The 57,671-nt window shown below is 44.8% G+C and carries 51 protein-coding genes (1 of these 51 running past the window's edge); 15 read left to right on the top strand and 36 right to left on the bottom strand.

Annotation, left to right across the window (positions count from 1 at the left end; all coding sequences use genetic code 11):
- Together AB4161_RS11530 and AB4161_RS11525 are read right to left on the bottom strand one after the other, a co-directional pair.
- Positions 1-1,301, bottom strand: the 5' portion of a protein-coding gene (locus tag AB4161_RS11530) for an inosine/guanosine kinase (protein ID WP_017060261.1). It extends 4 nt beyond the left edge of the window; 1,301 of the gene's 1,305 nt are visible here — the first part of the coding sequence; its start codon is at positions 1,299-1,301; the stop codon falls past the left edge of the window.
- A gap of 102 nt (positions 1,302-1,403) precedes the next feature.
- Complete coding sequence (locus AB4161_RS11525) at positions 1,404-1,673, bottom strand: hypothetical protein (RefSeq protein WP_010439986.1); 270 nt, start codon at positions 1,671-1,673, stop codon at positions 1,404-1,406.
- A gap of 204 nt (positions 1,674-1,877) precedes the next feature.
- Between AB4161_RS11525 and mnmA the strand changes: the two genes are divergently transcribed.
- From mnmA to purB, 3 genes are all read left to right on the top strand, one after another.
- Positions 1,878-3,014 carry a tRNA 2-thiouridine(34) synthase MnmA gene (gene mnmA, locus AB4161_RS11520; protein ID WP_017060260.1) on the top strand — a complete coding sequence of 379 codons (1,137 nt, stop codon included), beginning with the start codon at positions 1,878-1,880 and terminating at the stop codon, positions 3,012-3,014.
- Between the two features lie 43 nt (positions 3,015-3,057).
- Positions 3,058-3,675, top strand: coding sequence for a high frequency lysogenization protein HflD (gene hflD, locus AB4161_RS11515; protein WP_017060259.1), 618 nt, complete (start codon positions 3,058-3,060; stop codon positions 3,673-3,675).
- A 143-nt stretch (positions 3,676-3,818) separates the two neighbouring features.
- On the top strand, positions 3,819-5,189 hold the full coding sequence (gene purB, locus AB4161_RS11510) for an adenylosuccinate lyase (protein WP_372083371.1): 1,371 nt from the start codon (positions 3,819-3,821) through the stop codon (positions 5,187-5,189).
- A 314-nt stretch (positions 5,190-5,503) separates the two neighbouring features.
- On the opposite strand, the gene htpX is transcribed toward purB, so the two are convergent.
- A complete protein-coding gene (gene htpX, locus AB4161_RS11505) occupies positions 5,504-6,367 on the bottom strand; it encodes a protease HtpX (protein ID WP_029235495.1) in 864 nt (287 codons plus the stop codon).
- A gap of 277 nt (positions 6,368-6,644) precedes the next feature.
- Between htpX and AB4161_RS11500 the strand changes: the two genes are divergently transcribed.
- Positions 6,645-6,812, top strand: a complete 168-nt coding sequence (locus AB4161_RS11500) for a hypothetical protein (RefSeq protein ID WP_017060256.1) — start codon at positions 6,645-6,647, stop codon at positions 6,810-6,812.
- 114 nt (positions 6,813-6,926) lie between these two features.
- Here the strand turns inward: AB4161_RS11500 and bioD are convergent, their stop codons facing one another.
- From bioD to bioB, 4 genes are read right to left on the bottom strand one after another with little or no spacing between them, the layout of a single operon-like run.
- Positions 6,927-7,610 carry a dethiobiotin synthase gene (gene bioD, locus AB4161_RS11495; RefSeq protein ID WP_029405464.1) on the bottom strand — a complete coding sequence of 228 codons (684 nt, stop codon included), beginning with the start codon at positions 7,608-7,610 and terminating at the stop codon, positions 6,927-6,929.
- Entirely contained in the window at positions 7,607-8,410 is an 804-nt protein-coding gene (bioC, locus tag AB4161_RS11490) for a malonyl-ACP O-methyltransferase BioC (RefSeq protein ID WP_017072119.1), read from the bottom strand. Before bioC ends, bioD begins: the two co-directional genes overlap by 4 nt.
- Complete coding sequence (bioF, locus tag AB4161_RS11485) at positions 8,411-9,622, bottom strand: 8-amino-7-oxononanoate synthase (RefSeq protein WP_102319769.1); 1,212 nt, start codon at positions 9,620-9,622, stop codon at positions 8,411-8,413.
- Complete coding sequence (gene bioB / locus AB4161_RS11480; RefSeq protein WP_016792500.1) at positions 9,609-10,661, bottom strand: biotin synthase BioB; 1,053 nt, start codon at positions 10,659-10,661, stop codon at positions 9,609-9,611. Before bioB ends, bioF begins: the two co-directional genes overlap by 14 nt.
- A 159-nt stretch (positions 10,662-10,820) precedes the next feature.
- Between bioB and bioA the strand changes: the two genes are divergently transcribed.
- Positions 10,821-12,098 (top strand): adenosylmethionine--8-amino-7-oxononanoate transaminase, encoded by a 1,278-nt coding sequence (bioA, locus tag AB4161_RS11475; RefSeq protein ID WP_372083370.1) that lies wholly within the window; start codon positions 10,821-10,823, stop codon positions 12,096-12,098.
- Positions 12,099-12,222: 124 nt separating this feature from the next.
- Here the strand turns inward: bioA and AB4161_RS11470 are convergent, their stop codons facing one another.
- From AB4161_RS11470 to lrp, 6 genes are all read right to left on the bottom strand, one after another.
- A complete protein-coding gene (locus AB4161_RS11470; RefSeq protein WP_136981604.1) occupies positions 12,223-12,489 on the bottom strand; it encodes a DksA/TraR family C4-type zinc finger protein in 267 nt (88 codons plus the stop codon).
- A gap of 221 nt (positions 12,490-12,710) precedes the next feature.
- Entirely contained in the window at positions 12,711-14,018 is a 1,308-nt protein-coding gene (serS, locus tag AB4161_RS11465; RefSeq protein WP_017060250.1) for a serine--tRNA ligase, read from the bottom strand.
- A 142-nt stretch (positions 14,019-14,160) separates the two neighbouring features.
- Complete coding sequence (locus AB4161_RS11460) at positions 14,161-15,516, bottom strand: replication-associated recombination protein A (protein ID WP_372083369.1); 1,356 nt, start codon at positions 15,514-15,516, stop codon at positions 14,161-14,163.
- Positions 15,517-15,580: 64 nt separating this feature from the next.
- Positions 15,581-16,177: an outer membrane lipoprotein chaperone LolA gene (lolA, locus tag AB4161_RS11455; protein WP_017060248.1), complete on the bottom strand. Its 597-nt coding sequence runs from the start codon at positions 16,175-16,177 to the stop codon at positions 15,581-15,583.
- Between the two features lie 75 nt (positions 16,178-16,252).
- Positions 16,253-19,423: a DNA translocase FtsK 4TM domain-containing protein gene (locus tag AB4161_RS11450; RefSeq protein ID WP_372083368.1), complete on the bottom strand. Its 3,171-nt coding sequence runs from the start codon at positions 19,421-19,423 to the stop codon at positions 16,253-16,255.
- A 163-nt stretch (positions 19,424-19,586) separates the two neighbouring features.
- A complete protein-coding gene (lrp, locus tag AB4161_RS11445) occupies positions 19,587-20,081 on the bottom strand; it encodes a leucine-responsive transcriptional regulator Lrp (RefSeq protein ID WP_004734558.1) in 495 nt (164 codons plus the stop codon).
- 156 nt (positions 20,082-20,237) lie between these two features.
- Here lrp and ald point away from each other — a divergent pair, with 156 nt between their 5' ends.
- A complete protein-coding gene (ald, locus tag AB4161_RS11440; protein ID WP_372083367.1) occupies positions 20,238-21,362 on the top strand; it encodes an alanine dehydrogenase in 1,125 nt (374 codons plus the stop codon).
- 155 nt (positions 21,363-21,517) lie between these two features.
- Here the strand turns inward: ald and AB4161_RS11435 are convergent, their stop codons facing one another.
- Positions 21,518-22,720 carry a methyltransferase gene (locus AB4161_RS11435; protein ID WP_372083366.1) on the bottom strand — a complete coding sequence of 401 codons (1,203 nt, stop codon included), beginning with the start codon at positions 22,718-22,720 and terminating at the stop codon, positions 21,518-21,520.
- Between the two features lie 140 nt (positions 22,721-22,860).
- Positions 22,861-23,835 (bottom strand): HTH-type transcriptional regulator CysB, encoded by a 975-nt coding sequence (cysB, locus tag AB4161_RS11430; protein WP_017060244.1) that lies wholly within the window; start codon positions 23,833-23,835, stop codon positions 22,861-22,863.
- A gap of 322 nt (positions 23,836-24,157) precedes the next feature.
- On the opposite strand from cysB, the gene AB4161_RS11425 reads away from it, so the two are divergent.
- Together AB4161_RS11425 and miaE are read left to right on the top strand one after the other, a co-directional pair.
- Positions 24,158-24,922 carry a hypothetical protein gene (locus AB4161_RS11425; protein WP_017060243.1) on the top strand — a complete coding sequence of 255 codons (765 nt, stop codon included), beginning with the start codon at positions 24,158-24,160 and terminating at the stop codon, positions 24,920-24,922.
- 143 nt (positions 24,923-25,065) lie between these two features.
- Entirely contained in the window at positions 25,066-25,821 is a 756-nt protein-coding gene (miaE, locus tag AB4161_RS11420) for a tRNA isopentenyl-2-thiomethyl-A-37 hydroxylase MiaE (protein WP_017060242.1), read from the top strand.
- Positions 25,822-25,925: 104 nt separating this feature from the next.
- On the opposite strand, the gene pyrF is transcribed toward miaE, so the two are convergent.
- The 11 genes from pyrF to AB4161_RS11365 all read right to left on the bottom strand — a co-directional run bounded on the left by pyrF (position 25,926) and on the right by AB4161_RS11365 (position 37,529).
- The gene (pyrF, locus tag AB4161_RS11415; RefSeq protein WP_372083365.1) at positions 25,926-26,621 is read right to left on the bottom strand and encodes an orotidine-5'-phosphate decarboxylase; all 696 of its coding nucleotides are present in this window, start codon (positions 26,619-26,621) and stop codon (positions 25,926-25,928) included.
- 124 nt (positions 26,622-26,745) lie between these two features.
- Positions 26,746-27,921 (bottom strand): lipopolysaccharide assembly protein LapB, encoded by a 1,176-nt coding sequence (lapB, locus tag AB4161_RS11410; protein WP_017060240.1) that lies wholly within the window; start codon positions 27,919-27,921, stop codon positions 26,746-26,748.
- A 12-nt stretch (positions 27,922-27,933) separates the two neighbouring features.
- On the bottom strand, positions 27,934-28,206 hold the full coding sequence (locus AB4161_RS11405; RefSeq protein ID WP_017060239.1) for a LapA family protein: 273 nt from the start codon (positions 28,204-28,206) through the stop codon (positions 27,934-27,936).
- Positions 28,207-28,335: 129 nt separating this feature from the next.
- Positions 28,336-28,620: an integration host factor subunit beta gene (gene ihfB, locus AB4161_RS11400; protein ID WP_017060238.1), complete on the bottom strand. Its 285-nt coding sequence runs from the start codon at positions 28,618-28,620 to the stop codon at positions 28,336-28,338.
- Between the two features lie 121 nt (positions 28,621-28,741).
- Positions 28,742-30,412, bottom strand: a complete 1,671-nt coding sequence (gene rpsA / locus AB4161_RS11395; protein WP_372083364.1) for a 30S ribosomal protein S1 — start codon at positions 30,410-30,412, stop codon at positions 28,742-28,744.
- Positions 30,413-30,518: 106 nt separating this feature from the next.
- Positions 30,519-31,199 carry a (d)CMP kinase gene (cmk, locus tag AB4161_RS11390; protein WP_017060237.1) on the bottom strand — a complete coding sequence of 227 codons (681 nt, stop codon included), beginning with the start codon at positions 31,197-31,199 and terminating at the stop codon, positions 30,519-30,521.
- Positions 31,200-31,491: 292 nt separating this feature from the next.
- On the bottom strand, positions 31,492-32,238 hold the full coding sequence (gene kdsB, locus AB4161_RS11385; protein ID WP_017060236.1) for a 3-deoxy-manno-octulosonate cytidylyltransferase: 747 nt from the start codon (positions 32,236-32,238) through the stop codon (positions 31,492-31,494).
- Positions 32,238-32,417 carry a Trm112 family protein gene (locus AB4161_RS11380; RefSeq protein WP_004736429.1) on the bottom strand — a complete coding sequence of 60 codons (180 nt, stop codon included), beginning with the start codon at positions 32,415-32,417 and terminating at the stop codon, positions 32,238-32,240. Before AB4161_RS11380 ends, kdsB begins: the two co-directional genes overlap by 1 nt.
- Complete coding sequence (gene lpxK, locus AB4161_RS11375) at positions 32,398-33,405, bottom strand: tetraacyldisaccharide 4'-kinase (protein WP_372083378.1); 1,008 nt, start codon at positions 33,403-33,405, stop codon at positions 32,398-32,400. Before lpxK ends, AB4161_RS11380 begins: the two co-directional genes overlap by 20 nt.
- 13 nt (positions 33,406-33,418) lie before the next feature.
- Entirely contained in the window at positions 33,419-35,167 is a 1,749-nt protein-coding gene (gene msbA / locus AB4161_RS11370) for a lipid A ABC transporter ATP-binding protein/permease MsbA (RefSeq protein WP_372083363.1), read from the bottom strand.
- A 31-nt stretch (positions 35,168-35,198) separates the two neighbouring features.
- A complete protein-coding gene (locus AB4161_RS11365) occupies positions 35,199-37,529 on the bottom strand; it encodes a DNA internalization-related competence protein ComEC/Rec2 (RefSeq protein ID WP_372083362.1) in 2,331 nt (776 codons plus the stop codon).
- Positions 37,530-37,546: 17 nt separating this feature from the next.
- Here AB4161_RS11365 and AB4161_RS11360 point away from each other — a divergent pair, with 17 nt between their 5' ends.
- The gene (locus AB4161_RS11360; RefSeq protein WP_017060232.1) at positions 37,547-38,059 is read left to right on the top strand and encodes a DUF2062 domain-containing protein; all 513 of its coding nucleotides are present in this window, start codon (positions 37,547-37,549) and stop codon (positions 38,057-38,059) included.
- A gap of 205 nt (positions 38,060-38,264) precedes the next feature.
- Here the strand turns inward: AB4161_RS11360 and lolE are convergent, their stop codons facing one another.
- From lolE to lolC, 3 genes are read right to left on the bottom strand one after another with little or no spacing between them, the layout of a single operon-like run.
- A complete protein-coding gene (gene lolE, locus AB4161_RS11355) occupies positions 38,265-39,509 on the bottom strand; it encodes a lipoprotein-releasing ABC transporter permease subunit LolE (RefSeq protein WP_372083361.1) in 1,245 nt (414 codons plus the stop codon).
- Positions 39,510-40,202 carry a lipoprotein-releasing ABC transporter ATP-binding protein LolD gene (gene lolD / locus AB4161_RS11350; RefSeq protein WP_017060230.1) on the bottom strand — a complete coding sequence of 231 codons (693 nt, stop codon included), beginning with the start codon at positions 40,200-40,202 and terminating at the stop codon, positions 39,510-39,512.
- Positions 40,195-41,403, bottom strand: a complete 1,209-nt coding sequence (gene lolC, locus AB4161_RS11345) for a lipoprotein-releasing ABC transporter permease subunit LolC (protein WP_102394225.1) — start codon at positions 41,401-41,403, stop codon at positions 40,195-40,197. Before lolC ends, lolD begins: the two co-directional genes overlap by 8 nt.
- 227 nt (positions 41,404-41,630) lie before the next feature.
- Here lolC and AB4161_RS11340 point away from each other — a divergent pair, with 227 nt between their 5' ends.
- The 4 genes from AB4161_RS11340 (at position 41,631) to AB4161_RS11325 (ending at position 47,182) form a co-directional block, all read left to right on the top strand.
- Positions 41,631-42,200, top strand: coding sequence for a PilZ domain-containing protein (locus tag AB4161_RS11340; protein WP_372083360.1), 570 nt, complete (start codon positions 41,631-41,633; stop codon positions 42,198-42,200).
- Between the two features lie 6 nt (positions 42,201-42,206).
- A complete protein-coding gene (mfd, locus tag AB4161_RS11335; protein WP_372083359.1) occupies positions 42,207-45,668 on the top strand; it encodes a transcription-repair coupling factor in 3,462 nt (1,153 codons plus the stop codon).
- 63 nt (positions 45,669-45,731) lie between these two features.
- The gene (locus tag AB4161_RS11330; protein WP_102398037.1) at positions 45,732-46,499 is read left to right on the top strand and encodes a peptidoglycan binding protein CsiV; all 768 of its coding nucleotides are present in this window, start codon (positions 45,732-45,734) and stop codon (positions 46,497-46,499) included.
- A gap of 137 nt (positions 46,500-46,636) precedes the next feature.
- On the top strand, positions 46,637-47,182 hold the full coding sequence (locus AB4161_RS11325) for a GNAT family N-acetyltransferase (RefSeq protein ID WP_017060225.1): 546 nt from the start codon (positions 46,637-46,639) through the stop codon (positions 47,180-47,182).
- Positions 47,183-47,293: 111 nt separating this feature from the next.
- Here the strand turns inward: AB4161_RS11325 and AB4161_RS11320 are convergent, their stop codons facing one another.
- The 7 genes from AB4161_RS11320 to hinT form a co-directional block, all read right to left on the bottom strand.
- Positions 47,294-48,583 carry an NAD(P)/FAD-dependent oxidoreductase gene (locus AB4161_RS11320; RefSeq protein WP_009847154.1) on the bottom strand — a complete coding sequence of 430 codons (1,290 nt, stop codon included), beginning with the start codon at positions 48,581-48,583 and terminating at the stop codon, positions 47,294-47,296.
- 512 nt (positions 48,584-49,095) lie between these two features.
- Positions 49,096-49,635, bottom strand: coding sequence for an alpha/beta hydrolase YcfP (gene ycfP, locus AB4161_RS11315; RefSeq protein WP_009847155.1), 540 nt, complete (start codon positions 49,633-49,635; stop codon positions 49,096-49,098).
- A 108-nt stretch (positions 49,636-49,743) separates the two neighbouring features.
- A complete protein-coding gene (locus tag AB4161_RS11310) occupies positions 49,744-50,598 on the bottom strand; it encodes a phosphotransferase (RefSeq protein ID WP_372083358.1) in 855 nt (284 codons plus the stop codon).
- 205 nt (positions 50,599-50,803) lie between these two features.
- Positions 50,804-51,394, bottom strand: a complete 591-nt coding sequence (gene lpoB / locus AB4161_RS11305) for a penicillin-binding protein activator LpoB (protein WP_017060223.1) — start codon at positions 51,392-51,394, stop codon at positions 50,804-50,806.
- Positions 51,395-51,480: 86 nt separating this feature from the next.
- The gene (locus AB4161_RS11300) at positions 51,481-51,864 is read right to left on the bottom strand and encodes a YcfL family protein (protein ID WP_017060222.1); all 384 of its coding nucleotides are present in this window, start codon (positions 51,862-51,864) and stop codon (positions 51,481-51,483) included.
- The gene (locus AB4161_RS11295) at positions 51,864-53,255 is read right to left on the bottom strand and encodes a COG3014 family protein (protein ID WP_372083357.1); all 1,392 of its coding nucleotides are present in this window, start codon (positions 53,253-53,255) and stop codon (positions 51,864-51,866) included. The genes AB4161_RS11300 and AB4161_RS11295 overlap by 1 nt, the downstream gene beginning before the upstream one ends.
- Positions 53,256-53,551: 296 nt before the next feature.
- Positions 53,552-53,902, bottom strand: a complete 351-nt coding sequence (hinT, locus tag AB4161_RS11290) for a purine nucleoside phosphoramidase (protein ID WP_017060220.1) — start codon at positions 53,900-53,902, stop codon at positions 53,552-53,554.
- Between the two features lie 277 nt (positions 53,903-54,179).
- On the opposite strand from hinT, the gene AB4161_RS11285 reads away from it, so the two are divergent.
- Entirely contained in the window at positions 54,180-56,171 is a 1,992-nt protein-coding gene (locus tag AB4161_RS11285; RefSeq protein ID WP_017068093.1) for a methyl-accepting chemotaxis protein, read from the top strand.
- A 197-nt stretch (positions 56,172-56,368) separates the two neighbouring features.
- The gene (locus AB4161_RS11280; RefSeq protein ID WP_017065293.1) at positions 56,369-57,535 is read left to right on the top strand and encodes a DUF1887 family protein; all 1,167 of its coding nucleotides are present in this window, start codon (positions 56,369-56,371) and stop codon (positions 57,533-57,535) included.
- Positions 57,536-57,671: the final 136 nt, after the last annotated feature.

Genomic DNA, 57,671 nt, shown 5'->3' with positions numbered 1-57,671 from the left:
CTTTCCCAGTACGCTTCTTCTAGGCTATCTTCTCTTTCAGGAAGGCCACGAGATAAACGTGGAGAGTGTTGAACCAACACTTCATAGCTAGCACGGTTAGAATATTTACAAACTTGTGAGAACGAAGAGTACGTCAAGAATGAATGTTGGTGTTTACTTGAGTTTGGCACGTTTTCTTTGTGGTACTTATTAGCAGCCATATCATGTAATAAAGCTGATAACGCAGCATCACCTGCACCATTGGTATTTTTGATCTTTTCTGGTCCACCCATGTATGGCGCAATGTGCGAATACACTTTAGTTGGGTTTTCACATAAATCTTTATGCGCAGGACGGCTAAATTCAAAACGGTTGAATTCCGCAATTGATCCTGGAAGTAAAGGCAGTGACGTTTCACGCTTAGCTGCATCTTCTGTATAACCAGCCATAAATAGGCCAACAGGTCCCGCAGTACATAGAACAAGGTCTACCCAGTCTAGCGCTTTATCTGATGCAGCCAGTGGATCGCTTTCACCCGTTAACGCTTCAGCTTCGTCTTCATTCATTGCAACAACCGTTACGTGTTGCTCAAGGAAATCTTTCCAGAATTCTGGATCATCTTGAATAACGAACTTAGTACCTAGTGTAAGAACGACTGGCACATCGTATTTCTTCGCGTATTCGATCGCTTTCATTGTTGCTTCAGGCATCGGGTCGCCTGGCTTACAGCGAACTAAATAAGCCGTTAAAACTAAAGCAGAAGCACTTTTGAAGATTTTTTCAGGAATGCTTTCTGGTTTTAATTGGTTCATTTGTCCTTCGCTAATTGCGAAAGTACGTTCACCGTCTTCTGTAATTAATGCAAAGCAGCGACCAATTGCGCCATCTACCCCTTGTAAATGGTTCAGATCCATTCTGCTTGAGGTATTACATAAATAGCGATAACCGTAACTACCAATCTTAATATCTTGGCTCATTACACCTAACAGTGTAGAACGGTCATCCGCTAGCACTGAATAGTTGTGTAATGTGTTACCAATTGTGCCACCAGCGTATTCATTGGTAATCAGGCACTGCTCTTTTAATTCTTGATACAAAGATTCAGCGGCTGCGTCGCCAATAACCAGTGAATGTCCCTTGCTCAAACCATACTTCTCAATAAGTTCAGAACTCACCTTTGCTTCAATATCCACCAATGTTTGGTCAATACCGATAATATGAGTGCGTGACATTCTTTTACTGCTTTGAGCTTGGCTCACTAGAGGATCACGAGCGTGAACCGGAAAGTAGTGCTTTGATTTACGTTGTCCAGGGAATTTCATAAGGCTAGTCTAAGTCAAGGGGAAATAGGTGGCGGATTCTACCGCGCTATATTTAACGCGGCAATCTTTCAAACTATAGCAAACGTTTGCTGAAGGTTTTTTTTATTCGCCTTCCATAAAGCTTAAATCAGGCAGCATGCCCAAATGCTCCGCGTAACGTTTTTGATTAAACTCCGCGCCGTTTTTCATAACGTCAAATACTTCAATTGCCAGTGCACATGCCATAGCCGCAATTGCTTCTTCACGTGGAGTGCCTGTCATCATTAAACGCATCAACGTCTCTTTCACTTTCACTGGTTCGCCATCTTCAAGCTGGTTCTCGATGATCTCAATCAGCTCTTCTTCTTGCATAAATTCATTTTGTTCAGACATTTTTTTATCTCAGGTCTTGGATTTCGAGCGACTATGCCACATATACTTCTGACATCCTAGCGACTCACCTCGCTCTCATGCGATTCTCTAACAAAGTCAGCGCACTATTTGTGCAAATGAAACTGTGATTCCGGTCTCGGATCTGTCACGGCGTTTCTCTTTCTGTTAGAATCTGCGACCAAGTAATAGTAACGGTGTTTAGACATGTCAGATATCAGCTCTGGAAACAGCGAAAAGAAAGTAATTGTCGGTATGTCCGGCGGTGTAGATTCGTCAGTATCGGCGTATCTTCTTCAGCAACAAGGCTATCAGGTAGAAGGCCTTTTCATGAAAAACTGGGAAGAAGACGATAACGAAGAATACTGCACGGCAGCTGAAGATCTTGCTGATGCTCAAGCGGTATGTGACAAACTAGGTATCCACCTTCACACTATCAACTTTGCTGCAGAATACTGGGACAACGTATTCGAATACTTCCTTGAAGAGTACAAAGCAGGTCGTACACCTAACCCAGATATTCTTTGTAACAAAGAAATCAAATTTAAAGCATTCTTAGAGTTTGCGGATGAAGTGCTAGACGCAGACTACATTGCGATGGGTCACTACGTTCGTCGTACTTTCCCAACTCAAGAAGAGCTTGATGCTGGCGTAAAACCAGAAATGCTACGCGGTCTAGACAGCAACAAAGACCAAAGTTATTTCCTATACACGCTAAGCTCAGATCAAGTGGCACGCAGCCTATTCCCTGTCGGTGAATTAGAGAAGCCAGAAGTGCGACGTATTGCTGAAGAGCAAGACTTGATCACAGCTAAGAAGAAAGATTCAACAGGCATCTGCTTTATCGGTGAGCGCAAGTTCACTGAGTTCCTAGGCAAATACCTACCAGCACAACCGGGTAACATCGAAACACCTGAAGGCCAAGTGATTGGTCAACACCAAGGTTTGATGTACCACACGCTAGGTCAGCGTAAAGGCCTTCATATTGGCGGCACTAAAGGTGGTGGCGGTAACGAAGAACCATGGTTTGTTGGTGAAAAAGACCTTAAGCGTAATGTACTTATCGCAGTACAAGGTAAAGACCACCCTCTTCTGAAATCAGAAGGCTTGATCGCATCTCAACTTCATTGGGTAAATCGCACACCAATTACTGAAGTTATGACATGCACGGTAAAAACACGTTACCGTCAAACAGATATTCCTTGTACAATCATCCCAATTGATGATGAGAACATTAAGGTTATTTTTGATGAGCCACAAATCGCAGTGACCCCAGGTCAATCTGCAGTGTTCTACCAAGGCGAAGTATGTCTTGGTGGTGGTATCATCGAAAAGCGCATCTAATCAATCAAACGACAAACGATAGAAGACAACTAGGAGTTACTACGTGGCTAATACACTTTATGACCGTACTATTGCTTTCGCCGGAATTTGCCAAGCTGTGGCTTTGGTTCAACAAGTAGCGAAAGACGGCCATTGTGATAAAGATGCCTTTGAAGCTTCACTCAGTGCCATTTTAAATACCAACCCATCGAATACCGTGGGCGTATTTGGACGTGAAGCGAACCTAAAGCTTGGCCTTGAGTGCTTAGTAAAAGGTATCGATAGTACTCCAGCAGGTAGCGATATCACGCGTTACATCATCAGCTTGATGGCGCTTGAGCGTAAGCTGTCTTCTCGCAACGACTCTATGTCTCAGCTTGGTGACCGCATTCAAACTGCAGAGCGCCAAACTGAACACTTTGATCTGTTTGACGAGCAAATGATCAGCAACCTTGCAAGTATCTACCTTGATGTCGTCAGCCCTATCGGCCCTCGCATTCAGGTTTCTGGTACTCCGTCTGTACTTCAGCAGACATCGAGCCAACATAAGGTTCGTGCTCTGCTGCTATCAGGGATTCGAAGCGCTGTGTTATGGCGTCAAGTTGGCGGTAAACGTCGCCACCTTATCTTCGGTCGTAAGAAGATGATCGAGCAGGCTCAAATCCTACTAGCTCGAATGTAGTTTATTAGCTCGCGCCTCGTCGCGAGCTTGTTTTTTGTATCAACACAACTCTCACGCAAACGATTGCGCAATGTGCGTGACAATTGAGATTGTTACTGGTATAAACCTCTCAAAATTTAGAAAACTCAATTCAGGAGAACACCATGGAACTGTCAGCATTGACTGCTGTTTCACCAGTAGACGGCCGTTACGGAAGTAAGACTATTGCATTACGCAGCATCTTTAGTGAGTTTGGACTACTAAAGTACCGCTCTATCGTTGAAATTCGTTGGTTACAAAAGCTTGCAGCAACTGATGCAATCAAAGAAGTACCAGCGTTCAGTGCAGAAGCTAACCAGTTTCTTGATGAACTAGCCGCTAACTTCAGCGAAGAAGATGCTCTACGTATCAAAGAGATCGAGCGCACGACTAACCACGACGTTAAAGCGGTTGAGTACTTCTTGAAAGAGAAAGTTGCTGGCGTTCCTGAACTTCACGCTGTAAACGAATTTATTCACTTTGCATGTACTTCTGAAGACATCAACAACACCTCTCACGCGCTTATGCTTAAAGAAGCTCGTGACACAGTGATTCTTCCAGAAATCCGTAACGTAATTGATGCTATCAAAGCACTTGCGAACGAGTACCGTGATATTCCATTACTGTCTCGTACACACGGTCAGCCAGCTTCTCCTTCTACTATGGGTAAAGAGATGGCTAACGTTGCGTACCGTATGGAACGTCAATACAAGCAAATCGAAAACGTTGAGATCCTAGCGAAAATCAACGGTGCTGTAGGTAACTACAACGCACACCTTTCTGCATACCCAGAAGTTGAATGGCACCAGTTTAGCGAAGAGTTCATCACTGAATCTCTTGGCGTAACTTGGAACCCGTACACAACTCAAATCGAACCTCACGATTACATCGCTGAGCTATTCGATGCAATTGCTCGTTTCAACACTATCCTTCTAGACTTCGACCGTGACGTTTGGGGCTACATCGCTCTTGGTCACTTCAAGCAGAAGACTATTGCTGGCGAAATCGGTTCTTCGACAATGCCGCATAAAGTTAACCCAATTGACTTCGAAAACTCTGAAGGCAACCTTGGTCTAGCGAACGCAGTATTCAGCCACCTTGCACAAAAACTTCCAGTTTCTCGCTGGCAGCGTGACCTTACTGACTCTACGGTTCTTCGTAACCTAGGTGTGGGTGTTGGCTACGCAATCATTGCATACACTTCGACTCTGAAAGGTATTAGCAAGCTTGAAGTTAACCGCGCTGCGCTACTTGCTGAACTAGACAAGAACTGGGAAGTATTGGCTGAACCAGTACAAACAGTAATGCGTCGTTACGGCATCGAAAAACCATACGAGAAGCTAAAAGAGCTAACTCGTGGTAAACGTGTAGATGGCGAAGGCATGCGTGTATTCATCGATGGTCTTGAGATCCCTGAAGACGAGAAAGTTCGCCTGAAAGAGATGACTCCAGCGAACTACATCGGCCAAGCAATCGAGCTAACTGACAAACTGTAAGGTTCGAATTTCGAATCACAGAATAGACTAAGGCTTCCCATGTGGAAGCCTTTTTGTTGAGCGGAACAAAGTGTATTGAGCACAAGAGACGTCAGAAAAATAATACAAAGCAACCCAGTATCATTACCCTACTCATCTCAATCCGTGCGATATCAACCAATCAATATCGTAATGCTTCATCACCAGTAACCCTCTATCGCCAGACACCTATTCCTCGAATACTTACTGTCTTAGATGCCAAGATCAAAAAAGACCTCCCGAAGGAAGCCTTTCAAATGTATCTTGTCGATTAGCGACTGAAGAATACGTAGCGATTACATGTTACGTAGAGAAGCAATACGCTTGTCTAGCGGCGGGTGGCTCATTAGAAGCTCTGTTAGAGACTTCTTACCGTTGATACCAAATGCCATCATAGAACCTTCTAGTTGTGGCTCATGGCTCACCTTTAGGCGCTCTAGCGCTGCAATCATCTTCTCTTTACCTACTAGGTTCGCTGCACCTGCATCGGCATGGAATTCACGATGACGGCTGTACCACATCGTAATGAAGCTTGCTAAGAAACCAAATACCAATTCCAACACCATAGACACACCGAAGTACACCATCATGTTGCTGCCACCCTCTTCTTCGTTGTCATTCGACGCAACAATGTTGGCGATGAAACGAGATAGGAAGATAACGAACGTGTTCACTACACCTTGCATTAACGTCATGGTCACCATATCACCGTTCGCGATGTGGCTCACTTCATGCGCTAATACTGCTTCAGCTTCATCACGCGTCATGTTGTGCAGCAGGCCTGTTGATACTGCTACCAATGAATCGTCACGCTTAGCACCTGTCGCGAATGCGTTGATGTCTGGCGAGTCGTAGATCGCCACTGTTGGCATACCAATACCAACTTGTTGAGATTGACGGCTTACCGTCTCCATCAACCAATGTTCTGTTTCGTTACGTGGGCTTTCAATGACCATGCCGCCTACCGAGCGTAGCGCCATTTTCTTCGACATCATTAATGAAATGAATGAGCCGCCAAAACCAAATACCGCAGCCATCACCAATAAACCTGAGAGGCTACCGGGTTGCATACCTGTAACTGCGTATACAACATTAAGAACAACACTTAGTACCAATACAACCGCTAGGTTAGTTGCAAGGAACAACATTACTCGCTTCATTACTTATCTCCGCATGAAAGCTGTTTTTATAAAACTTATTGTTATAGACAAGGCAGACAGCAATAGATTCCAACCTTGAAGACTTATACTTACTTATACATATAGTCTTAGATTAAGAAAACAAGGTTAAGCATTAAATTGCAACATTTGATTACGAGACCATATCCGAATTAAATCCACTCTATTAGACCTAAGTCGTATGGTGTCGATATAACAATCCGTTTACAGTGACTGCAGATGATTTATTGGCTAGTCCATGTACAAAAAGGAAAGGATCATGGTTGAAGGTACTAACACTCAAATGGCTATCGATTTACTGTGCTGTCACCTAGGGATTACTGAAGAAGAAGCGAAAAAGCAGGTTGGAATCCTAACACCGCAAACGGCACAGACAAAAATCACAGAAACTCAGCAAGCTTTAATGGGACTGACTAAAGAACATTAGTTCTAAGCTTGTTTATTAAAAGACCGGTTGTTTATCAACTCAAGGTCTAAAGGCTTAAAATAGCAAAAGGGCTGCAATCGCAGCCCTTTTCTTATTTAGTACATAACGTGGTAATTAAAGCGCAAGCAAAGGCTGCACATCAATGTACTTACCAATGTTTTTAGACTTCGCTTTTGGGACGTAAGGGATTTCACCTAACTTAGGTGCACCTAACTTATCTTCAAGCATCGCAATAATATCTGCGTAGTGCTCAGTACCTGGATTGATACGGTTTGCGACCCAACCTACTAGGTTTAGGCCATCAGCACGAATCGCTTCTGCCGTTAATAGAGCGTGGCTCAAACAACCAAGTTTAATACCCACAGTCAGTACCACTGGCAGTTGCTCTTTTTTAACCCAGCTAGAAAGATATTCATCGTCTGAAACCGGGACTCGCCAACCACCAGCACCTTCAACTAACACGATGTCAGAGTTTTGCTTATGCTCTTCCAGCTTCGCTGATAATACCGCCTCATCAATCACCACGCCGTCATGCTTTGCAGCGATGTGAGGCGATGACGGTAGCAATAGTGCATACGGGTTTACGTCTTCGTAAGCAATATCTTGCGTCGCCGCTTCTTGAAGATGCAGTGCATCACTATTACGTAGTCCTTCAGGGGATTTTTCACTCCCTGCAGCAACTGGCTTGTAACCAATTGTTGATAAATCTTGTGCGGCCAAAGCTTGAAGAATCGCTTTTGAAACCACAGTTTTTCCCACTTCGGTATCCGTACCCGCAATGAATAATGCATCAATCATAATTGAATAACCCCTAAACAAACTTGATATGTTGCTGGTAAGAAACCTTGATGGTTCTTAAACTCTCGATATTCCCGATCAACAAGCTGCAACATGCGACGACTTGTTAAACCTTGTGAGCGACCACTTACGTGATTAGCGCCGATACCTTTAAGGTCGCGCATCAGTTCAAACGCAGTGTCGTACCAAACGGTGATGGTGGGCAAGTCTAGTTGATGAACGGTACAGCTAGATTGCGCTAACGCAATTTTTACCTGATTGATTGTAATAAAATGGTTAACGTGTTGATGTGCATCAATTTTGGACCACGACTTTTTCAGTTCAAACAGTGACCCATCAAGCAAAGTTGAGAAAATAACACGCCCACCAGCCGCTGTAACACGCTTCATCTCTCTCAAAGGCGACGACAAATCGTCACACCATTGCAACGCAAGGCTAGAGAAAACGATGTCAAAACACCCATCTTCAAACGGCAATTGTTCGGCATCGGCTTGTTGATATAAAGATACAGATGCACCACACCGCTTCTCTGCTGTTGCTAGCATTCCAACAGAAAGATCAGCGCAAACCACTTCGGCGCCTCGTTTTACAAGTTGCTCGGAGAAATAGCCAGTACCACAACCTAGATCCAGCACCTTAAAGCCTGACAGATCGCTGGGTAATTTATCCAGTAATCGGTGGCCAACATCGCGTTGAAATTCAGCGTGTTTGTCATAGGTTGTTGCCGCTTTACCAAAGGCTTCGGCAATCGCACTCTTATCTTGGCCAACGTAATTATGCACTACTGCTTCTTGTGACATTTACTGAGCCTCTTTATTTGATTCAAAGCTTGGATGGATACCCGGTTCAGTGCTTAAGTCGATGTTTCGTTCAATGGCTTGATGCAACGACCTGGCTAACTGGAGAATCTGTTTTGGGCTATGGTTAGCTGTTAACGTGATTCGTAATCGAGCAGTTCCAGCAGGTATGGTTGGCGGCCTTATTGCGGTCACCCAAACTTGGTTTTGCTTTAACTCTTCAGCTATTGATAATGCCGCTTGTGCTTCACCTATCACAAATGGCTTAATCGGAGTCTGAGTATCCACAAAGCCTTTCAAGCCGCTCACCTGCTCTGCATAGAGAGACCCTAACTCAGTCAGCTTTTCTCGGCGCCACTCTTGAGTTTGAGTCATCTTACAGGCATGAGATAAAGCCACCGCTTGTGAAGGTGGCATCGCCGTCGAGTACACATGATGACGAGCAAACTGAGTTAAGTAATCACCCACTTCTGACGAACAAAGAATCGCAGCACCAGAAAGGCCAAATGCTTTGCCAAAGGTCACCACCAAAATATCGGGGGAGATTTGTGCTGCACTGCAACTCCCAGCTCCTTTATCACCTAATACACCGATACCGTGGGCATCATCAACCGCCAACCAACTGTCGTATTGATGAGTCAGGTTAGATATCTGGCTGAGAGGCGCTTGATCGCCGTCCATGCTGAATACGCCCTCAGTGACGACCAAGGATTGTGGAGATCGGCTTAATAACGACTCTAGGTGCTGCGTATCGTTGTGCTTAAAGCGTTTCATGGTTGCAGGACAAAGCATCCCCGCTTCCATCAAAGAGGCGTGGTTAAGTTTGTCTTGCAGCAGAGAGTCGTCTTTTTCGAGCAGAGAAAACAACAAGGCTTGGTTCGCACTGAAACCAGAACTAAAGAGAATGGCACGTTCAAAGCCCAACCATTCACAGAGTTGAGCTTCTAAATTTCGATGGGCAGGACTAAAACCCGTGACCAATGGCGATGCCGCACTGCCAGCACCATAAAGGGAAAGCCCCGCTTGCCACGCCTCTACCAATTCAGGGTCGTTCGCCAAGCCTAGGTAATCATTACTCGAAAAATTAATAAAGCGAGAACCTTCGCAATTAAGCAAAGGACCATTACTGTTTTCGAGCACTTTAAGTTGACGAGTTAGCCCCTGCTCACGGCGTTGAACAAGGGCATCTTTGATACGGGATTTAAACAGTGGCATCGTAGAACATGTCATCTTTCGTTGGACGAGCAGCAACGCGCTCCACTACTTGATCTAACAGTTCGTTTTCTTGAATTTCATCAGGCTTCTGAGCCACTTGTTGGCTGTTGATGCCTAACTTCTTAAACAGCTGCATGTCCGTGTCTTCATCTGGGTTTGGCGTAGTCAGTAGCTTACAACCGTAGAAAATAGAGTTCGCGCCAGCCATGAAGCACATCGCCTGCATCTGTTCATTCATATTCTCGCGACCTGCAGATAGACGAACCGCTGACATTGGCATCATGATACGAGCAATCGCAATCAACTTAATGAAGTCAAAAGATTCAACATCATCGACGTTTTCCATCGGTGTGCCTTTCACTTTCACGAGCATGTTGATTGGCACACTCTCAGGGTGTACCGGAAGGTTCGCTAGCTCTACCAGCAGGCCTGCACGGTCATTGGTACTTTCGCCCATACCAATAATGCCACCAGAACAGATCTTCATACCGGCATCACGTACGTGAGATAGCGTATCTAAACGATCTTGGTAAGTACGAGTGGTGATGATGCTGCCGTAAAACTCGGGAGACGTATCAAGGTTATGGTTGTAGTAATCCAAGCCTGCATCCGCTAACTCGCCAGCTTGATCAGGGGTTAACATGCCTAGTGTCATACAGGTTTCTAGACCCATACCTTTCACACCTTTGATCATATCAGTCAAGTGAGGCATATCGCGTTCTTTCGGGTTTTTCCACGCCGCGCCCATACAGAAACGAGTCGAGCCCGCGTTCTTGGCTTTTTGCGCCGCATCCAAAACACGCTCTACTTCCATTAGGCGTTCTTTGTCGACATCCGTTCGGTAGTGAGCACTTTGAGGACAATACTTACAGTCTTCAGGACAAGCACCAGTCTTAATCGATAGAAGCGTACTCACCTGCACGTGGTTGTGCTCTTGGTACTGTCTATGAACCACTTGAGCTTCAAACATTAAATCCATAAACGGTTTTTCAAGCAGTGCTGTTACTTCAGCAACTGTCCAGTCATGACGAACTTCCACGTGTCGATCCTTTTTTATTATTTGATGTTTCATCTCTATCAATAGAGATTGCATTTATGCTTGGCTAGTCTACCGACAAGCTTTAGACTGTCAACACATTGATAATATCAAAAGTTTACATCTGGTTATTTTTTAATCACACCAAGAATGGAAGTTACTATGGATCTCGCCTTTGATCGCCAGCATATCTGGCATCCCTACACATCAACGTTAACACCTCTGACCTGCTATCCAGTCACCAACGCAGACGGTGTTCACCTAGAATTAGAAGGCGGAAAACGAATTATTGATGGTATGTCATCTTGGTGGTCAACCATCCACGGCTACAATCATCCAGAGCTAAACGCTGCAGCTCATAGTCAAATCGATAAGGTTTCACACGTTATGTTTGGTGGCATCACCCACCAGCCCGCTATCGATCTATGTAAGAAGCTTTTGAATCTCGCGCCAAGTAATCTTGAGCATGTATTTTTGGCCGATTCAGGTTCAGTTGCCGTAGAGGTTAGCCTCAAGATGGCATTGCAATATTGGCACGCTAAAGGACAACCTCGTTCAAAGTTCCTCACACTAAGAGATGGCTACCACGGTGATACCTTTGCGGCGATGTCAGTGACCGACCCTGACAATTCGATGCACAGCCTCTACAAAGGCTTTTTGCCGGAACATATTTTCGCTGATTCGCCAAAAACAGGCTTTTGGGATGAGTGGAACTCAAGTGACATCGATAGTTTTCGAGAAAAGCTGGCAGCACACCATCAAGAAGTCGCAGCGGTGATCTTAGAGCCTATCGTTCAAGGGGCTGGCGGCATGCGCATCTACCACCCTGAGTTCCTAAAACAAGTTCGCTTGCTGTGTGATGAATTCAACGTATTGCTGATCTTGGATGAGATTGCGACCGGATTTGGCCGCACAGGGAAACTGTTCGCTTGTGAGCATGCCGATGTTCAACCGGACATATTATGCGTAGGCAAAGCTTTAACTGGTGGCTATATGACATTGTCAGCGACGCTTGCGAGTAAGGAAGTTGCTGACACGGTATGTGGCGGTGAAGCAGGCTGCTTTATGCATGGGCCAACCTTTATGGGCAACCCATTGGCTTGCGCAGTCGGTGCGGCAAGTTTATCCATCATCGAGCAAGGCCATTGGAAAAATCAGACTCAACAGATTGAACAGCTCTTTTCTGAGTTGTTACCACCGTTGCGAGAACATGAACTGGTTAAAGACGTGCGTTGGTTAGGCGCTATTGGCGTCGTTGAAACTCACACACCCGTCGATATGGAAGCCATTCAAGCTCACTTTGTAGAGCAAGGCGTTTGGATCCGTCCGTTTGGTAAGCTAATTTATATGATGCCTCCGTTTATTATCAAACCACAACATATTGAGCAATCGGTCGCTGCTATCGACACTGCATTACAAAATACTCATTGCTTTAAATAAGGCGTTTATTGCTCTAAACAAGAGCGACGATTATTTCTATATATCTTCATTAATAAATCATTTAATTAAACTAAAAGGCCTTACATAAAAGTAAGGCCTTAACTGCTTGAAGGTAACCGTCAGTTTAACGTAATTGGCTATCTTTACTTGCTCGACGGTTAAACAATGAATGTCGATGTGCGTCATGCTCTAATATTGACTGACATTCTATACACAAACGAACGCCTTTGATCGCGCGTCGTCTTTGTTCCGGAATCTCATCACCACACTCATAACAATAACGCAAACCCTCACCACCTCGAAGGTTTCCTCTTACACGAGAGATCTCATCATCAATGGTATTTTGTATTTGCTGGCTGACACTATCGTCACCAGCCCATCCTACGGCCATAAGCCCTCCTCAGTATTTGAACGAGAAAATCTATACCTACCGCGGTAAGAGCATATTATAGCCACATTTAAGGATTGTAATAATTATCAAAATCAATAAAACACTATTACACATAGGTAACAAAAATTATTTATTTCTCGCCACTGCACTATTCTATAGGCAATAAAAAACCCAGCCTGTTGGCTGGGTTTTATAAGTAACCTAATGCTTAATCAATCTAATTAACCGATGTGCGTTACGCCGCCCATGTATGGTTGAAGTACTTCTGGGATAGCAATACGGCCATCTGCTTCTTGGTTGTTCTCAAGGATAGCAACCATAGTACGACCAACAGCAAGACCAGAACCGTTTAGTGTGTGTACAAGTTCAGGTTTTTTCTCGCCTTTACGACGGAAACGAGCTTGCATACGACGCGCTTGGAAATCCCACATGTTTGAACAAGAAGAAATCTCACGGTAAGTCTCTTGTGCTGGAACCCATACTTCTAAGTCGTAAGTTTTCGCAGAACCGAAGCCCATGTCACCTGTACATAGAATCACTTTACGGTAAGGAAGCTCTAGAAGTTGAAGTACTTTCTCAGCGTGGCCAGTTAGCTCTTCAAGCGCTGCCATTGAGTCTTCTGGCTTAGTGATTTGTACTAATTCAACTTTGTCGAATTGGTGCATACGGATAAGACCACGAGTGTCACGACCGTAAGAACCCGCTTCAGAACGGAAACACGGCGTGTGAGCTGTCATCTTAAGTGGCAGTTCAGCTTCATCAGTGATCGTGTCACGAACCATGTTCGTTACCGGTACTTCCGCAGTAGGGATAAGCGATAGAGTCTTAAGAGGTACGTCACTTACTTGCTCAGTTAGCGGGCTTGTGTGGAACAAGTCTTCGCCGAACTTAGGAAGTTGACCAGTACCGTAAAGGCTATCGTGGTTCACTAGATACGGTACGTACATTTCTGTGTAGCCGTGCTCATCAGTGTGAAGGTCCAGCATGAACTGAGCAATAGCACGGTGTAGACGTGCAAATTTGCCTTTCATCACGATGAAACGAGAACCCGAGATTTTAACTGCGCTAGCAAAATCAAGACCGCCAGACATTTCGCCAAGATCAACGTGATCTTTCACTTCAAAGTCGTAAGTCTTAGGTTGACCCCAACGAGAAACTTCTACGTTATCGTCTTCATCTTTACCATCTGGCACTTCTGCATCAGGTAGGTTAGGAATAGACATTGTGATCGTTTCTAGCTCAGATTGAAGATCAGCCAATGCTACTTTAGCTTGGTCTAGTTCTGCGCCTAAGTTGCCTACTTCTGCAAGGATACGCTCAGCTTCTTCATGGTCGCCTTTTGCTTTCGCTTGACCAATGGACTTCGATCGAGAGTTACGTAACGCTTGTAGCTCTTCAGTTTTCATCTGAAGGGACTTACGTTTTTCTTCAAGTTCACGAATTGTCTCTACATCAAGGGTGAAGCCTCGACGTGCTAATTTTGCCGCTGTTTCATCCAGCTCAGCTCGAAGTAATTTAGAATCCAGCATTGCTAATCCTATGCTTTAGTTATTTGAATATTCAGTAGCTTGCTACTGAATCACTGCTAAACCCCTAAAACTGGTGTTATTTCGACCAATTTATAACGATTTAATTGAAATTTTATGACTAGGTAACGATATCCAAAAAAGACTACTTTTCATAGCGTTTTTGTGGGCTTTTTGCGTCCAAATCCGCCAGATAATCTAGCTTCTCGCCAATTTTGGTCTCTAAGCCTCGTTTTGTTGGGAAATAGTATTGCTTCTCTCCCATTTCAGGAGGCAGATACTTTTCACCAGCGGCGTAGGCTCCTGGTTCGTCATGAGCATAACGGTATTCTTGCCCGTAGCCCATGTCCTTCATCAAAGTTGTCGGTGCATTTCGCAAATGATGCGGCACTTCATATTCAGGAAGATTGTGAGCATCTGTTAACGCTTGCTTCCACGCGGTGTAAACGGCGTTACTCTTTGGTGCACATGCGAGATAAACAACCGCCTGCGCAATCGCACGCTCCCCCTCAGCAGGGCCAATGCGCGTGAAGCAATCCCAAGCCGACATCGCTACCTGCATGGCGCGAGGATCAGCGTTACCGATATCTTCAGAAGCAATCGCCAGCAAGCGTCTAACGATATACAAAGGATCACAACCCGCAGCAATCATTCGTGCTGACCAGTACAAGGCCGCATCAGGGTTTGAGCCACGAATTGACTTATGAACCGCGGAGATTAGGTCGTACCAAATATCACCCTTGTTATCGAAACGAGCGACTTTCTCACCAGCCACTTCAGCCAACAACTGCAAGGTTATCGCTTTCTCGCCTTTATCGTTGTCTTCTGCCATGTCATACAGCAGTTCAAGGTAGTTAAGCGACATACGCGCGTCGCCGTTAACCAGTTCTGCAAGGCGATCTAAAACATTATCAGCAAAATCAACAGGCACATCACCGAACCCACGTTGCTTATCTTCAATCGCTTGGCGAATGACAAGAGAAATATCATCTGTGTTCAGGGACGTCAGTTTGTAGACACGCGCACGTGACAACAAAGCGTTGTTCAGTTCAAAAGATGGGTTTTCTGTCGTCGCACCAATAAAGGTCACGGTGCCATCTTCGATATGAGGCAGAAAAGCATCTTGCTGACTTTTGTTAAAGCGATGGACTTCGTCCACAAACAGGATGGTTCTGCGCCCTGCTTGCTTGTTCTCGCGCGCTTTTTCAATTGCAATACGAATGTCTTTTACGCCCGAGGTTACCGCCGATACACGTTCCACTTCAGCATTCGCATAGTTTGCTGCAACTTCGGCTAACGTCGTTTTACCGGTGCCCGGAGGCCCCCACAAAATCATCGAGTGGATATGGCCCGCTTCCAACGCTCTGCGAAGTGGTTTACCTGGGCCTAATATATGCTGCTGACCGATGTACTGTTCGACAGTTTCCGGTCTCATACGAGCAGCAAGGGGACGAAAATCTTCGTCCCCCGCAAAATCTAAGCTGTAATTACTCAATTGCAATCTCTTGATTCGTTGATGGCATTAATGCCTATCGACGTACTACCAAACGATCTGCTTGTTTAGATCAGTTTCTTTGGTCGTCGACCTCGACACCTTCCGGTGCCACAAAAGTAAAGCGGTCTGCTGCAGGTTTACCCAAATCAACATTGCTAAAGGTAAACTCACCTTTTTGACCGTCTTGTTCAATCACATTAAAGCCCTGAACAATGCCCTTTTCGGTGATATTAATCTGGAAGTCACCCTGATTAGAATCGACAGCAGTTGGCGTTAGCGTGAATTGGTTACCCGTTTGCGCCACATTATAATTATCCCAATCACTTTCTTGGTTACGTGTAAGCAGGACAAAAGGTGTCTGTGATGTCGCTTGCTCTTGCCAATAAATGCTCACTTGCTCAATGAACGGGCTGTAGTACCACAAGCTTTGGCCATCAGATACCAACAAGTTTTCATCAGGGAACGTGGTCTCCCAGCGGAACAGGCTTGGGCGTGCAATCTCTACCGTGCCCTCACCTTCCATAACAACATCACCATCAGGGCTGGTCACGACTTGTTTAAAGTCAGCGCTGAAGCCTGCGTTTAATGCCAAGCGGCTACTCAACTCTTCTTTCGGAGAAGCAAACACTGAGAAGCTCATAAATAAAAGTGCGAATACTTTTTTCATCAATAATCCTGTTAGAACATAAGTCGGTCATATTTTCGATTTGACCGACTGAATAGTTATGAGTTCCTACCGGAACTAATCTTTTGGTGGCGCTGGTGCTAAGACTTCTCGGTTACCGTTATGACCTGGAGCACTTACGATACCTTGAGCTTCAAGTTGCTCGACAATACGTGCAGCACGGTTGTAGCCAATCTTGAATCGACGCTGTACACCTGAAACTGAGCCACGACGTGAATGAACAACGTGTTCTACCACCTGATCAAACAGAGGATCGACCTCTTCATCACCTTCCATCTTCTCACCCGGAAGCAAGGTTTCTGGAGTTTGTTCGCCGTTGGTGATTTCATCAATATAGTTTGGCTTACCACGCGCTTTCCAGTTATTCACGACTGCGTGTACATCGTCATCAGATGCAAAGGCACCGTGAACACGAGTTGTATGGCTAGAACCAGGAGGCAAGTAAAGCATATCACCCATGCCCAATAGTGATTCCGCACCACCTTGGTCAAGGATAGTTCGTGAATCCGTTTTAGTTGATACCGTAAAGGCCACACGGGTTGGAATGTTCGCTTTAATAAGACCAGTAATAACATCCACTGATGGACGTTGCGTCGCTAGGATCAAGTGAACACCCGCCGCACGTGCTTTTTGTGCCAAACGTGCAATCAGTTCTTCAACCTTCTTACCAACCACCATGATTAGGTCGGCAAATTCATCAACGATAACCACAATGTAAGGCAGTTTCTCAAGCAATGGCGCTTCTGGGTCCATGCTGTCGCCCGGCTTCCACAGTGGATCGTGAATTGGGTGACCCGCTTCCGCTGCCATCTTAAGCTTATCGTTGTAACCTTTAATGTTACGAACGCCTAATGCTGACATCAGCTTATAACGTCGTTCCATCTCGCCAACACACCAACGAAGGGCGTTCGACGCATCTTTCATGTCGGTTACCACTTCAGACAATAGATGAGGAATACCCTCATAAACCGATAGCTCAAGCATTTTCGGGTCGATCATGATGAAGCGAACATCTTCCGGTGATGCTTTGTAAAGCATACTCAGAATCATTACGTTCACACCTACCGACTTACCAGAACCGGTTGTACCTGCAACCAGAACGTGAGGCATTTTCGATAGATCAGCAATAACGGCTTCACCAGCGATGTCTTGTCCTAGAACCACTGTCGTTGGCGATTTCGCTTCTTGGAACTGAGGGCTAGCAACCACGTCTGAGAAGAATACCGTTTGGCGACTCATATTCGGCAGTTCTAAGCCAACATAAGGTTTACCCGGAATCACTTCTACGACACGTACTGCCAATGCAGAGAGCGAACGCGCTAAGTCCATAGAAAGGCCAGAAATACGGCTTACTTTCACACCTGGAGCCAGATCAAGTTCGAATCGAGTGATTACTGGACCTGGGAAAATGTCGACAACGTCTGCTTTGATCTTGTAGTCCGCTAGCTTAGATTCAACAAGACGAGCAATTGCCTCTAGCGCATCACGGTCAATAAAGGTTTCACGCTTTTCAGGGTGGAATAACAATTCAAGCGTGGGTAATGGCTCAGCAGGCTTAGGTAAATTAACATCTTGTTGAACCAAGAACGGATTCTGCGCCGCTGCCATATTCGCTTGGGCTTCAGAAACAATGCTTTGGAATGCGGCGACATCTTGATCTTGATGCGCAGGTTCTTCTTCCGTTACTTCTTCCCAAGGAAGATCAACAGTTGGCTCTAGGTTTTGTGCTGTTGGCTGTTCAGGTTCTGAATGTTCTTCTTGATAAGGGAAAGGTTCAAACTGTTCTTCGATTAATGCTGCGTCAGCTAATTCAGCTTCAGCCTGTTCTGATTCAAGCTCTGAGCCCTGTTGGTAGCTTTGCTCTTCCGTAACATCAAACGGTGAAGGTTGTGCAGAGAAATCGTCTTCCACGGTTGCTTCTGGCTCGCCCATAGGTGAAGCGTATAAAGATTCAGGTTGAACATCTTCAGAACCAAATTCGCCATTTACTTGTGGTGAGCTATCTAATTCTGGTTCAGCACTTCTAAGGTCAGCATGAGCAGGGCCAACTTCTGGTTGTTCGTTCTGCATGTATTGTTGGTAAGCAACCTGAGAATCATGCGCGTCGACCTGATCTTGTTCCGCTAGATCATCTTCATACATGGCCGCATTTTCTAGCTGCTCTATCGTTGCATTCAACTGCTTCGAGCGCTCAATACCTTCTTCTAATGGCTCCTCTGGCGTTTGGTAAATAGGAGCAGTAGGGATCGGTTGCTCTGGCTCAATTGCAGCTTGAAGCTGAACCTGAGGTTGTTCATGAACAGCAACATCTTGCTTCGCAGCAGCTTCGACTGGCATATGAATATTGTAATGACGCTTCGGCGATGCAGCATTGTCTCGCGCATTTGTCGCCACGTCTGCCGACTCATTGGTCGCAGAAAAACTCATCGCAGGATCTAGCGGATCATGCTCTGTTAATTCTTTGTTGCCTTCTATAGCAGGAACATCGCGGTAAGTTGGCGCTTGATGCTGCTGATGACGTTCTTCGATTAAATCGCGGTCTGCTGATTCTCTTAATTGAGGCTCAAGCAGCTCTTGGTCTTGGCCACGAGCCTTATTAACAGTAGACGTGAAAAATTTGATGGCACATTCACCCAACCATTCCACAATGCTTAGCCAAGAGATACCGGTTAATAGAGTGAAACCAGCACCCCATAAGAAAAGAAGAACCAGCGTACTACCAAGAACATTCAACGTTGGAAGTGCAAGGCTTGTTAAAACGTCACCTACCACGCCACCGGATGAAAAGTACCAGATGTCGTCAAAGTTGATATCCGCTAAACCACAACTCGTAAGAATTAGGATAGTCAGGCCAAGTAAGCGAGTGCCCCACAGCATGAAGTCGATCTGCTCGTCTTCATTACGTTTGCGGAATAAAACCCACGCAGCAACCGTCACTAAGATAGGCAGAGGGTAAGCCAAAGAGCCAAATACGAAGAAAAGCGTATCCGCCAACCAAGCACCTAGGTAGCCACCCGCATTTTGAATGTCACCACCCCACGCCGTTTGCGACCATGATGGGTCTGCAGGACTAAAAGTTAATAACGCAACGGCAAGTAGAATAGAGAAGAGAACACCGAGAATCAGACTGCACTCTTTGAGACGTTGAGAACCACTCAAACGAGGAGACTGAGGCTCTTCACTCGTTTTAATGATTGTTTCTACTTTATTACTGCTCTGCTTGAACATAAACCAACTTAATAATTAAACGGGATAAAAACATCTCGAGCGGCCAAAGCCGCTCGTTTCAATGAAACTACTGTTGATTTAACCATATCAAACAGAAAAACCCAATTCCAGAAAGCAAGAAAGCGGAACAAATGTCCGCTTTCTTTCATTTCACCAATTGTGACTAACGAGTTTTAATCACAAGTTGATTGGTTTGTTTCACTTCTTCCATTACTACGTAAGTTCGAGTGTCGTTTACGCCCGGTAGACGAAGTAACGTATCACCCAGTAGCTTACGGTAAGCACCCATATCAGATACACGTGTTTTTAGAAGATAGTCAAAATCACCCGACACTAAATGACACTCTTGGATGTCATCCAGTTTCTGCACAGCGGTGTTGAATTGTTCGAACACATCTGGCGCACCACGGTTCAACGTAATTTCAACAAACACTAAAAGTGAAGCATCAAGGTACTGTGGGTTCAGCAACGCTGTGTACCCAGTAATGTAACCTTGACGTTCTAAACGACGAACACGTTCAAGACATGGAGTTGGAGAAAGTCCTACTCGTTTTGAGAGTTCAACGTTTGAGATACGACCGTCTTTTTGCAACTCATTAAGAATGTTGCGGTCAATACGATCTAGTTCCTTGGACGGCTTCTTATAATTGTCTGCCATTTTTTATTCCACCTTATTACTTCCTTGCAAAAAAATATACTACAACTTTTTAATATTCAGTATCAAATTTTATCTAAACCTATCTATACTAGATATTAATTCGACAGAATTACCCTACATATAGATAAAACAACCAAAATAAAATGAGGAGTCAGGATGATCATTGGCGTACCTAAGGAAATCAAGAACCACGAATACCGCGTTGGTATGACCCCAGCTAGCGTGAGAGAACTAATCTCACACGGCCACCAAGTTTTTGTAGAAACCAATGCCGGTACTGGTATCGGTTTTTCAGACGATGATTACATCGCTGTAGGCGCATCCATTCTTCCTACTGCTGCTGACGTTTTCGCGAAAGCAGAGATGATTGTAAAGGTTAAAGAACCTCAAGCTGTCGAGCGAGCTATGCTTCGCGAAGGGCAAATATTATTTACCTATTTACACCTTGCACCAGATTTTCCACAAACTGAAGAGCTTATCAAGAGCAAAGCTGTCTGCGTAGCCTATGAGACTGTAACAGATAATATGGGTCGCTTGCCACTATTAGCACCAATGTCTGAAGTCGCTGGTCGCATGTCTATTCAAGCAGGTGCACAAACATTAGAGAAATCTAACGGTGGTTGTGGTCTTCTTCTTGGTGGCGTTCCAGGTGTTGAACCAGCAAAAGTTGTTGTTGTTGGTGGCGGTGTTGTAGGTGCTAACGCAGCACGTATGGCTGTAGGCCTTCGCGCTGATGTTACAATTCTTGACCGTAACGTAGATACACTGCGTCGACTTGATGAAGAATTCCAAGGTCGCACAAAAGTGGTTTATTCTACTGAAGACGCCATTGAGAAGCATGTTCTAGAAGCAGACCTAGTAATTGGTGCAGTACTAATTCCTGGCGCAGCAGCTCCAAAATTGGTTACAAAAGAGCACATCGCTAAGATGAAGCCAGGTTCAGCAGTTGTTGATGTTGCAATCGACCAAGGCGGTTGTTTCGAGACTTCTCACGCAACCACTCACGCAGACCCAACTTACATTGTTGATGACGTAGTTCACTACTGTGTTGCAAACATGCCTGGCGCTGTTGCTCGTACTTCAACTTACGCACTAAACAATGCAACACTTCCTTACATTGTTAAGCTAGCGAACAAAGGCTACCGCGAAGCACTTCTATCTGATGAAGGCTTCCTAGAAGGTCTAAACGTTATTCACGGTAAAGTAACTTGTAAAGAAGTTGCAGAAAGCTTTGACCTTGAATACGTAGACCCAGCAGAAGCAATCGCAATGTTTAACTAATGATGTAATGACTAACTGAACGCAATAATCTTCTCGTTGAAGCGTTCAGTTAACTCATACACATTAAACAAAAAGCCAGTACGACATTATGTCGCGCTGGCTTTTTTGCATTAATGGATTTAGTTCGTAAAAACACGTAACAGTACGGTTTACCACTAGCGCTCGATTTTAACCCCATGAATCAATAGATTTCTTGGCGTAATACTGCGTTCACAGAACTCTTCAATCGTAGCTTCATAACCTTGCTCTTGCAGATAGATAGCGCGATCTAAAGCCAGCCATATCTCTAATGGTCGTCTAAAGGCTTGTTGAACCAAACTCAGCTTTTCCATTTCCCAGAAAAGCGCTTCGCCTTGAATCAAATAAGAGTCAAAATCAATATCTGAGCCCAGCGATAGCTCTTTCACTTCAGATGCCCAACGGCAGAAAGATTCAAAACCCTCAGCTAACTCTGATTTTTTGATGCTCGGTACAGGAATGTATTCGTCAATGTTAAGTTCAGCCTTAAGCAACTGGCTGAAGCCTAGACGATAGCTCATCTCTAGTTGACGATGTCTTTTTACTCTTTCACCACCAGTAACGGTTTCTTGAAGCGGGATTCTCAAGTCGCTCTTACTTAACGTTAATGCTGAGCTTTTCGCGATAGAAGACATCGCTTGATAGTTTTCGTCTCGAATAAGATGATAACAACAAGGAGAAATAGTGACCGCTGGTAGCCCATGTGACACTGACTTTTTAACTAGCTCAACATGAAGATCACCACAAGCATGAAGGGCCACGGCATGTTGGTACGAATTAAACACGTCATCGGCCTTGTCTGAAAACGCATCTCCTTGAACAAAATCCATCGCTAACTTCTGGTCATCCGCAATCTTTTGTCCGCTTTCGCATAACGATTGCTGCCATTCAAAGCTAGTGACTTTTTGATCCGATTGCTGAGATAGGATTCGACCAAGAAAGCCTTTACCAGAACACCACTCGAGCCACTCTTTGCCATGGTGATGGCATAATGCAGCCTCGCCCATTGCGACAATTTGATGTAGCTTTCGGCCAGGAATACCATCAGCAGTACCACGTGGGAGGTCTAAACCAACCAAAGCAGTGTTATCGAACTGGATGTTTTGGGTAGCAGTTTCTAATTCAGGTAGGAAACGAGTCAGTTCCTCAATCAAAAGCTGAGGCTGCTCTTTTAAGGTTTGAATGCTTTCATTATCTAAGCTTTCTAACCAATCAACGAGTGGACGATTGACCTCTTTCCACGGCTGCTGTTGAGTTTGGCATAGGTGAAAAGGCTCTGAACGCCAGTAAATCTGGTGCTCTAGCAAAAATGAATCGAGTATTTTAAATCGTGAATGCATGCTTCCCCCTATGATGCGTGGATTGTAGGGGTAAGAGGTCGAAATGGAAAGGCCAGATAAAGAAAACGAAAACTAAAAGCCCAAAAGAAAAACGGCCTGCAAATACAGGCCGAATAAGAATCAAAATTTACACGATGAGATTAACGAACTGGCAGTTCGATATCTTTAAACATCTCTTCGATCTCTTCGTTCGATTTCAAAGAAATAGCTTGCTCAACCACAGGGCGAGTTAAGTGCGGTGCAAAACGCTCCATGAAATCAAACATGTAAGAACGCAAGAAGGTGCCTTTTCTAAACCCAATGCTGGTTGTGCTCGCACCAAATAGATGGCTCGCATCAATCGCAACCAAATCAGTATCTTGCTCGTGGTCAATAGCCATACTTGCAATTACACCAACACCAATGCCCATACGAACGTAGGTTTTGATTACGTCTGCATCGGTCGCAGTAAACACAACACGCGGTGTTAAACCTACTTTGTTAAACGCGGTATCAAGCTCAGAACGGCCAGTGAAACCAAATACATAAGTCACGAGAGAGTAAGCCGCAAGATCTTCGATCGTGATATTACGCTTCTGTGCCAGGGGATGATCTTTGGTCACGACGATCGAACGGTTCCAGTGGTAACAAGGCAGCATAATCGCATCTTGGTAAAGGTGTAGCGCTTCCGTTGCAATCGCAAAATTCGCTGTACCTTTAGCGACGGCTTCTGACATTTGGCTTGGCGTACCTTGGTGCATGTGAAGCGATACTTTTGGATAGCGCGCCGTGAAACCTTTAATCACATCAGGCAGTGCATAACGAGCTTGAGTATGAGTCGTTGAAATATTCAATGTACCCATCTCTGGATGTGTGTGTTCACCCGCTACCGCTTTAATGCTTTCAACGCGCGCCAAAATCTCTTGAGAGATACGAATGATATCCTCACCCGCTTGGGTAACCTGCGTTAGATGCTTGCCGCTACGCTCAAAAATCTGAATGCCTAGTTCGTCTTCAAGTAATCTAACTTGCTTACTAATGCCAGGCTGAGATGTGTACAAACTCTCTGCTGTAGCTGAAACATTTAGGTTATGGTTTACAACCTCAACAATGTACTTCAGTTGCTGTAACTTCATATCTAACCTCGTAATCCTTTACTCATTTCTGTGCTAACTTATTTGCAAAGAGAGCGTTATAGTCGCGTGTAATATAATTAATAGTTATAACGCTTCGAACACAAAAATGACAGGAAAATTGAGTTTTTCTAGCTTAACAAACAAAAACATCACTAACGCTTTGCAACCCAACCCTCATTCTCATACATTAGTTGGTAAGTTTTGATTGCCGATTTCGCTCAACAAGAGATAATCAGAAATTGCAATTTACGAGTGCCGATACACAATGGAATCGTGTATCCTCTCCAGTTAGCTATAGAAAATAATAAGCAGACTCAAATATATGAATATTGGTTTAATAATCGTCTTAGTAGCCGTTCTTTTGGTGTTAGTTTTAGGCTACAACATCATGCTTCAATATAAAGTTAAGGTAGAAACAGCGAAGAAACAGGAAGCTTCTCGTTATCTAACCATTATTGACGGTACAGAAGAACTGATTGGCAACGCTCATCACATGCCGTTTAGCCAAGATCTTCTTGTATGCTTAAACAATCGAATTCTTGATGCATTAGAAAACATGTATCAACTCGATCCAAAAAATAAGCAGCTTGCCCAACGCATTGAAAGCGTAAAACAACAAATCACTCAGCTAAAAGAGAACTACAAAGGTGGCGAGAGTACCGCTTTCCGCGTACCAAGTAGTGACAAGCAAGCGATCATGATGCTTAAGTTAGTTAAACGCCTGCGTGATACGGTGCGCAACGAGCACAATAAAGGCCGTTTCGAGACTCAAGCTTATGTGGTTGAAAATGCTCGCCTAGAAACAATTCAAATCCGTATTAACATTGAAAATGTTATCAAACGTGCAAACGATTCGATTTCTCGCGGACAACCGGGAACAGCGATTCAGCTATTACGCAAAGGTATTGATGCTTTGGCGACTAAGAACGACTCGTACTCTAATCAAGCCAAAGAAAAGCTTCAACAGATGCTTAACGAGCTTGACCAGAAACGCCAAGACAAAAACGCTCAAGATTTGCAGCAGATGGAATCTAAAGAACGAGAAGACGATATGGATGCCCTCTTCGGTCAGAAGAAGAAATGGTAACAGTCTAACTCAACACTTAAAGGCCGCCTTATTTACATTAAATAGGCGGCCTTTTTTGTAGCTGTTGAATTTCCTTTCTCTGTATAGGGAGATCTCTTGAGCTGTGATAAAATCCCCGCATTATCAACAAACTTTCCCTGACCATGTATCAAGAATTACTCGCTCCAATCCACTCTTTTCTTAAAGCCGAAACGCCAGATTCATGGATAGATGAAGCCAAAAAGCCAGAAAATCTTCACATCATTCTACGCGATCACATGCTGTGTGAACTTAAGGCGGCACAGAGTGCTTTATTCCTTATTCGCAAGTACGCCGTCGATAAAGAAAGCGCGAAGCAACTGAATGAATGGATTTTGCCATACGAGCAATTTGCTTACCGTCGTATCGGAGACTTAGAGTCTCTGCGTGGTAAAAGCAACGTATCCAAGCAAATCACAGCGAAAGAAGGCTGTAATTACGGTGCTGACCTAATCGATAAGATGGTTTTACTGATCAAAGAAGAGCTGCATCACTTCTACCAAGTCATGGAGTTGATGGAGAAGAAAGGCGTGACTTACCAGCCAATCGAGGCGGGTCGTTACGCTAAGGGCTTGATCAAACAAGTTAAGACTTACGAGCCTGATGCTCTGGTTGATAAGCTTATCATCGGTGCGTTTATTGAAGCTCGCTCTTGTGAGCGCTTCGCTAAATTGGCTCCTTTCTTGGAAGAAGACATGGAGAAGTTTTACGTGTCTCTACTTCGTTCAGAAGCTCGCCACTACCAAGATTACCTTGAGCTAGCAGAACAGATCGCAGGGAAAGATATTTCAGAGCGTATTTCGCATTTTGCTCAAGTAGAAGCTGATCTTATCACTTCAGAAGACAGCGACTTCAAATTCCATAGTGGTGCTCCGGTTTAGGCTCCACACAGAACATTCAGTCCAGTTTAGACTAATCCAGACTAAAAAATTAAGGCCAGCAATTTGCTGGCCTTCTTTATTTATATCTCAATCCAAATATAGACTTAAGCAAGCGTACCGTTGATCTCTGCAAGTACAGCAGAAGGGTCTATCGCTTGCGTAATCGGACGACCAATAACAAGGTAGTCTGAACCTGATTCAATCGCTTTAGAAGGCGTCATGATGCGCTTCTGGTCACCAACATCTGCGCCGACAGGACGAATACCTGGAGTAACTAGCTTGAACTCTTGACCAAGTGCACCTTTAAGCAAAGAAGCCTCTTGTGCAGAACATACAACACCGTCTAAGCCAGAGTTTTTCGTTAGAGAAGCCAAGCGCATCACGTGTTGTTGTGGTTCAAGATCCAGACCGATACCCGCTAAGTCAGATTGCTCCATACTGGTGAGTACCGTTACACCGATTAACAGTGGACGATCTTTGCCATAAGGTTCTAAGATTTCGCGAGAAGCCGTCATCATACGCTCACCGCCACTTGCGTGTACGTTCACCATCCAAACACCCAGTTCAGCGGCAGCACGGACTGCTTTTGAACATGTGTTCGGGATGTCGTGGAATTTAAGGTCTAAAAATACTGAGAAACCACGCTTATGTAATTCACGAACAAATTCAGGGCCAAACAGGGTAAACATCTCTTTGCCCACTTTTAGGCGGCAAGATGCTGGGTCAATTCGATCGACAAAGGCTAACGCATCCGCTTGATTATCATAATCCAAGGCTACAATGATTTTTTGGTCGTTCATTTCATCTCCTAACGCAGTTAACTTTCTAAAAATTTCTAATCACCTAAGCAGGTGATAAATAACAGTCATAAAAATGCAGCCCGAAAGCTGCAATTAATAATTTGGTCTTAAAGTGACCACAAATCTATTCACCATCAAGCCCACGAATAGGCTTGATCGTCCCCCACCCTTTACATGAAGGGCAGTGCCAATACAAAGAGTGTGTCGAGAAACCACACTGACGACAACGGTAATGAGGCTTAACCTTAAGCTGTTCACCAACCATAGATTGAAGTGTGGTTAAGCTGTCTTTTGCTCGGCCTTCTTCTGCTTCCGCTAGGTGGTAATCGATTAATCGATAAAAACCTTTCATGGTTGGATTTTTAACAAGCTGCTTTGTCAGTAACTCTTGAGCAGAGCCTACATCTTCATGGTGAGCAACCAATTGCGCCAGCATCAGTTCGGCAGATACACCGGCTTTCTTCTGAATACACGCTTTGAGGAACTCGACCAATTGAGCTTCTTGTCCAAGCTTGTGGTAACACTCAGCAAGGGTTGGCAACACCTCACTGATAAAATCGATATCTTGTTCAAGTACCGATTCAAGACAATCAATTGTCTTTTGGTAATCTTCGTTCGCTAAGTGGAACTTCCCTAGTGCGATACTTGCGCGAACACATTTAGGGTCTTCAGAAAGCGCCTTCTTAAAATGCTGAAGCGCTTTAGAACGATTACCATCGGCTTGTTCTTGCATTGCAAGCTCACACCAGAAATGCGCGACTGTGGCACGCATCTTCATTTTTTTCTTGCCGAGCTTAACTAAGATATTTCCGTAATGGATAGCCTTGTTCCACTCACGGGTCTGCTGATAAATAGCCACCAACTGCTGTAAAGCGCCCTCTTTATGGTCAGGTTCTTCTACAAGTTGTTCAAAGATTTTTTCAGCGCGATCAAGGAAGCCAGAGACCATGTAGTCTTTAGCTAATTGTTGCAGTGCGAGATTTTTCTGATCGAGGGTAAGCCCCGAACGAGAGATGAGATTTTGGTGAATACGAATAGCGCGGTCGACTTCGCCTCTTGAGCGGAACAAGTTGCCCAAAGCCAAGTGAGTATCGATGGTTTCATTGTCTACTTGAAGCAGTTCAATAAAGTGATCAACCGCTTTGTCAGATTGATCTGACAGTAATAGGTTCAAACCCGTCACGTATTGACGGGAGATCTGGTGTGATTGCTTTTGTTTTTCTTGCTGAGCGTTACGATTACCCATATACCAGCCATAAGCGGCTGCGATGGGCAAAAGTAAGAACAGTAACTCTAACATCAAATATAGCCTTTAAGCTTTAGTATCAGCAGGGACCTGCTTTGATTGCTTATTGAGTTGCTTCTTCAAGCGATGAATTTTTAGCTGAGACCGCATGTGCATATTACCAAAGACTAACCAAGCAAGGGCGAAGCCTGAAACGAATACAACACCTAATAAACTTGATAGGTGGAAGTCACCTTGCGCTAGCAGATAGTTGAAATTCACAGTTGTTTGGTTTTGAGAGCCTAAAGCCAGTGCAATTAGGAAAAGTGCGATAACGGCGACTATTTTTATAATTTTCATAGTTCATCACTCATTGGTTGGTTAGCTGTACGATTATGCAGGAAAATTACTAATCAGACCACCATATTATGGTCATAAAAAAGCGGCATACATTATAGTATGCCGCTTTTCTTAATTCCGATAAGTAGGCTACATTCCTGAGTTTACTCGTTCACGCAGCTCTTTACCTGGTTTGAAGTGAGGAACGTATTTACCTTCTAACTCAACCTTGTCACCAGTCTTTGGGTTACGTCCAACACGAGGCTCACGATAATGCAGAGAAAAGCTGCCAAAACCGCGAATTTCGATTCGATCACCACTTTCTAGTGTTGAAGCCATATGCTCTAAAATGTCTTTTACAGCGTCTTCAATTTCTTTTGCAGAAAGATGCGTTTGCTCAGCGCACAGTCTCTCAATCAATTCAGACTTAGTCATAGTTACCCTCGTTGGTTTTCTTTTTAGAAATTATAGACCTATCGGAAAAATAAGCAAAAAAAAAGGAGCCTTACGGCTCCTTTCTTGGCTAGATAGCTATAATTCTCTTAATGAGAAGCTATTATTCGCCTTTAGCAGCTTTGAATGCGTCTGCCATTGCGTTACCGAACGCGCCTTCTTCAGACTTGTTCAGTGAAGCCATTGCTTCTTGCTCATCAGCTTCATCTTTAGCTTTGATAGATAGGTTGATTACGCGGTTCTTACGGTCTACACCAGTGAACTTCGCTTCAACGCTGTCGCCAACGCTTAGGATTAGAGATGCATCTTCGATACGGTCGCGAGAAACTTCAGAAGCGCGGATGTAACCTTCAACGCCTTCGATTAGCTCGATAGTAGCGCCTTTCGCGTCAACTGCAGTAACAGTACCGTTTACAAGAACACCTTTCTTGTTGTCAGCAACGTATGCGTTGAACGGGTCGTTTTCCATTTGCTTAACGCCAAGAGAAATACGCTCACGCTCTGCATCTACTGCTAGAACAACAGCAGAGATTTCGTCGCCTTTCTTGTATTCACGTACAGCTTCTTCGCCGGCAGCGTTCCAAGAAATGTCAGATAGGTGTACAAGACCGTCGATACCGCCTTCTAGACCGATGAAGATACCAAAGTCAGTGATAGACTTGATCTTACCAGTAACTTTGTCGCCCTTAGCTTGCATTTCTGCAAATGACTGCCATGGGTTAGCTTTACACTGTTTCAGACCTAGAGAGATACGACGACGTTCTTCGTCGATATCAAGAACCATAACCTCAACTTCGTCGCCAACATTAACAACTTTAGAAGGGTGGATGTTCTTGTTAGTCCAATCCATTTCAGAAACGTGTACTAGACCTTCAACGCCTTCTTCGATTTCAACGAAGCAGCCGTAGTCAGTTAGGTTTGTAACACGACCAGAAAGCTTGTGACCTTCTGGGTAACGCTTAGCGATTGCTACCCATGGATCTTCGCCTAGTTGCTTAAGACCTAGTGAAACACGAGTGCGCTCACGATCGAACTTAAGAACTTTAACTAGGATTTCGTCACCAACGTTAACGATCTCTGATGGGTGCTTAACGCGCTTCCAAGCCATATCTGTGATATGTAGAAGACCGTCAACACCGCCAAGGTCAACGAATGCACCGTAGTCAGTAAGGTTCTTAACGATACCTTTAACTTCAGTACCTTCTTGTAGAGTTTCAAGAAGTTCGTCACGCTCAACACTGTTTTCAGATTCGATAACAGCACGACGAGAAACAACAACGTTGTTACGCTTCTGGTCTAGCTTGATTACTTTGAACTCTAGCTCTTTGTTTTCTAGGTGAGCAGTGTCACGGATAGGACGTACGTCTACTAGAGAACCAGGAAGGAAAGCACGGATACCGTTAAGTTCAACAGTGAAACCGCCTTTAACTTTACCGTTGATGATACCAACAACAGTTTCAGCTTCTTCGCAAGCTTTCTCAAGTACGATCCAAGCTTCGTGACGCTTAGCTTTCTCACGAGAAAGTTGAGTTTCACCGAAACCATCTTCAACAGCGTCTAGAGCTACGTCTACTTCAGCACCAACTGCAACTTCAAGTTCGCCAGCAGCGTTCTTGAATTGTTCAGCAGGGATAGCAGATTCAGACTTAAGACCAGCGTCTACAAGAACGAAACCGTTCTCGATAGCTACTACAGTACCTTTAACGATGCTGCCTTGTTGGAATTCAGTTTCAGATAGAAACTCTTCAAAGAGTTGAGCAAAAGATTCAGTCATTATTTAATCTTCAATAATTAAACGTCCATGGGTATCCTACCGCATGGGGTTGATAAATTCGCCGGTCATCATCCTTGCGACCAACGTTCGTACTAGCTCGGCGAAATTACCCAGCCAGTTTCGATTCAATATAGTGTAGTGCTTTTTCTACTACCTGCTCAATATTCATTGAGGTGGAATCAAGCACTAGAGCATCCTCTGCAGGGCGAAGTGGCGCCACTGGGCGATTACGATCTCGGTCGTCTCGCTCTTGGATCTCGCTCAAAAGGTCGTCAAATTTAACATCTAACCCCTTCTGTTGCAACTGTTTAAGGCGGCGACTCGCACGCTCTTCAGCACTTGCATCTAAAAATATTTTCGCTTCAGCTTCAGGAAACACAACCGTTCCCATGTCACGACCATCTGCAACCAAACCAGGCGCAGCGCTGAATGCACGTTGACGACGAAGCAGTGCTTCGCGAACGCGAGGTAAAGCAGCAACTTTTGAAGCCGCCATGCCTGTCTCTTCTTTACGAAGTTCACCAGACACATCTTCACCTTCTAGGATAACCTTAACTAAGTCGCCTTCAGCAATAAACTGCACGTCTAAGTGTGTCGCAAGCGGTACTAAAGCATCCTCTGATTCAGTATCCACACCATGGTGAATTGCCGCTAAAGCCAATACGCGATAGATCGCGCCTGAGTCTAGAAGATGAAAGCCTAGCTTATCTGCTAGCAACATACACAGGGTACCTTTACCTGCACCACTTGGTCCATCAACCGTAATCACTGGGCTTTGAGAAGGCATCTTTTACTCCACGTTTTGTCGTAAGTTTTATTCTGTACTAGCGATTCGCCACTACTTTATAGGCGGCATATTATAGAGAAAAATTGGAAGTCGAGCGAGGTAAATCTCAGATAATTCCGTGTTGATGATGCATAAACCAATGCAACTATCCCAATATCCGTTTGCTTAGGTCAATAAGACACACACGCGCTTTTCGATAGCGCACTTTTCGGTAGATAGAAAAAAGCCTCGCAATAAGCAAGGCTCATGATTTTTCATTTTGTAGAGCAAAGAAGAACTCGCTCAAAGAAGCTTAGCCAATAATAGCTCGAACCGCTTCTAGGTCTTCAGGCGTATCAACACCAGCAGCCGGTGCTTCCGCCGCAACGTCTACGTGGATTTTTTCACCATACCAAAGTACTCGTAATTGCTCTAGGCACTCAATACGTTCAAGAGTGCTTGGTTCCCAATTAATGTAGGTATTGATAAAACCCGCTCGGTAAGCATAGATACCAATATGACGAAGCAAAGGAGATTCCGCTGCAGTACCGTTGTTCGCGTAAGCATCGCGATCCCAAGGGATGGTTGCTCGGCTAAAATACAAGGCGTAACCGTCTTTATCGGTTACAACTTTAACGGCATTAGGGTTAAACACTTCATCAGCATGAGTAATTTCCACACCTAACGTTGCCATCGGGGCTGTACTGTTAGCAAGATTGTTGGCAACCTGATTAATGATTGAAGGTGGGATAAGTGGCTCATCACCTTGAACATTCACGATAATATGATCATCAGGAATATTCATAACTTCAATCACTTCAGCTAGGCGTTCAGTGCCCGATTCGTGATTCGGTGATGTCATACAAACGGTCGCGCCAAATGCTTTAGCCGCTTTTTCAACTCGAGCGTCGTCGGTAGCGATAATAACGTTATCGGCACCCGCTTTCATTGACTGTTCGTATACCCATTGAATCATCGGCTTTCCACCAATGTCAGCAAGTGGCTTCCCTGGTAAACGGCTCGATTGGTATCTTGCAGGTATAACAACCGTATAAGACATTACTTACCCTCATCCATAGAAACGGTGCGAGCTTCAGGTTCTAAAAGAACAGGAATACCCTCTTTAATTGGGTAAGCAAGGCGATCAATTTTACAAACAAGCTCTTGCTTATCCTTGTCAAAAGTTAGTTTACCTTTACATACAGGGCAAGCAACGATCTCAAGTAGACGGTGATCCATAGTATTCCATAACCTCTTTTATTCTTTTTAAAATTTGCTGTTGCGAATCTTCATCGAACTGCGCAGAAACTGGAAGATACCACCAGTTATCTTGAGCATATTCTTCGCATTTTACAGCGTCTTTTTCTGTCATAATCAGATTCATACCTTTATTAGCTAAGGCATGAAGTTCATCTTTATCAAAATCTTGATGGTCGGCGAAGCCCTGTGTGAAAACCACATCACCATCAAGATCTTCCAATGTTTTAAAAAAGCGCGGTGGGTGGCCAATACCGGCAAAAGCCACCAGCTTGTGTAATTTTGCCACAGACCTTTTCTGACCAGTCTTTAGGTTAACTGCTTGGCTTGGAAGCAAAGACATCGAGAACTCTCGCCCATGCGCTTTACCGCCATTGTTAACCAAAAAGTCGACTTCATCTAAACGAGATACAGGCTCTCTTAACGGGCCTAAAGGAATTAGGCATTCGCTACCAAAGCGTCTTGCGCCGTCGATAACTGCAAATTCAATGTCGCGTTCAAGCGCGTAATGCTGAAGGCCATCGTCAGTGATAATCACATCAACGCCTTTGCTCAGCAATGCTTTCACTGCGTTAGCTCGCACAGGGTCGACTGCGACTGGCGCACCAGTTCGCTTACGAATCAAGCGAGGTTCATCACCCGAATGCTCAGCTGGGGTATTTTCATCCAACACCAACGGATAGCTTGGTGCTTTTGCACCGTAGCCACGAGATACGACTCCAGGTTTAAAGCCGTGAGCCTGAAGCATCTCAACTAACCAAATCACAACCGGTGTTTTACCATTTCCACCAGCAGTAATATTGCCCACAACAATAACAGGTAAAGGCGGGCGGTAGGTCTCTTTATTCCCTGAGAGATAAGCGTCACGACGCCGACTACTGATCATTTTGAACAGCAGACTCAGTGGCCACAAAAGCGGCCAGAGAAGATATTTCAACGGGTGATTGTTAAACCAAATCTTTTCGATCACAACAAGACCTAATTTATCCGCTGAACTGAATTCGGTGTAATTGTGCATAAGCACCATCATGCGCGATTAGCTCAGCATGTGCGCCCCTTTCTACAATATGTCCATCATCAACCACTAGAATTTCATCAGCTTGCTCGATGGTAGAGAGTCTGTGTGCGATAACTAATACTGTTTTGTCTTTCTGCAGTTCTTCTAGTGCAGATTGAATAGCTCTCTCTGACTCGGTATCCAGTGCAGACGTTGCCTCATCAAGAATCAAAACTGGTGCATCTCTCAATAGCGCTCGTGCAATCGCAATTCGCTGTCTTTGACCACCTGATAGATTACCACCATTCTCGCCAACAACCGTATCAATACCGTTTTCCATGTTTTCGATAAACTCACTCGCATGGGCAAGTTTAGCTGCATGTTCAATCTGTTCGCGGGAATATTCATCGTGTGCGGCGTAAGCGATGTTGTTCGCGACCGTATCATTAAATAGGTGCACATTTTGAGATACAAGAGCAAAGTGCTCCCGCAGGTTTCTCAATTCGTAATCACGAATGTCGTGGCCGTCAAGCTCAATTGAACCTGAGTCTACATCATAAAAACGAGTAAATAGGTTGGCAATGGTACTCTTGCCCGAGCCAGAACGCCCAACAAGCGCAACCGTTTTACCTTTCGGTATATTGAAGCTGACCTTATCAAGTGCTGGTTTCTCTGCTCCTTCATAAGTAAACGTGACATCTTTTACTGCAACTTCACCCGTTACAGATTCAGGCTTCAACGTCCCTTTGTTTTGCTCAGTATCTAGATCCATCAAACCAAATAGAGTTGTACTCGCTGCCATACCGCGTTGGAACTGAGACGTTACACTAGTTAGTGCTTTTAATGGGCGCATTAAGCCGAACATCGCAGAGAAAATAACAGTAAATGTGCCGGGGGTTAACTCAGCTCGAATAGAGTCAAAGCTAGCTAAGATCAACACAGTCACAACGGCAACAGACGCAATCATCTGAATTATTGGGTTAGCGGCTGCTTGTGCTGTTACTAACTTCATACTCTGTTGGCGCATTTGGTTACTAACTTTATCAAAGCGGTGTTTTTCTAGATCTTGACCACCGTAAGTTAGAACCACTTTATGCCCTTTCAGCATTTGTTCAGCTGAAGAAGCAACGTGACCCATGCTAGTTTGCATGTTCTTAGAGATCTTTCTGAATCGCTTCGATACGATACTGATCGCCCACGCAACCAAAGGCGCTACAGCAAATAACACCAAAGATAACTGCCAACTATTCCAGAACATCAGCGTCAACAAGCCTATAATACTTGCACCTTCACGGACAATACTGACTAACGCTTTACTGGTTGCTGCAGACACTTGCTCTGAATCGTAAGTAATTCGAGATAGCAATGCGCCTGTCTGTTCTTTATCGAAGAAAGAAACAGGCATGTGCATGAAATGGCTGAAAATCTTACGACGAATTTCCATCACCACATTGCCAGAGACCCAACTCAAGCAATAGGTTGAAACAAAGCCACTGACGCCACGAACGAACATCATGGCAAAGATAATAAGTGGAAGTGTACGTAAAAAGTCAGATTCAGCATTACCAAAGCCTTCATCAAGTAACGGCTTTAGTAAGGAAATCATATAGGTATCAGAAACGGCATTTATAATAAGCGCAATTACCGCAACACCTAGGCCGGCCTTATATAATCGAATATAAGTCCAAAGTCTTTTAAATGTGACCCAGGTAGTTTCATCTGTTTGTGTTGACATAGAATCGCTTAATTTTCTCACAATAATCTATCTATTCTACTCCCTTACGGAGCATCTGCCTATACCACTGCCCGCCTTGTTGTTCTCTAATCGCATGATATTGCCAACCTTCTTTGCTAAGAGTGATGGTTATTTGTCCGCTTTCTCCAGTATCTAGCCAAGTACTCCCCGCTTCCTGATAACGTTCAATAACAAACTCACTCGGCATTCCCCACTGGTTGCCTTTGGCAAGAGAAGCTATCGCCAGCTTAGGAGACACCGCCTCAATAAACGACTTAATCGATGACGAATCGCTGCCATGATGCGGAACCAACATAACATCACTCCTTAGCTGTCCTCCTTCACGAGCAAGTAACCACTCACTTACCAGTTCAATATCACCAGTGAGCAACATTGAGAAATCAGCACTATGATCTGAGATCTTGACCACACACGAATGTGGGTTATACGCCCTCTTTACTTGCTTAGGCGGCCACAACACCTCAAAAACAACATCTTGCCAGTTCCAAACCTCTCCAATAGTACATGTTTGAATATTAGACGGGGCTTGAGTGATAGATTGGCGTTCTTGAATAATGTTCTGACTGGTTCTTATCCACTTTGGCGTATAGTTCTCAAGTAATGCCGGATAACCACCAGCATGGTCAGAATCGAAATGACTCACAATCACGCCTTCTAATTCATAAATCCCCCGCTGATTCAAAGTAGGAATCAACAAAGACTCAACAACCGAGCCTCCTGGCCACGCATTGCCAAGATCATAAACAACAATCTGATTGTTCTTTTCCAAGACCAAAGACAACCCATGCCCAACATCCAAGATATCAATAGTTAGTTTGTCTTGCTGGGGTTTGCTGAACTCCCACCACAGCACAAACACTGCAGTTACCAATATCGATAATGTTCGCTTGAAATACCGACTAACAAAGCTCAAAAACAAGATAAGGAATACTGATAATGCAATCGTCTGATTATCGACTTGGATCCAAAATCGCTCAGAGAAAGGAAGACTAAATACGAGAGGCTCAAGCGATAAGTCGACTAACTTCCACAACTGACTGACCAAATCATTGTCTAGCGCTGTTATACCAACCACGCCAGACACTGACTCCGATATTAAGCTTAGAAACATTGCCAGAAACAACAGCGGGATCGTCACCATCGATACCCAAGGCAAAAGGAACAAGTTGTAGAAAACAGAGACTAAACTGACTCCTTTGAAAAACAACATCGAGGAAGGCGCGATAAGGAATGTCAGCATCAGTTGAAGCTTAATAAGTTGGAGTGCGTAGTCGATAAATGTAAAGCTTGAAGCTGAGCGCTGAGTATTACAGGCGATATAGAAAACAGCGCCCAATGCACCAAAGGACAACCAAAAACTGCTCGACAAAGCTGAAAACGGCCAAATCAGCAGAACCACGCACACACTTAAAGTAACATACCGAAGCAAACTGATATTTTGCCCACGCCACAAGAAATAACTCGCGATAACGCACATCACCAAAGCTCTCAAAGTTGGCAGCGTGAATCCAGCAAACCAACTATAGAAATACGCCAAGCCGAGCCCGAATATTGTAGGTAACCAAAGAAATGAAGGGGAAAGTAACCTTAATATCTTACCAATCTGATAGCCGATACCAAAGGCAATCCCAATATGCAACCCCGAAATAGCCATCAAGTGAATCAGGCCACTGCTTTTAAGCATATCCCACCGCTGAGGCGGAATAAGGTCTCGATATCCAAAACTCAAAGCGATAATGAGATCTTGATTTGCCAGCAGACTTAACCTTTCAAGGCTGGCTTCAAACCATTGGGCGCGTAAGTTGGTGCTAGAATGAATTCGGTACTTGGTATCTGCTCTGTAAGTTGCATTGGCAACCACGCCAGCACTAAACAAGTACTTTTCTCGGTCAAAGCCGGCTTCGTTGAGTTTGCCCCATATCGGCTTTATTGAGGCCGATAAATAGACATCATCTCCAAGCGTTAGCTTGAAAGGAGTAAACAAACGCAATTTTATCAATTGAGGAAAGATTAATTTTTCGCCGCCAATTGATCTGACTACTATTACGCTTTCAAAACCGTGGCTATTTTCACTAAAAAGGCTAACAACCGACGCATTTATGGTAGTATTCTGCCCTGATTGGAATAAGCGACTCGTTTGTATTTCAATCGCATTCCCTAGGCAGATAACTAGTATCAATGCTGTTACTGGACCTCTTGCACTCCGGAAAACGCTATACTTTGTTGGTGCTAGCAGTAACAACAGCATCAATGGTGCCCAAACCCAATGTGGCATCACAGGCCAGAAGCTGGCAGACACAACTGTCGCAGCAAATGAAATCAAGAACCAAGTGTTAAACAAGAGAGTAGCTTCCTCCTATGCCAAGAAAGTTTATCAAACGATTTATGCCTGACCATGATCTAATCAAGCGTCAGAAAGCATTGAAAGTTTTTGGCAATGTTTTGTACAACCCCAACTTATGGTGCCTTAATCGTCGCTCTGCGGCTGGCGCGTTTGCTGTTGGGTTATTCATGGCGTTTGTCCCTCTACCAAGTCAAATGATTATGTCTGCAGGCCTTGCTGTCGCATGTGGCGTTAACCTGCCTTTAGCTGTCGCACTTGTTTGGATCAGTAACCCGGTTACCATGCCTGTTCTCTTCTACTTTGCTTATAAAGTCGGGGCGTTTGTTATGCATGTGCCACCGCAAGCCTTCCATTTCGAATTGTCTTGGGACTTCATCTTGGCGCAAATGAGCACTATAGGGCCTCCGTTCTTATTGGGTTGTCTGATTTGTGGCGTGGTTTCAGCAATGATTGGCTACTTTGGTATTCGCGGTTTATGGCGCTACTCAGTAGTAAGAAGTTGGAAGAAGCGACAAGCAAGGCACTGAACGCCATTTCTTGTTATTCAATCTAACCTTGTATGCGCTTCACTTAAAACGTACACAAGTTAAAATCGGATGAGCTACTTACCTCTGCAAGATTGGCATGTAACGAAAGTCGTAAAGAACACGAATTGAATTCAATAAAAAAGGATCCCACTGGGATCCTTTTTTGTATCGACTGAAAACTGACGGCCTGTTATTTAGGCGAATGCTATTTAGAACTCAGCACTGAGGCTGGATTCAACTTCGCCGCGCGTGATGCTGGGTACAATGTCGCCAGTAAACTCAGCACAATCGCAGTGCCGGAAACCACAACAACATCCGTCATATCAAGTTGTGATGGCAAGAAGTCGACAAAATAGATATCACCGGACAAGAACTGGTGATCGACCAACTTTTCAAGTCCTTTGATTAGTGTCGTGAGATTAAGAGCGACTAGCACACCTATTGCACTGCCCACTAAACTGCCTAACACGCCTGAGAATACGCCCTGCCAAACAAAGATGCGCTTCACAAGGCCGTCTGATGCACCCATGGTTCTTAAAATCGCGATCTCTGATGCTCTGTCTTTTACTGCCATCATTAGCGTCGAGACAATATTGAAACAAGCCACACCAATAACCAGTACCATCACCAGATACATGATGGTACGAACGAGTTGGATATCTCGATACAAGAAACCAAACTTCTGCTGCCAGCTTCGTAGATACACATACACATCAAGCTGATTGCCCACTTCACGCACAATAGAGTTCGCGTTCAGCACATCGGTCACTTTCAAAGAAACCCCAGTTACCGCCTCACCTAAGTTTGCGTAGACCTGAGCATCACCAATCGGGATTAGCGCCAAACTGTGATCTATCTGACCATTAAGCGTCAGCAAGCCAACCACTTTCACTCGAACACGTTTTGGTGCCTGAACCTTCACAGAACCGTTTACCGTCGGAATCATCAAAGTCAGATAATCACCGACTTTCGCACCCAGCACATTCGCTACACCAGAACCCAAAATGATCTGTTGTTGCCCTGCCTTAAACTCGCTCCAAGCTTGCTTATCGATAAAACTCGATAGGCTTGATACCTGTTGTTCTAGCTGCGGATCAACGCCGCGAACTTCAATTGCTTTGAGTTCTTTGCCCTTTTCAGCAAGCGCAGTAATTTTCACATAAGGCGCAGCAGCAACGACTTTATCGTGCTTAACCGACTCCTCAATCACGTGCTCCCAACGAGTCACAGGCTCATTCACGCCTTCAAATTCACCATGAGGAATGACAGAAAGTACTCGTGATTGAAGCTCTCGCTCAAAGCCATTCATCGCAGATAAGCCGATAATGATCACCGCGACACCAACCGCAATACCAATCGTCGAAGACAATGAGATGAACGACACCATCTTGTCTCGTTGTTTCGCACGGCTAAATCGGCCGCCTATCAATAGAGATAAAGAGGAAAACACTTAGCTCTCCTCTTTTTCTACGTTGACCAGTAAACCATCTTGCATGTGAAGTTGGCGATCCATCTTACCGGCAAGTTCACCATCGTGAGTCACGACCAAAAAGGCAGTATCGTATTCACGGTTCAGTTCACGCATTAAGTCGTAAATAGACAGTGCGGTGTTATGGTCAAGGTTACCGGTTGGTTCATCCGCCAACACTAGCGCAGGCTTATTCACCAATGCACGAGCAATCGCCACACGCTGCCTCTCGCCACCAGAAAGCTCTGAAGGTCGGTGGTCCACGCGGTGACTCAATCCAACTTTGTCCAACAAACGTTGTGCTTCTTGCTTTGCTTTAGCGGGCTTTTCGCCGCCAATCAATAACGGCATCGCCACGTTTTCTAAAGCTGAAAAGTCAGATAGAAGATGATGGAACTGATACACAAAGCCAAGATGCTGGTTGCGAAGCTTCGCCTGCTTATTCGAACTCAAAGATGCTAAATCTTGACCAAGAAAACTCACACTGCCCGCAGAAGCATCGTCTAATGCGCCTAAGATATGCAGTAAGGTACTTTTGCCCGAGCCAGAGGTACCGATGATTGCTACTAGCTCACCCTTTTCGATGTCAAAGCTGACTCCCTTGAGCACCTCAGTATCTAACGAGCCTTCACGGTACGTTTTACGGATATCATTACATTGAAGAAAATTACTCATAACGAAGGGCCTCAGCAGGTTTCACAGACGATGCACGATAAGAAGGGAATACAGTGGCAATCAGGCTAAGTGCAATAGCCAGAACCACAACAACAGCGATTTGAATTGGGTTAATCAAAATAGGTAACTGACCACCAAACGAGAATAGAGCAACACCCATCGCTTCTAAAATCGGGTTAAGGTTCATTGCCAGAACAACACCTAGTGCGCCGCCGGATAGTGCGCCAATCACGCCACTACTCGCGCCCTGAACCATAAAGATGCCCATCACTTGACCGTCAGTCATGCCCTGAGTTTTAAGTATCGCGACCTCAGATTGTTTCTCCATCACCACCATAATCAGCGCAGAGATAATATTAAATGCAGCAACCCCGATGATCAGACCAAGCATTAGGCCCATCATGTTTTTCTCCATACGAACCGCTTGGAACAGCTCGCCACGTTGGTCACGCCAATCGCTCCACAACCAACCTTCCGGTAATGGCTGAGTTGATAACTCTGCGACTTCAAACGGGTCTTCAAAAAACAGTCGCCAGCCTGAAATAGTGTCTGATTTATAACGCATCAAACGCCCAGCGTCTTGGATGTCTGTCACCATCAGTTGAGCGTCGATATCAGAACCTGTATTGAAAATACCGGCAACGGTGAAATTTCGTTGGCTTGGAATACGACCTAATGGGGTGTACTGGCTCGCGCTGGTCACCATCAGGCGAACTTTGTCACCCATAGATACCTTCAAATTTCTCGCCAAGGTGTGACCAAGAAATAGCTGATACTGGCCCGCTTTAAGTGAAGACAATCTGCCCGCAATCAAGTGGTTTTGAAGAGGGTCATCTGAATTAGGTTCAATACCGATTAATAGCCCCGCAGATAACTGAGCCGGACTCTGAATCACCGCCTCACTGCGGACAATCGGTTCAACGTGACCATTAAGCGAGATTTGCTCTGCAAAATTAGGCGCTTGGGCAGAAAGAGAGGTGGTGCCACCTTGCTCATAAACCACCGCTTGAGGAAGAACACCAAGAATTCGATCTTTTAACTGCGCTTCGAATCCATTCATTACCGATAAAACAGTAACCAAAGACAGCACACCAATGGTGATACCTGCCGTCGACATATAAGAAACAAAACGGCTAAAGCGATCACCTGAACGGCCTTTCAAATAGCGTAGGCCAACAAACAACGAAATAGGATGAAACATACTTTGAACCATCTAAAGGGGATGCGGGTTAATGTAACGGGTATTGCTGTTACTGTGTAGGGGTTAATTGAAAATATAGAGTGAATTAACTCAATTAGTTAGGCTTGAAAAACAGAACCTTGTCAAATAGCCAAATTTCAAACAACTATTTGAGACTTTCAATTAACTGACCTTGATTACTGCGGCCACATAGCGATAATCAATAGATCACTTCAAGGAACTAACGCATGACAGAACAAGAGTTTTTCACCGTTCACCATAGCCTTACCGCTAATATTGAACCAATGGACAGCGGCTTCACTTTACCTTCTCAAATTCAATTCGAATCTGAGATCCCAGCACCATTTGTGGTGGCAAGTGAATTTAGCCAATTGGATCTGTTAGCTGACAGCGCTCGAGCGGAACTGAAAAACAGCGACTTGAAGAATGTCATCAGTTTATTGGATGCACAAAACTCAAAATTAAACCTCTTGTTGAGCTTTATGTTATCGCAGCAAGATGATGAGAAATTTCGCACTCACACCTATTCATTTGGTGCGAGTCAGTTTTCCTGCTTTTCAAAAGCAGACATCGAACCGGGTCGCTTAGTAAAAGCCAAACTTTTTCTAGAGCACCCAGCTGCAGCCATTTATTGCTACGCAGAAGTATTTGCTAGCGAGGCGAAAGACTCAGGTTTCGAAATCAAATTTAAATACGCTCATCTTCGCGATACCGACCAAGACCTGCTAATTAAAGCGGCACTTTATCAACAACAGAAACTCTTGCGTCAACGCTCTCTAGACCGAGATAACAAGTAAATTAACATGACCAAAAAATCCATATTTACACTACCTAAACTTAAAGGTGCCGGTGACAAAAAGCACATCGGTAACCTAGTCGGTTCGTCTCTCGCTCTTGCCATTGCCAAACTCGCAGAGCAACACAACAGCCATACCGTCTTGGCTGTACCCGACCCACAAGTGGCGCTTAAGCTTCAATCTGAAATTGAACAGTTTACGGCACATGAAGTCGCATTATTCCCTGACTGGGAAACGCTGCCATACGATAGCTTCTCGCCGCACCAAGAGATCATCTCAGATCGTATCGCACGCCTTTACGCACTGCCAACACTAAAAGATGGCATCACGATCGTTCCGATCAGCACGTTATTGCAACGCCAGTCACCGCGAGACTTTTTGCTACAACACACGTTAATGGTGAAAACGGGCGATCTCTACTCGCTTGAGAAACTGCGCCTACAGCTTGAAAAGTCAGGCTATCGTTACGTTGATCAAGTGTTTGGCCCCGGTGAATACGCAAGTCGTGGTTCTATTCTCGATCTGTTCCCAATGGGCAGTAAAGACCCGTATCGAATCGATTTTTTCGATGACGAAATCGACACTATTCGTACTTTCGATCCTGAAAACCAGCGTTCTATCGAAGACATCTCTGAGATCCGCCTGCTGCCTGCTCACGAATTCCCAACCTCGGAAACGGCGATTGAAGATTTCCGTATTCGTTGGCGCCAACAGTTTGATGCGCGCCGCGAACCAGAATCGGTTTATATGCAGGTTTCTAAGGGTACTTGGCCTGCTGGTATCGAGTACTGGCAACCGCTGTTCTTCGATCACACAGAAACCTTGTTTGATTACGTTGCCGATGAAGCGCAACTGCTGATTCTAGGTGATGTCGAGACTGCAGTAGACTCATTCCTAACGGACGTTGCTCATCGATACGAACAGCGCGGTGTTGACCCATTACGGCCACTTCTCACGCCTGAACAACTGTGGCTGAAGAAAGACGAGCTGTTCGCACACTTCAAACAGAAGCCACAAGTCAATCTGAGCTTAGATTCAATTGAAGAGAAAGCTGGACGTACCAACCTTCCGGTTGTGTCTCTTCCTGATCTCAGTGTTCAGCATCAGAATAAAGAACCACTCGCAAACCTAAGAAAGTTCACTGAAGCCTTCGAAGGAAAAGTGGTCTTTTCGGTTGAATCAGAAGGTCGTCGTGAAGCGCTGAGTGAACTGCTTCGTGGTATTAAAGTACGACCAAGCGAAGTTGAAAACCTCGATGCCTCAATTAAAGGCAAAGACAAGTTCAGCCTCATCCTTGGCTCTGCTGAACACGGTTTTATCCATGAAGAGCAAAACATCGCCCTTATCTGTGAAAGCGACCTGTTGGGTGATCGCGTTGTTCAGCGCCGTAAGAAAGACAAAAAAAGTGTTAACAGCGACACTGTCATTCGTCACTTAGCCGAACTTAAACCAGGTCAACCTGTAGTGCACATTGACCACGGTATTGGTCGCTACATCGGCTTGCAGACACTCGAAGCCGGTGGCATGAAAACCGAATACGTGACACTTGAGTACCAAAACGATGCCAAGCTGTACGTGCCCGTTGCGTCTTTGAACCTTATTGGACGTTACTCTGGTGGCGCCGAAGAGTCTGCACCGCTACACAAACTAGGTGGTGAGGTGTGGCAAAAAGCGCGTAAGCGTGCCGCGGAGAAAGTCCGTGATGTTGCAGCAGAACTACTTGATGTTTACGCTAAGCGTGAGCTAAAACCTGGCTACAAGTTTGTACTCGACCGCGGCCAATACGCGACTTTCAAATCTGGCTTCCCGTTTGAAGAAACCGATGACCAAGCGATGGCCATCAATGCTGTTATGTCTGATATGTGCCAAGCCAAAGCCATGGACCGTTTGGTGTGTGGTGATGTTGGCTTTGGTAAAACCGAAGTCGCGATGCGTGCAGCATTCGTTTGTACCGACAACAGCAAACAAGTAGCGGTGTTAGTTCCTACTACTCTACTTGCTCAGCAACACTTCGAAAACTTCCGTGACCGTTTCGCCAACTTGCCGATTCGTGTTGAGGTTCTATCCCGATTCAAATCAGCTAAAGAGCAAAAACTAATCATGCAAGATGTCGCCGACGGTAAAGTGGATATCCTAGTCGGGACTCACAAGCTGCTTTCGAGCGATATTAAGTTTAAAGACCTAGGCCTGCTGGTTGTCGATGAAGAACACAGATTTGGTGTACGTCAGAAAGAGAAAGTGAAAGCGATGCGTGCGGATGTCGATATTCTAACGCTTACTGCGACACCGATCCCGCGAACGCTGAACATGGCAATGAGTGGCATGCGTGACCTTTCGATCATCGCTACACCACCCGCACGACGCTTGGCAATTAAAACCTTCGTTCGCGAGAGTGATGATGCCATCGTCAGAGAAGCGGTGCTGCGTGAAATCATGCGTGGTGGCCAGGTTTACTTCCTACACAACCAAGTCGACACGATTGAGAAAACAGCAGAGTCATTGCAAAAGCTGATTCCAGAGGCGCGCGTGACTGTAGCTCATGGCCAGATGCGAGAGCGCGAACTGGAACGCATCATGAATGACTTCTACCACCAGCGCTTCAACTTACTGGTGTGTACAACCATCATTGAAACCGGTATCGACGTACCAACGGCAAATACCATCTTGATGGACAGAGCCGATAACCTTGGTTTAGCACAGCTGCACCAATTACGTGGTCGTGTAGGTCGTTCGCACCACCAAGCTTATGCTTACTTGTTAACGCCACACCCTAAAGCAATGACCAAAGATGCGATCAAGCGATTGGATGCGATAGCTTCGCTCGAAGACTTGGGCGCAGGCTTTACCCTAGCAACTCACGATTTAGAGATTCGTGGTGCGGGTGAGCTGTTGGGTGATGAACAGAGTGGTCAAATCCAGTCGGTTGGTTTCACCTTGTACATGGAGATGCTTGAACAAGCGGTTGAAGCGTTGAAAGAAGGTCGAGAGCCTTCGCTTGATGATCTATTGCGTGAACAAACTGAAATTGAGATGCGTCTGCCTGCACTATTGCCAGACGACTATATTCCAGACATCAACACGCGTTTATCAACATACAAACGTATTGCGAGTGTGAGTGACACCGACGAATTGGCAGAGTTGAAAGTCGAGCTGATTGATCGCTTCGGCCTTCTGCCTGATGCAACCAAGAACTTGTTATCAGTTTCTGAGCTAAAATTAGCCGCAGCGTCTATCAAAGCGAAGAAAATTGAAGCCCACGATAAGGGTGGATTCTTAGAATTCTACCCGGATGCTGACATAAACCCGACCTACCTTGTTAAACTGTTGCAATCTCAACCGCAAAAGTTTTCAATGGAAGGACCAACAAAGTTCAAGTTTACGATACCATTGGTCGACAGACGGAAGCGAATTCAATTTGTTAGTGATTTATTGGGCGAATTCAGACAAAACTTGCTGCCTTCAGCATAAGACCCAATCCACTTGCACATATAAATTATCCAGCCGGTAGTTCGGCTGGAAGACGGAGTAAAAATGAAAAGACTGATCCCACTGCTACTATTGTTCGTCTCACTGCCAAGTTTGGCGCAGAGACAATTTGATATAGAAGTGATCATTTTTAAGCGCGCTGTTGATGCAGAGAAGGTGAACGAATCTTGGCCAAATACACAGCCTAAGATTTCACTTGAACGCGTTGGTTCATTTCAAGATACCCAATACCGAGCAAAGAAAGGCGTTCAAATGCTACCTTACTCGGAATACAAGTTAACGCCTCAGAAAGACACGCTACGTAAACACGCTGGCTTTGAAGTTCTGATGCATACCGCTTGGCGTCAAGGCGACCAAGGTAAGAGCTCGGCACCTGTTTTCCATATTCAAGCAGGTAAAGATTTCTCTAAACAGTTTAATGCTGATGGCTCTGAAAAAGGCGCAATCACTGCAGGCAGCGCTGATGGGTTCCAAGAAGAGACCATTGATAAGCCACTCTACGAATTAGACGGCAAGCTGCAAATCTACGTTCAGCACTACCTATACGCTGAAACGACATTAGATTTAAAAGCGCCAAGCGTTCGTGAAGTGACTCTACAAGAGCAACAAATTGAGCTAGATTCACCAGTAAGTGGCGCAGAAAGCAACGTCCAGGTGGGCAATCTAACTGAAATTTCTCCGACGGTTGAAGTCCAAGAGTTCCTTAAGAGCTACCGCATGGACCAAAAACGTCGTATGCGCAGTACAGAAACTCATTACCTTGACCACCCACTTCTTGGAATGGTGATTCAAGTTAGACGTGTAGCGCAGTAAATTACTTGCCGATTCGGCTATAATTATATAAATAATTCAATCCGCCCTCCTAGTGAGGGCGTTTTATTAAGTGCTATCTATCTTTATTCTGTACTGACTCTCTTTGCTCAGTACTTACACGTTACTTGGTACGCTCTATGAGCCCTGAATTTCAGATCAACACACAAAATCTTAGCCTTAAAATCATTGAGGCCTCAGATGCTCAAGAATTTTCTCAGCTGGTTAAGTCCTCCCCTAGCTTGCTGCCATGGGTCGACTGGTGTCATAAAGAGTTTTCTATCGTCGAGGCCGAGAAATTTATTCTGGCAACTCGCCTGAACTGGGTGAAAGCCGATGCGTTTGGCTTTGGCATCTTTGAACGAAAAAGCGATAAGTTAGTCGGTATGGTTGCCATTAATGAGCTTTACCACACCTTTAATATGGCGAGTTTAGGTTATTGGGTCGGTGATGACTTTCAAAGGAGAGGGATCGCCAAAGAAGCGATGTTCGCCCTATTTGAATTTTGTTTCGCGCAACTCAAGTTAACGCGTTTGGAAATTGTCTGCGATACCGAGAACCTACCCAGCCAAAAGTTGATCGAGAAGTGTGGCGCTGAGCGAGAAACCATTGCCCAGAATCGATTTCTGTTTAACGGTAAGCCGAAAGATGGCGTGGTTTATTCTGTGCTACCTCCAACGTCTTAACAGCAGAAATGAGTTCAACACCTGCGATAATCCATAATCGACACGATCAAAAAAGAGCTCCGAAGAGCTCTTTTTTATTATCAGCGTAATGCTCTGAGAAGGCTTACCTGATTAGTGAAGCTTTAGGTTTGGACGAAGTACACGGTTAATACGACCAACCAGCATCATCAGTGATGTTTTGATTAAGCCGTGAAGCGCCATCTGGTGCATGCGGTACAAAGAGATGTAAACCACACGAGCAATACGACCTTCGACCATCATCGAGCCTTTCGTCAGGTTACCCATCAAACTACCTACCGTAGAGAAACGGCTAAGTGAAACTAGCGAGCCTTTGTCTTTGTAGATGTAGTCTTTCAGGTCACGACCGTTCAACTTAGCAATGATGTTGCTGAATGCACAGCTTGCCATTTGGTGAGCCGCTTGTGCACGTGGCGGAACGAATGAACCGTCTGCTTGTGTACATTGCGCCAAGTCACCGATTGCAAAGATGTTGTCATCCAGTGTTGTTTGCAGCGTGTTCTTCACAACCAACTGGTTGATACGGTTGGTTTCAAGACCACCGATATCTTTCATGAAATCTGGTGCTTTGATACCTGCTGCCCATACCATGATTTGAGCTGGGATCTTGTCACCATCTTTGGTTGTTAGGCCGTCAGAATCCGCCTGAGTCACCATCGTATTCGTACGAACGTTCACACCAAGCTTGGTTAGCTCAGAGTGTGCTGCACTTGAAATACGAGGAGGTAGAGCTGGAAGAATACGCTCACCCGCTTCAACTAGGTTTACGTTCAGCTTGCTTGAATCTAGGTCGCCGAAGCCGTAAGTACGAAGTTCTTTAACGGCGTTGTGTAGCTCTGCAGAAAGCTCTACACCAGTTGCACCAGCACCAACAATCGCGATGTCTACCGTGCCTTGACCGTTCTTAGCGTGAAGCTTTAAGAACTGATTGTTCATTTCTGTACGGAAACGGTGTGCTTGCTCTGGGCTATCAAGGAAAATACAGTTGTCACGAACGCCTGGAGTGTTGAAGTCGTTTGACGTTGAGCCTAGCGCCATCACTAGAATATCGTATTCAAGTTCACGGCTTGGCATCAGCAGTTCACCGTGCTCGTCTGTAAGCTCGCTTAGTGCAATCACTTTACGCTCACGATCGATGTCGTTCAGGCTGCCCATTTGGAAATCGAAGTAATGGTTTTTTGCGTGCGCACGGTAGCTTAATGCATCAACACCTTCATCCAGTGAGCCCGTTGCTACTTCATGAAGTAATGGTTTCCATAGGTGGCTTGCTTTACGGTCTACCAGAGTAATCTGGGCACGTTTCTTACGACCTAAAGTGCGGCCTAGCTTAGTGGCTAGTTCTAAACCACCAGCACCGCCGCCTACTACGATAATTTTTGTCACAATGACAATCCTCTACAAAATGAATAAATGGGGTTCGGCTCGATTACTCCAACCGATAAATTCTATGTATCTACTCGGCCTTGAATGCGAAGGCTGTTACAAATTGGGTTACCGCGAAAAAGAATAACGACAGCTCACCGAGTAGTTAGAGGGGTTACAAACAACAAATAATGGTTTGTTGCTTTGCTCACGTGGATATAAAAGGTGACTACCTGAGAGGCAGAACACAAATTATGGGCAAGTTTTTTCACTCGCTCTCAATTTTTTTTGATATTTGTCAAAATATTTTGCTTGGGAACATTATATATAGCAAAAAGATGACCGCAACAAAAAAATCCTTACCCTCAATGAGGATTCGCGACTAATTAGTTAACGTTTGAGCAAACTGATCTATAAATGCACAAACCGACCGATAAAACATATACAACTACTTTATCAATACCAATCTCTAAGATTCAGATGTGAAAAAGCAGCACTCATTGAGCACTGCTTTTATAAAACATCTGGATTGATTAAGCGTTTTTGAACGCTTTCATTGCTTGAAGATGTTGAGAGATCTTTTTGAATTTATGACTCTCTTTCTCATCCCAGATTACATCGTAGTAATCTTCTAGCGCGGCAGCTGTTTTGGTATTGTCGTGAATTTCATCTTCACGAGAAAGCACCACTAAACAGCGTCCTTTGTTTTTCATACGGTACTGAGCAACACATTTAGTTGCGATGTCTTCGTACTCTTCTGGACGGTCAATTCGACCTACCATGTTGTTCTCAGGGTGCAGATTAGGGTTGAACACCACCTGCTTAATCCCACATAAGAAACCAATACGCTCAGACCAAAAACCACCTAAACCTACACCACAAATAATGGGATGCGGATCATCGGATTGCTCTATCACCTTATGCACTTCTTTTAGCAGATGCTGCATATCGTGTTTTGGATGCAAAGTACTGTAGTTGATGAAACGAACGTCATCATCAATGAATTGCAACTGCAGTATTTTTTCGTGATTGCCCGGGCTTGTTGAGTCGAAGCCATGTAGATAGATAATCATTGTACCTCCCCCGTTGAATATTGGTACGTTTTGATCAATCTAACACGAAAAACAAGGTTTTAAAGGTAACAGCTGAGAAATTATATTTTTCACTTCCTAAACGTGATCCTAGCTACATAAAGTGTGACTCAGAGCCTCCGCTTCACGCAGATAACTTTCATCGCCCCAAAGCTGATGAGCAAGTAAATACCATAGCATCGCCATCATCTGGCTTCTTGGTAACCATGCTTCTACACCATCAAGCCAAGGCTGAACATCATGGATTCCTCGCAGCTGACAGTACTTCTCAACCGCTTCTGTGACTGGCGCGCCAGCAACCGCAATGGTTAATGTCAAATCGAGCCTAGGGTCTGCGAGCGCAGCGTATTCCCAATCAATAATCTTAATGCAGTCACTGTTTCTCACTAGGTTATAACCACCTAAGTCAAAATGGCACAAAGACAGGTCAACATTGGTAATACTCGGAGCCACGCGCCACTCTTGATAAATCTTAGTGCAGGCTTCGGTCTTATGAATCGCATCAAGCTGCAGCCAGTAATGGTCGACTCGCGCCGTGAAACTGAATGGTTGCAGTGGTAATCGCGCAGTATTAACCAGATGAACAGAGGTCAGCGTTTTCAACAGGTCATCGAGTTCTAGATCTTCGTAAAGTGTCTCACCCGCAATCCACTCAACCAGTAACCCCTGCTCATTCACTACCATTGGGCTTGGCCCGATACCGAGTCGCTCAATGGCAGACAGCACTTGGTACTCTTCATGGCGAGAAATGAAGAACGCTTTGGTGATAGGTGTGGTTGGCCGCCAAACATACGCAGTACCATCGGCATCGACCAACTTCCAACATCGATTGGTCAAACCGCCTGTTAATGTCTGTGCTCTAACTGGAGGCTCAGAAAAGTAACCGTCAAGCGAACTCAAACTGGTATCAAGAAGCTTAGCCTCAGACCAAGAAAAAATTGCCATATTTACTCCCTATAAACGTCTTAACTGCCCTATAAACGTCTTCATTCCCTACAAAAAAGACACTGACCAAAAGCCAGTGTCTCTTCATAAACAGCACATCATGCACTGCATTGGCGTGTGACCAAGCTATACGCTGTCAAGATTAAGCGCCGCCAATACTAGACATTGTCAAATCCGGCTGCGCATAGTTGGCAAGTAAGCGAAATTAAAGGCCTAGTAGGCTCTTAGATTGTTGCTTACGGATTTCAGTCTCGTCAGCCCACTCAATCAAGCCAGACTCAAGATCCATTAGACGCATCGTCATTTTGTAGTATACGTCTTCGTCGCTACCCGCTTTCTTAACGATGCTTGATAGGTTGCCGTACAGCATGTACTGAGCACCAACCATTTTACCGAATTGAATTGCTGAGCTTTGGTTTACAAGCTCATCGTTGTTTTGGAAGTTCAGTTGGTCACGAACAGACTCTACACGGTCCATATCAACGAAACGGAACTTACCAGAGTTCAGCATCTTAGTACTGATAGTGTCAGTGATTGACTCAGTATCGATGTGCTCACTTGTTTTGTTCTTGATTCGCTCTACAAACACGATTGGACGCTGTTCACGAGTAATGTAAGACACAGAACCAGACGCCATCATGCTATCGACCATTTCACCCGCAATCGTTTGAAGGTCAGTTGAACCGAAATCGATTGTCGTGGTTTCTACTGCTTGTGCATCACCGTAGCTTACCTTGTTTGAACAACCGCCTAAAATAACCGCTAAACCTAGTAGCGCAATGACACTCTTTTTCATTTTGTTTCCTCAACTTATCACTGAGCGGGGTTACCCACACTCTTAAATTCTTGTATTTACGAATCATGAGACCCGTTTAATCTAACTTACTGCTCTCGGAACTGGACTCTGAACTGAGTCGCTTTCGGGTTTACCGACACTTCCGACAACGAAATACTTTCAAAACCACGAACAATCGCTTGCTTCCAAGGACCTTGTTTAAGGTTGACCTCAAGCCCGGCATCGTCGTACCAGTAAAAACGATAAAGAATATGTTGATCGCCTTTATAGTTACTGTTTAAACGAACGATTCCTCGCGTATGACCGTCGACCAGATCGGTGCGAATATCTTCAACCTGTAAACGGCTGCCCAATACCTTGTCACCAAAGAAAACGTTCTGAGTCAGACTATCGACCCTTACGCCAGCTGTATTATCAGCACAACCAGCCAGAGCCATAACCGCTGCTAAGCTCACTAACCACTTTTTCATTACAGCCTCCCTAGCTGTTTATGCCACATTGTTGCATTGTTTCCTTGTCGAGAAATCCACACCAAAGTGGTCTGCCCTTCTCGAATATCAAAGTCGTACGTTTTAGCGCCCGCTTCCAACGTATATTGACCGCTATTTGCTACAAACGTACTGCTCTTAATCTCTGCAGGTAATGATTGCCAACTGCGAGTGTCTGGTTGCTCTGTCAGTGTGTTCCACACGTTGAACAGAATATTACCGACATCATCGCCTTTGGTTGCTTCTTTTCGAATGCGATCTTTCGCGACTACACGTAGCGCTTGGCGAATAACAATGCTTGTCATACGTTCCGATAGATCGTTCTGCGCCATCGCGTTTACATCAGTGATCAAATGTTCTTGTAGCGGCTGTCCGCTGATTCGCAAGGCAGAAAAACGCTCTACGTTTTGACTTGGGTAATATGGCAGCGCAAGAGAGTATATTGCCCCCTGATCGCGACTGTCATAAACAGGCAAATCCAGTCGCCAACTGTCCATAGCTTGCACAGCGCTCTGCTCTTGAAGAACAATCACTCGCCCTTCACCTGCACTAAGTTTAGAAGATTGCTTATAGCGTTTTTCTAATGTTGCTAAATCTTGTCGCATCCCTAAACGAGCGGCTGTTGTCATGGTTCTATCGATGATTTCTTGGTTATCTGGCATCACAGCCAAAGCACGACGATAGTCAACGTAGGCGCTGTTTAAATCATTTGACGCTTCATAAAGCAGACCAGACAAGAACATCAGATACGCATTCTGTACTGACTGCAGTTTCTTACCCGCATCAGGGTAATTGGCAAGGATGCTACCCACATTGGCAGACAAGCCTTGCTTCTTCGCATCGCTGGCTGCTTTGTCTAACTCAGCCTCGCGTTGCTTCTTCGCTTGTTCTTGAACTTGGTTGGCGCGACGCATTTCGATCACCGCACCTTCTAAATCGTTTTTCTTGAGGTAATTTAAACCGAGATACAGATGAAGAAAGCCCAACTCGTAATCGGCTGGCACATACTCGGTAATATTGTCATTCACAGCCAACGCACCCACACTGGTTGCACTGTCTGAGATTGAGATCACGGCTTTGCGTTGCTGCTCAGTAACCGCCTGATCAGCCACTTCAAACGAAGCCTTACTCTCAGGGTATTTTTGATCCAGCAGATTAATTCTGCCTCTTTCAAAGTTATCAAGGATGTCGCCTGCCGCGTAATCTGGTAGCTCTTGCTGAGCCTCTGAATAATCTCCAGATTTAACGGCTTGGTAGATCGCTTTGTTTTGTGCGCTGTAATGACTGAACAGGCTTCCTGCAGACATACTCGCACAACCTACGGTCAACGCCGATAACAGGGCAATGGAAGCGAATCTAAACTGTTGCTTCACTTATCGTCTCCGTGCATGTTTAAAATGCCAACTTTATTAGGGTCTGCTGACCTTTAATGGTCTCATTATCAAAACGAAACGCGTTGTAAAAAGGATCTCAAGCCAGTTGAAACCCTACTGATTTAGCCTCTGCCTAGGCGATGCCGACGTTCAGACAACAGATAGAACTTAAAGTTGGCATACAAACTACAAATTTTCCAACTAACTACTTGTGTTAACCCACTAATGAGCGCGTTTAAACTAGCTCATTAGCTTTCATTAACTCGTTAGCTTTTCATTAGCTCATTAACTTTTTATTAGCTCATTAATAGGGGGCCAAGTGGACGGCCGCCAACCAAGTGCATGTGAATATGATAAACCTCTTGGCCACCGTGAGAGTTACAGTTCACGATAAGACGATAGCCATCTTCTGCAATGCCCTCTTCTTTTGCTAACTTGCGAGCAACAGTAAACATGCGCCCCATCATCGCTTCATCTTGGACTTCAACATCGTTAGTTGTCGGAATCAGCTTGTTTGGGATGATTAGGATATGGCTTGGCGCGCGAGGGTTAATATCGCGAAATGCGGTTACTAAATCGTCTTGGTATAGTAGATCTGCTGGGATTTCTTTGTTGATGATCTTAGTAAAAATGGTTTCTTCAGCCATGTTTCTCTCCGATAAAACATTTATTTTTTAATGCTTTGAGTATGCGCTATGCCGCATCAAACCACAATAAATCTGCTTTAAAGCATAATAAAAAACACCGTTCAAATCAAAAAAAACGAGCCTTAGCTCTCAAGAATGGCATGTTGGTTATAACTGAGCGCTATTTTTGACGTGTGCGTCATAAAATGCGTAAGCCGAGCTCAATAGAATGCTGATAATTTTGTTAGTTTTACTTTGACCTGACATTAGGTCTGCATTTTTATTTAGGGAGAAAGCCATGAAGGGATCTGTGATCAAGCGTATGTACGCTGGTTTCGCACTGATCATCATCATGTTCGCAGTCACGATAACCATCATGATGAACAGCATGAATCAGATACACAGCAATTTTGAGAGTGTCTCAGAAACCTCATTACCACTTGTCGCGCTTTCAAATCAAACGAGTGTTCAATTGCTTTCTGCTGATAAGTCATTCAAAGATTTCTTAACCACACAAAACGCTGAACGCATGTCTGCAATGCGTACAGAATTTGCTGCATCACAAAACTCGTTTTCAGAAGTTCTCGGTAGTTTAGAAGCGGCAAGCCAAAACAATGCTTCACTTGTTGAACGTATCGCGCAATTAAGAGCAATGGAAGAACGCTACTTCGCCGAAGCTGACGAAGCGATGAACAACTACGTCGCGATGTTCGAAGCACAAGAACAAGTACAAAAAGCGTCTCGTGACTTCCAACGCTTACATTCAGAATTAACCGTTGGTATGAAAGAGTACGTTGCCGACCAAAAAAGCATCTCTGTAAAAGTGATGGCAAAGAGCTACTTCATCAAACTGCAAGACGCAGAAGTTATTACCTCTGATGCACTTGCTAGCTCTGATGTTGCCTTCGTTCAAAAAGCCCTTAACCAAAACAAAAAGGCCGTTACTCATCTTAACTACGCTTATCGAGGTCTATCAACACAACTACCGGCACTTAAAAATGTCTTCGATGAGTCGGTTCAGAAGTTCACCAAAGACGTTGGTCAGAAAGGTGGCGTACTAGACAAACACAACAACTACCTACAAGCCAAACAAGCGTTGTACGTGAACATCGCTAACCTAGCTCTAGAAGTTGACCAAGCGATGGCTGTTTTGGACTCATTCAACGTGACCGCTGAAGAGCAACTTAACTCATCACTCGCTGACGCAAGCAGCATCTACGACAAAGGCCTATTCAACGCGATTGCCATTGGCATTGTTGTGACTGTGTTCGCTGCTGCGATTGGTTACCACATTGCACACAGCGTACGAGAGCCATTAACTCGCATCCTCGGTACATTAGAAGGTCTAACTGAAGGTGATATGACTCAGCGTATCGATATTCGCTACGACAACGAATTCAGCCGCGTGAGCCGTCACATCAACACCTTGGCTGACAACCTGCACAATATCCTTGTGAAGTTGAATGATGCTTCAGATGACTTAACTAAGACTGCAAGCGTCAACCAGAAGACGTCATCTGAAACGCAGGCTCAATTGAACAGCCAACGTGAGCAAACCGCGACTGTTGCGACCGCAATGACAGAGATGTCTCATTCTGTACAAGAAGTGGCGAACAGCGCGCAAAGCTCACTCACCATGGTTCAACAAGTAGAATCGGCTTCTGAGTCTGGTCGTCAGATCATGAACACCAACATCAGCACCATTAATCAGCTTGAAGTTCGCCTTACTGAATCAGTGGGCGCTGTAGGCGAGCTACAACAGATGAGTAGCCAGATTGGTTCAATCCTTGACGTTATTCGTGGTATTGCTGAACAGACCAACCTACTTGCACTTAATGCGGCAATCGAAGCAGCGCGTGCAGGTGAACAAGGTCGTGGTTTTGCAGTCGTTGCCGATGAAGTACGAGTGCTAGCACAGAAGACCACTCAATCAACCTCTGAAATCGAGACTATGATCAGCAATCTGCAATCAAGCTCGAAAACTGCAAGTAACGTAATTGAAAGCTGTATGAGCGATATGGACATGTCGGTTCAACAAGCTTCAAGTGCAAACAGTGCGATGGAAGAGATCCAAGCCTTGATTCTAGAGATCAGCCACATGAGTACACACATCTCTCAAGCAGCCGCTGAGCAGAGTGAAACGTCTGGTGATATTGCACGCAACATCGAAGACATCAACCACATCGCAGATAAGAGTTACCAAGCGATGTCTTCAATTGCGGAGGCAAGCCAAAACCTAACAATTTTGGCGAATCAGCAAGGTGATTTAGTACATCAATTCAAACTATAGATAAATGAAGAATCGATAGATATTTAGTGAGATTGTTGAGACTTCTTACCCAATAGTGGTGACTAATTGAGCTAGGGCAACTTTTATCAAGGGTTGCCCTTGTTTTTTATGAGCTTTGTCATTATATGATTATTAAGGCTTGCTGCTTCCCGTTTTTTCTTTCACCTTTATGAGCGAGCCGCTATTAAGGAATTTATATGGCTGTTCATGTTGGCATTATCGATCAAGACCCCATTCGCTTGCTCACCCCATTACTTGATAACCGGACGGTCAGCACTCACATCGTGTTTATCGGTGACAAAAATCAAGTCAGTATGTACAAACGTTTAGACAGCGTTTTGCACAAGCGCGACATTACGAGTGAGTTTTTCGAAATTCCGACCATCGTAAATACATCTGTCATTAAAGAATCTATCCAAACCCTTGCCGAAGACCTCAAAGCACGCGGTCAAGAAGTGAAGCTCAACGCAAGTTGTGGCCTCCGTCACCGCCTACTTTCTGTGTACGAAGTATTCCGTACTTACCACTGGCCAATCTTCGTGGTTGAACCAAATAGCGACAAGCTTTGCTGGTTGTACCCTAATGGTAAAGAAGACGCACAAGTTCAAGACCGCATCACTATCGACGACTACCTAACTGTGTTCGGTGCTCGCGGTGAATTCAGCGATGTTCAGCTGTCTCCGCAACTGGATCAGAAACTTTATGAACTGGGTGAACGTTGGGCAAGTAACGCACTCGAACTAGGCCCTGGCCTTGCGACATTGAACTACCTAGCAACGACCTGCCGTAAAGAACAAAAACTTGATGTAGGCCTATCTGAGAAGCAACAAGGCTATCGCGAGCTCAACATGCTGCTGAGCGATTTGGTTGAAGCTAAAATTGCGACATACGACAATGGTATTTTGACCTTTGCCAACGAAGACGCGCGCCGCTTCTCAAACGGTGAATGGCTTGAAACATTGGTTCACAGCACAGTTAAGCAGATCCAAGATGACATGCCGACCATTCAAGACCGTTCTTTGAATGTTCAGGTATACCGTCAACTGGGTGAACGTGAGGTTCGTAACGAGCTTGATGTTGCCTCTGTGGTGAACAATAAGCTGCACATCATCGAATGTAAGACCAAAGGCATGCGTGATGATGGTGATGACACCTTGTACAAACTGGAATCGCTTAGAGACCTGCTAGGTGGCCTACAAGCACGTGCAATGTTAGTGAGCTTCCGCCCTCTTCGCCATAACGACATCACACGAGCTGAAGATCTTGGCCTTGCATTGATTGGCCCTGACGAATTGAAAGATCTTAAAACACACCTAACGGCATGGTTTACAGCTGCGGGTGGCAGTGAAGATCTAGAGTACTAAAAACCAATAAGCTCATGAGAGCTCAATGCTCTTAAGCAGATTGTTAAAAAGGCGAATGACGATTAAGTCACTCGCCTTTTTTGTTGTCTGTTTTCTCTATTGATTACTTTCAGACGGCAATCGAGTAGGAGGAGGC

This window comes from Vibrio sp. 10N.286.51.E5, from assembly GCF_041469125.1.
GTDB classification, from domain to species: domain Bacteria; phylum Pseudomonadota; class Gammaproteobacteria; order Enterobacterales; family Vibrionaceae; genus Vibrio; species Vibrio crassostreae_C.
Note: the sequence above shows the minus strand (reverse complement) of the source record. Positions and strands in the feature narration are given on the sequence as shown.

Coding starts and splice junctions, on each gene's coding strand:
- AB4161_RS11500 (WP_017060256.1), top strand. CDS start 6,645: ATGGTTGAAGGTACTAACACTCAAATGGCTATCGATTTACTGTGCTGT.
- lolA (WP_017060248.1), bottom strand. CDS start 16,177: ATGAAAAAAGTATTCGCACTTTTATTTATGAGCTTCTCAGTGTTTGCT.
- ihfB (WP_017060238.1), bottom strand. CDS start 28,620: ATGACTAAGTCTGAATTGATTGAGAGACTGTGCGCTGAGCAAACGCAT.
- miaE (WP_017060242.1), top strand. CDS start 25,066: ATGTATCAAGAATTACTCGCTCCAATCCACTCTTTTCTTAAAGCCGAA.
- cmk (WP_017060237.1), bottom strand. CDS start 31,199: ATGCCTTCTCAAAGCCCAGTGATTACGGTTGATGGACCAAGTGGTGCA.
- AB4161_RS11280 (WP_017065293.1), top strand. CDS start 56,369: ATGGCTGTTCATGTTGGCATTATCGATCAAGACCCCATTCGCTTGCTC.
- AB4161_RS11380 (WP_004736429.1), bottom strand. CDS start 32,417: ATGGATCACCGTCTACTTGAGATCGTTGCTTGCCCTGTATGTAAAGGT.
- AB4161_RS11325 (WP_017060225.1), top strand. CDS start 46,637: ATGAGCCCTGAATTTCAGATCAACACACAAAATCTTAGCCTTAAAATC.
- purB (WP_372083371.1), top strand. CDS start 3,819: ATGGAACTGTCAGCATTGACTGCTGTTTCACCAGTAGACGGCCGTTAC.
- AB4161_RS11470 (WP_136981604.1), bottom strand. CDS start 12,489: ATGGCCGTAGGATGGGCTGGTGACGATAGTGTCAGCCAGCAAATACAA.
- AB4161_RS11405 (WP_017060239.1), bottom strand. CDS start 28,206: ATGAAAATTATAAAAATAGTCGCCGTTATCGCACTTTTCCTAATTGCA.
- bioF (WP_102319769.1), bottom strand. CDS start 9,622: ATGCCACTGTTTAAATCCCGTATCAAAGATGCCCTTGTTCAACGCCGT.
- AB4161_RS11360 (WP_017060232.1), top strand. CDS start 37,547: ATGCCAAGAAAGTTTATCAAACGATTTATGCCTGACCATGATCTAATC.
- AB4161_RS11300 (WP_017060222.1), bottom strand. CDS start 51,864: ATGAAAAAGTGGTTAGTGAGCTTAGCAGCGGTTATGGCTCTGGCTGGT.
- serS (WP_017060250.1), bottom strand. CDS start 14,018: ATGCTGGATTCTAAATTACTTCGAGCTGAGCTGGATGAAACAGCGGCA.
- msbA (WP_372083363.1), bottom strand. CDS start 35,167: ATGTCAACACAAACAGATGAAACTACCTGGGTCACATTTAAAAGACTT.
- AB4161_RS11340 (WP_372083360.1), top strand. CDS start 41,631: ATGACAGAACAAGAGTTTTTCACCGTTCACCATAGCCTTACCGCTAAT.
- cysB (WP_017060244.1), bottom strand. CDS start 23,835: ATGAAGTTACAGCAACTGAAGTACATTGTTGAGGTTGTAAACCATAAC.
- lrp (WP_004734558.1), bottom strand. CDS start 20,081: ATGGCAGACAATTATAAGAAGCCGTCCAAGGAACTAGATCGTATTGAC.
- lolD (WP_017060230.1), bottom strand. CDS start 40,202: ATGAGTAATTTTCTTCAATGTAATGATATCCGTAAAACGTACCGTGAA.
- lapB (WP_017060240.1), bottom strand. CDS start 27,921: ATGTTAGAGTTACTGTTCTTACTTTTGCCCATCGCAGCCGCTTATGGC.
- AB4161_RS11285 (WP_017068093.1), top strand. CDS start 54,180: ATGAAGGGATCTGTGATCAAGCGTATGTACGCTGGTTTCGCACTGATC.
- lolC (WP_102394225.1), bottom strand. CDS start 41,403: ATGTTTCATCCTATTTCGTTGTTTGTTGGCCTACGCTATTTGAAAGGC.
- AB4161_RS11450 (WP_372083368.1), bottom strand. CDS start 19,423: ATGTTCAAGCAGAGCAGTAATAAAGTAGAAACAATCATTAAAACGAGT.
- bioC (WP_017072119.1), bottom strand. CDS start 8,410: ATGTCACAAGAAGCAGTAGTGCATAATTACGTTGGCCAAGATAAGAGT.
- bioD (WP_029405464.1), bottom strand. CDS start 7,610: ATGATTGATGCATTATTCATTGCGGGTACGGATACCGAAGTGGGAAAA.
- htpX (WP_029235495.1), bottom strand. CDS start 6,367: ATGAAGCGAGTAATGTTGTTCCTTGCAACTAACCTAGCGGTTGTATTG.
- AB4161_RS11425 (WP_017060243.1), top strand. CDS start 24,158: ATGAATATTGGTTTAATAATCGTCTTAGTAGCCGTTCTTTTGGTGTTA.
- ald (WP_372083367.1), top strand. CDS start 20,238: ATGATCATTGGCGTACCTAAGGAAATCAAGAACCACGAATACCGCGTT.
- AB4161_RS11525 (WP_010439986.1), bottom strand. CDS start 1,673: ATGTCTGAACAAAATGAATTTATGCAAGAAGAAGAGCTGATTGAGATC.
- AB4161_RS11435 (WP_372083366.1), bottom strand. CDS start 22,720: ATGCATTCACGATTTAAAATACTCGATTCATTTTTGCTAGAGCACCAG.
- AB4161_RS11330 (WP_102398037.1), top strand. CDS start 45,732: ATGAAAAGACTGATCCCACTGCTACTATTGTTCGTCTCACTGCCAAGT.
- ycfP (WP_009847155.1), bottom strand. CDS start 49,635: ATGATTATCTATCTACATGGCTTCGACTCAACAAGCCCGGGCAATCAC.
- mnmA (WP_017060260.1), top strand. CDS start 1,878: ATGTCAGATATCAGCTCTGGAAACAGCGAAAAGAAAGTAATTGTCGGT.
- bioA (WP_372083370.1), top strand. CDS start 10,821: ATGGATCTCGCCTTTGATCGCCAGCATATCTGGCATCCCTACACATCA.
- pyrF (WP_372083365.1), bottom strand. CDS start 26,621: ATGAACGACCAAAAAATCATTGTAGCCTTGGATTATGATAATCAAGCG.
- mfd (WP_372083359.1), top strand. CDS start 42,207: ATGACCAAAAAATCCATATTTACACTACCTAAACTTAAAGGTGCCGGT.
- hinT (WP_017060220.1), bottom strand. CDS start 53,902: ATGGCTGAAGAAACCATTTTTACTAAGATCATCAACAAAGAAATCCCA.
- rpsA (WP_372083364.1), bottom strand. CDS start 30,412: ATGACTGAATCTTTTGCTCAACTCTTTGAAGAGTTTCTATCTGAAACT.
- lpoB (WP_017060223.1), bottom strand. CDS start 51,394: ATGAAAAAGAGTGTCATTGCGCTACTAGGTTTAGCGGTTATTTTAGGC.
- AB4161_RS11310 (WP_372083358.1), bottom strand. CDS start 50,598: ATGGCAATTTTTTCTTGGTCTGAGGCTAAGCTTCTTGATACCAGTTTG.
- kdsB (WP_017060236.1), bottom strand. CDS start 32,238: ATGTCTTATACGGTTGTTATACCTGCAAGATACCAATCGAGCCGTTTA.